Genomic DNA, 56,167 nt, shown 5'->3' on the forward strand with positions numbered 1-56,167 from the left:
CGAGGGCCCAGACGCGGACGGCCCCGCAGATGGCGACCCACCGGGCACGGGGCGGGGAGCCGGCGGCGAGGGCGCGGGCGTCCGCGTCCTCGGCGGCGGCTCCGATGCTGTCGTACGCGTCGATGATCAGCGCGGTCAGCAGGTCGTCACGGCTGGGGAAGTAGCGGTACAGGGCGGACGAGACCATGCCCAGCTCGCGGGCGACGGCGCGCAGCGAGAGTTTGGCGGCGCCTTCGGCCGCGAGCATGCGGCGCGCCTCGCCCTTGATGGCGGCGGTGACCTCGATACGGGCCCGTTCCCTGGCTCCTCGCACGGTGCTCATGCCGGTCAGTGTGCCAGGTGCGCAGAGCGCTGCTCGACATGCGGATCAACGCTCCATGACGTGAGCGTTGCTCTCTTTCGAGAGCACCGCTCTTGCTTGTGTCCGGCGATCCGTGCACACTGAGGTCAGGCGAGAGCAGTGCTCTCGCATTGCCGCATCGGCCCCGGAGGTCATCGTGAACGCGCCCACCCCGTACTACGTCCAGGCCGGCCCGCTCGCCACCCGCTTCAACGCGCTCTTCGGGAAGCTCGCCCGCTTCGGCATCAGCGTCGCCGGCACCGCCGAACTCTCCGTCCGCGGCCGAACGTCCGGCCAGATGCAGCGGATTCCGGTGAACCCGCACACGTACGAGGGCGCCCAGTACCTGGTGTCGGCCCGCGGCCACTCGCAGTGGGTCCGCAACATGCGGGCGGCCGGCGGCGGTGAGCTCCGCGTCGGGCGCACGGTGCGGAGCTTCACGGTCACCGAAGTCACCGACCCCGTGCAGCAGGGCGCCGTACTGCGCGCCTACCTGGAGAAGTGGGGCTGGGAGGTGGGCCGGTTCTTCCAGGGCGTCACGGCCACGTCCACCGACGCGGAACTCCAGGCCACCGCGGGTGACCACCCGGTCTTCCGGATCACGATGACCCGCTGAGCCGTGGCGGCACCCGCCTTCGGCGCGGGACGCCACCCGCCACCCGTCGCCCGGGCGGGGGACGGGACGGGGCGGCGGGGCTGGCCCCCTCCCCCGCGCCCCCGCCCCCGCCCCCGCCCCTTCATCCGCCCCGATCGCGCCGGGCTAGCCGCGGCCACCGCCCGGCTTCCGGGCCGCCTGGCGTGCGTCCAGCGCGTGGAGGCCCTTGCGGGCCAGCGGGGACGTGCGTACGAGGTCGGCCAGGGTGGTCGAACCCCGGGTGATCCGGGCGAACGCCCGCCACGCCGGGCGCAGCCCGGTGATCGCCGCGTGCAACAGCCCCGGCCGGGACTCGAAGAGGGTCAGCATCCGCTTGCCGATCTCCATTTCCACGCCCAGCCCGGCCTTCACCGCGAAGGCGTAGTTCAGGGCCTGGCGGCGCGCGTCCACGGCGTCCTGCGACTCGGAGATCTTGACCGCCCACTCCCCCGCCAGCCGCCCCGACCGCAGCGCGAAGGAGATTCCCTCGCGCGTCCACGGCTCCAGCAGACCGGCCGCGTCGCCCGCCACCAGCACCCGGCCCCGCGACAGCGGTGATTCGGGGGTACGGCAACGGGTGAGGTGCCCGGAGGAGACGGCCGGTTCGAAGCCGGCCAGGCCGAGCCGCGCGATGAAGTCGTCCAGGTACCGCTTGGTCGCCGCGCCCTCGCCCTTCGCCGAGATGACGCCCACGGTCAGGGTGTCGCCCTTGGGGAAGACCCAGCCGTAACTGCCCGGCAGCGGGCCCCAGTCGATCAGGACCCGCCCCTGCCAGTCCTCCGCGACGGAGTCGGGTACGGGGATCTCCGCCTCAAGACCGAGGTCCACCTGGCCCATCTCGACCCCGACGTGCGCGCCGATCCGGCTCGCGCTGCCGTCTGCGCCGACCACGGCCCGCGCCAGCACGGTCTCCCCGTCGGCGAGCACCACGGCGACGGTGCGCCGGTCGGGCACGGCCGTCCCGTGCTGTTCAACCCGGGACACGGCGGTCCCCGTGCGGACGGTGGCCCCCGCCTTCTCCGCCTCGGCGACCAGGCCGGCGTCGAACTCCGGCCGGTTGATGAGGCCGAAGAGCATCTGCTTCGATCGCCGCGTCCGGGCCAGCTTCCCGTTCATCGAGAAGGTGACCGCGTGGATGCGGTCCTTGAGGGGAAGGACGAAGCCCGGCGGCAGGGCGTCGCGGGACGGTCCGATGATGCCGCCGCCGCAGGTCTTGTAGCGGGGCAGTTCCGCCTTCTCCAGCAGCAGGACGCGCCGCCCCGCCGTGGCCGCCGCGTACGCGGCCGACGAACCGGCCGGTCCCGCGCCGACCACGACCACGTCCCACACCTCGCCGGTCTCCCCACTGTCCCCGGCCACCTCGTCGCCCGCCCCCTGCGCGACCTCTCCTGCGCCTGCGCCTGCGTCTGCGTCGCGTACGTCGTCGCTGCTCACGATGTGCTGCTGCTCCTGATCACCCGGTTGCTCCGATGCCGGGGAAATCCTACGGCGAGAGTCGCCCTCGCCCTGCTGTGCGAGGATCGGGACTGTCTTTCGCCGTACCCGGCATACGCACACCACGCGGATGCGGGCGGCGCACACGTTGAACAACGTCGCACCCACGAGGAGCGTGCCCATGTCCCAGAATCCGATCGCCGAGACCATCGCCTCGCTGATGCCCCGCGCCAAGCGGGAGCTGACCGAGCTGGTGGCCTTCCAGTCGGTGGCGGACTGGGCGCAGTTCCCCAAGAGCGAGAGCGAGGCCGCCGCGAACTGGGTCGCCGACGCGCTGCGCGTCGAGGGCTTCCAGGACGTGGCGCTGCTCGACACCCCCGACGGCACCCAGTCGGTGTACGGCTTCCTGCCCGGCCCCGCGGGCGCGCCGACCGTCCTGCTGTACGCGCACTACGACGTGCAGCCGCCGCTGGACGACGCCGCCTGGATCTCTCCGGCCTTCGAGCTGACCGAGCGCGACGGCCGCTGGTACGGGCGCGGCTCGGCCGACTGCAAGGGCGGGTTCATCATGCACCTGCTCGCGCTGCGCGCCCTGAAGGCCAACGGCGGCGTGCCGGTGGCGGTGAAGGTCATCGTCGAGGGCTCGGAGGAGCAGGGCACGGGCGGCCTGCAGCAGTACGCCGAGGCGCACCCGGAGCTGCTGACCGCCGACACGATCGTCATCGGCGACGCGGGCAACTTCCGGCTCGGCCTGCCGACCGTGACGGCCACCCTGCGCGGGATGACCCTGCTCAAGGTGAAGATCGACACCCTGGGCGGCAACCTCCACTCCGGCATGTTCGGCGGCGCCGCCCCCGACGCGCTGGCCGCCCTGATCCGGCTGCTCGACTCGCTGCGCGCCGCCGACGGTTCGACCACGGTGGACGGGCTGGCCTCGGACGCGGTGTGGGAGGGCCTGCAGTACCCGGAAGAGGACTTCCGCGCCGACGCGCGGGTGCTGGACGGGGTCGGTCTGATCGGCGAGGGCACGGTCGCGGACCGCCTGTGGGCGCGCCCGGCGGTCACCGTGCTGGGCATCGACTGCCCGCCGGTGGTGGGCGCGACGCCGTCGGTGCACGCGAGCGCGGGTGCGCTGATCAGCCTGCGCGTGCCGCCGGGCGTGGACACCGCGGAGGCGATCAAGCTGCTGGAGGCGCACCTCGTGGCGCACACCCCGTGGCGGGCGCGGCTGGAGCTGGAGGTCGTCGGTCAGGGGCAGCCGTTCCAGGCGGACACCACCAGCCCGGCGTACGCGTCGATGGCGGCGGCCATGCGGGTCGCGTACCCCGACCAGGAGATGCAGGTCAGTGGCATGGGCGGGTCGATCCCGCTGTGCAACACGCTGACGTCGCTCTACCCGGAGGCCGAGATGCTGCTGATCGGCCTGAGCGAGCCCGAGGCGCAGATCCACGCCGTCAACGAGAGCGTGTCGCCGCAGGAGCTGGAGCGTCTGTCTGTGGCGGAGGCCCTGTTCCTCGTCAACTACGCCGAGTCCAAGCGCGTGTGACCCCGAGCGGGGCGCCCGGGTCCGCGCGGCCGAGGCGTTGGCCCGGCCGGTGCCTTTCGTCCCGGCCCGTGCCGGTCGCCGGGCCGGTGCCGTTCGCCCGGGTCGGGCTGCGCCCAGGGCGTACTCCGCTCCCGGCGAAGTCCCGTGGCCCCGGGCGGTCAGGGCTCGTACGTTCGACGTATGGATATGGATCTCGTCGAGGTACTCCCGAACCGGCTCCACATGTTCCGCTTCCCGATCGGCCAGGCCTACCTCTGGCAGGACGGCGAGGCGCTCACCCTGATCGACGCGGGCAACCGCGGGTCGGCCGCCCCGATCGAGGCGGCCGTACGCTCCCTGGGGCTCTCGCCCGAGCGGCTGGAGCGCATCGTCCTCACCCACTGCCACCGGGACCACGTCGGGGCGGCCGGTGAACTCGCCGCCCGCTGGGGCGCCCGGGTGCTCGCCCACCGCCTGGACGCGCCGGTGATCCGCGGCGAACTGCCCGTACCCGAACCGGTGCTGCTGGACTGGGAGATACCCCTGTACGCCCACGGTCTGACCGTTCCCGAGGCCCCGCCCACCGCCGTGGACGGGGAGCTGGAGGACGGCGACGAGCTGGGCTTCGGGGACGGGGCGTACGTCGTGCACGCCCCCGGCCACACCGACGGCAGCATCGGCGTGCACCTGCCGCGTCACGGCGTGCTCTTCACCGGGGACTGCGTCGCCGCCGTCGGCCCGGTGATGCTGGGGGTGTTCAACGTGGACCGGGCCCGGGCCGTCGACTCCTTCCGCCGGCTCGCCGCGCTCGCCCCGTCGACGGCCTGCTTCGGCCACGGGGACCCCCTCACGGCGGACACCGCGGCGGCGCTCGCCAAGGCCGCGGCCGACACCCCGGCGGGCTGACCGCCCGGGGCCGGGGCCCGAGCCCGGGCCGTGCCACGTCCCGGCCCGGGTCCCGCGGCTCAGCCGACCGGGACGCCCGCCTCCAGGTAGAGGGGCCTGCCGCGCTCGCGGGCGCGCAGGGCCCAGCGCAGCCGTTCGTGGCGGTACGGCGGGAGCATGTCGGCGGCCTCGTCCTCCGTGACGAAGCGCCAGGCGCGCAGTTCGGGTCCGGGCAGCCGGAGCCGGGCCGCGTCGTCGGCCCCGATCCGGCCGCCGTCGAAGAGCAGCCGCAGCCCGCCGTAGCCCGGCGGCCGCGGGGACTCCCAGTCCACGACGAGCAGCCCCGGCAACCGGTCCAGTACGAGGCCGAGTTCCTCGGCGACCTCCCGCACGCCCGCGCGGGCCGGAGCCTCGCCGGGCTCGACCACCCCGCCGGGGAACTCCCAGCCCGCCTTGTAGGTCGGGTCCACCAGCAGCACCCGGTCCTGCTCGTCGAAGAGCAGGACCCCGGCGGCCACCGTCTCGCGGCTCGGCTCCGGGGTCTGGACGATGTCGCAGACGGGGGCGGCCTCCGTGCGGACGGCCTCGGCGATCCGCTCGGCGGTCTCGCGCACGCTCAGGGTGCCGTTGTCGAGGACGTGGGCGTCGGCGGTGAGCCAGCCCAGCGCCTGCTGATAGGCCGGAATGTGGTCGTACGCCCACTGGCGGACCCTCAAGTCCACGTCCTGGGGGGCACCCGGCTCCTCCCGCGTCTCGATCCGCTGTCGCAGGATCGTTTCCGCAGGGGCGAGCAGCACGTGCCGCACCGGAATCCGGCGCGCTGCCAGCCCTCCGAATATCTCGTCCCGATAGTCCTGCCTGAGCAGCGTCATCGGGACGACGAGCACCCCGCCCAGCTCCGCGAGCATCGCCGCGGCGGTGTCCACCACCAGCCGGCGCCAGCTGGGCAGGTCCTGGTAGTCGGAGACCTCCGCCAGCCGCTTGCGGGGCAGGAGCACGCGCAGGGCGTCCCCGATGAACTCCGGGTCGAACAGGGTGCCGTCCGGCAGGATTCCGGTCAGTTCGCGGGCCGTGCTGGTCTTTCCGGCGCCGAAGGTGCCGTTGATCCAGACAATCACGTCTACCCCTCTCCCCATGGCTCGTCCGGAGCCCCCAGTGGCTTGCCCGCACCACCCTGCCACGGAAACCTCACTCTCGGCCGAGTGCTTATCCTCGAGGTCACAGCCCTGCCCGAAAGCTCCGGAGGATTCCCCACCGTGCCCCACAGCCGCCCGACCGAGCCCCGCTACGGCAACCGGCCGACCATGAAGGACGTGGCGGCCCGGGCGGGGGTGGGCCTGAAGACGGTGTCCCGCGTGGTCAACGGCGAGCCCGGGGTCACCCCGGACACGGAGAAGCGGGTCCACGAGGCCATCGAAGCCCTCGGGTTCCGCCGGAACGACAGCGCGCGCGTGCTGCGCAAGGGCCGGACCGCGACCGTGGGCCTGGTCCTGGAGGACCTCGCCGACCCGTTCTACGGTCCCCTGAACCGTGCGGTGGAGGAGGTGGCCCGCGCGCACGGCGCGCTGCTCATCAACGGTTCCAGCGCCGAGGACCCGGACCGGGAACGGGAGTTGGCGCTCGCGCTGTGCGCCCGCCGGGTGGACGGGCTGATCGTGATCCCGGCCGGGGACGACCACCGCTACCTGGAACCGGAGATGCGCGCCGGCGTGGCCACGGTGTTCGTGGACCGCCCGGCGGGACGGATCGACGCGGACGTGGTCCTCTCCGACAACTTCGGCGGCGCCCGGGACGGGGTCGCCCACCTGATCGCCGCAGGGCACCGCCGCATCGGCTTCGTCGGCGACCACCCCCACATCCACACCGCCACCGAGCGCCTGCGCGGCTACCGCACCGCCATGGGGGCCGCGGGACTGCCGGTGGCCGAATCGTGGGTGTCGCTCGGCTCCACCGACCCGGACCGGGTGTCGGCCACCGCGGCCGGGATGCTGGCCGGGCCCGGGCCGGTGACCGCCTTCTTCGCGGGGAACAACCGGGTAACGGTCACGCTCGTACGGGTGCTGGCCGCCGAGGCCCGCCCGGTGGCACTCGTCGGCTTCGACGACTTCGAACTCGCCGACCTGCTGCGCCCCGGCATCACGGTGGTCGCGCAGGACGCGGCGGCCCTGGGCCGGGTGGCCACGGACCGCCTCTTCCAGCGCCTGGCGGGTGCGCACCTGCCCCCGGTCCGGCTCGAACTCCCGACCCGTCTCGTGCCCCGCGGGTCGGGCGAGATCCCTCCCGCCGGCTGACGGCCCGGCGCAGGCCGCCGGCGGCGAGCCCGGCGAGCAGGACCACGGCGGCGTGCAGCGTGCGAACGGCGGATCGGTCCGCGGCGGCGGTGGTGTGGTCAGGCACCCCGGTTCCGGCGCCGATTCCAGCGCCGATTCCGGCCGCGGGACCGGCCCGGGGCCGCGCGGACGGAACGGACCGGGGCGGACGGGAGGGTACGCCCGCGGGGCCCGGCCGGGGTCGTCCGGCCGGGCCCCGCGGCAGGCCGGTCAGTTGCCGGCGGTCAGCGTCGCCGAGCGGCGCGGGATGGCGAAGGCGTCCAGCTCCGCGCGGGTGAGGCCGGTCAGGGCGGTGACCTCCTCGGCGCCGACGGCGCCGCAGTCGAGGCCGCGGACCAGGTAGCCGGCCAGGGCCTTGGCGGTGGCGGGCTCGTCCATCACGTCGCCCTCGATCTTGGCGACGTACGCCTTCAGGCGCGCGGCGGCGGCGTCGAGGCCCTCGCGGTAGAAGGTGAAGACGGCCGCGTAGCGGGTGGGCAGGTGCGCGGGGTGCATGTCCCAGCCCTGGTAGTACGCGCGGGCAAGGGCGCGCCGGGTGAGGCCGTAGTGCAGCTTCCACGCCTCGTGGACGTGCTCGGTGGTGCCGATCGGCAGGACGTTCGTCGAGCCGTCGGAGACGCGTACGCCGGTCCCGGCGGCCGCGACCTGCATGATCGCCTTCGCGTGGTCGGCGGCGGGGTGATCGCTCGACTGGTAGGCGGCGGAGACTCCGACGCAGGCGCTGTAGTCGAAGGTGCCGTAGTGCAGGCCGGTGGCCCGGCCCTTGGCGGCCTCGATCATGCGGGCGACGGTGGCGGTGCCGTCGGAGGCCACGATGGACTGGCTGGTCTCGATCTGGATCTCGAAGCCGATCCGGCCCGGGCGCAGGCCGCGGGCGGACTCGAAGGCCTCCAGCAGCTTGACGAAGGCGCTGACCTGCTCGGCGTACGTGACCTTCGGGAGGGTCAGGACGAGGCCGTCGGGCAGGCCGCCGTTGGCGAGCAGGCCGGAGAGGAAGATGTCCGTGGTCCGGATGCCGCGGTCGCGGACGTTGGACTCCATGCACTTCATGCGGATGCCCATGTACGGGGCGTTGGTGCCGTTGGAGAACGCCTCGGAGACCAGGCGGGCGGCGCGGGCCGCGGCCTGGTCCTCCTCCTCGTCGGGGCGGACGCCGAAGCCGTCCTCGAAGTCGACGCGGAGGTCCTCGACGGGCTCGCGCAGGAGCTTGGCGCGGACGCGGTCGTAGACCGGTACGGCCAGTTCGTCCGGGATGCCGAGCACCTTCGCGAAGGTGGCGGCGTCCGGCGCGTGCTCGTCCAGGGCGGCGAGGGCCTGGTCGCCCCAGGAGCGGATGGTGTCGGCGGCGAAGACGTCACCGGGGACGTAGACCGTGTGGACGGGCTGGCGGGTGCCGGGGTCGCCCGGGTAGTGGCGCGCGAGTTCCGCGTCCACCGGCGCGAGGGAAGCGCTGATGCCCTCGCTGACCGCGCCTGCGAGGCTCGTCGCCACCTTCTCCTGCTGACCCATCGTGCACTCTCCTCTTTTCCGCTTCACGGAATCTTAGATCCGCATAGCAGAATTTAGTCACGGGGTTCCGCTCCGTCAATGGTCCCCCGGCCGTCCTGGACAAACGACTCGGGGCCGCGCGGTGAGAATCACCACACGGCCCCGGAGAAGTGGAGCGGAGAAAGAGAGCCGCAGGTCAGCCCTTGCGGGCCTGGATCTCTTCGGTCAGCTGCGGGACGACCGCGAAGAGGTCGCCGACCACGCCGTAGTCGACCAGGTCGAAGATCGGGGCCTCGGCGTCCTTGTTGACGGCCACGATGGTCTTCGAGGTCTGCATGCCGGCCCGGTGCTGGATCGCGCCCGAGATGCCGGAAGCGATGTACAGCTGCGGGGAGACCGACTTGCCGGTCTGGCCGACCTGGTTGGAGTGCGGGTACCAGCCGGCGTCGACGGCGGCGCGCGAGGCGCCGACCGCGGCACCGAGGGAGTCGGCGAGGGCCTCGATGATGCCGAAGTTCTCGGCACCGTTGACGCCGCGGCCGCCGGAGACCACGATCGCGGCCTCGGTCAGCTCCGGGCGGCCGGTGGACTCGCGCGGGGTGCGGCCCGTGACCTTGGTGCCGGTGGCCAGGGCGCCGAAGGTGACGGCGAGCGCCTCGACGGTGCCGGCGGCCGGGGCGGCCTCGACCGGGGCCGAGTTCGGCTTCACGGTGATGACCGGGGTGCCCTTGGACACGCGGGACTTGGTGGTGAACGACGCGGCGAAGGCGGCCTGCGTGGCGACGGGGCCGTTGTCGCCGGCCTCCAGGTCCACGGCGTCGGTGATGATGCCGGAGCCGATGCGCACCGCGAGGCGGGCGGCAATCTCCTTGCCCTCGGCGGAGGACGGGACGAGCACGGCGACCGGGGAGACGGCGTCGTACGCGGCCTGGAGCGCGTCCACCTTCGGCACGACGAGGTACTCGGTGAACTCGGGGGCGTCGGCGGTGAGGACCTTGACCGCGCCGTGCTCGGCGAGCACCGCGGCGGTGGCGTCCGCACCGGCGCCCAGGGCGACGGCGACGGGCTCGCCGAGGCGGCGGGCCAGCGTCAGCAGCTCGAGGGTGGGCTTGCGGACGGCACCGTCCACGTGGTCGACGTAGACGAGAACTTCAGCCATGGGACTGCTCTCCTGCGATTGCGAAGTGTCTGGGGGCTAAGAGGGGGTGGCCGAAGGCCCCCGAAGGGGTTCCGGCCGGCCAGGCTGGGCCTTAGATGAACTTCTGCTCCGCAAGGAAGCCGGCCAGCTGCTTGCCGCCCTCGCCCTCGTCCTTGACGATCGTGCCGGCGGTACGGGCCGGGCGCTGCGCCGCGGAGTCGACCGCGGTCCAGGAGCCCTCCAGGCCGACCTCGTCGGCCTCGATCTCCAGCTCCTCCAGGTCCCAGGACTCGACCGGCTTCTTCTTGGCGGCCATGATGCCCTTGAAGGACGGGTAGCGGGCCTCGCCCGACTGGTCCGTCACCGAGACGAGCGCGGGGAGGGAGGCCTCCAGGGTCTCGCTCGCGGTGTCGCCGTCGCGGCGGCCGGTCACGGTGCCGCCCTCGACCTTGACCTCGGAGAGCAGGGTGACCTGCGGGACGCCCAGGCGCTCGGCCAGGATCGCCGGGAGGACGCCCATGGTGCCGTCGGTCGAGGCCATGCCCGTGATGACCAGGTCGTAGCCGGCCTTCTCGATCGCCTTGGCGAGCACCAGCGAGGTGCCCATGACGTCGGTGCCGTGCAGGTCGTCGTCCTCGACGTGGATGGCCTTGTCGGCGCCCATGGACAGCGCCTTGCGCAGCGCGTCCTTGGCGTCCTCGGGGCCCACCGTCAGAACGGTGATCTCGGCATCGTCGGCCTCGTCGGCGATCTGCAGCGCCTGCTCGACGGCGTACTCGTCGAGCTCCGACAGCAGGCCGTCGACGTCGTCACGGTTGACGGTCAAGTCCTCGGTGAACTGCCGGTCGCCGGTGGCGTCGGGCACGTACTTCACACAGACAACGATCCTCAGGCTCACGCCGGCTCTCCTACCGCATCGTCTTTTCTGGTACCGCCTTGTGCAGGCAGCATAGGCGCCTTGTCGGGCGGATCCCGGTCGGGGCGGCCCGCGCTCCGAAGGGAATGTTACTCGTCAGTACACCGTGGGTCCCCCCAAGCCGCAAGGCCGGTGAACTGTGATCTGGCCAACGCCGCCCGACCCGCCCCAACAGGGACGATTCAGTCGCGCAACGCGTTGAAGCGTCCCTGGTGATAGAGCAGGGGCCGCCCTTCGCCGGCCGGGTCCCCGGCCACCGCCTCCGCGATGATCACCCGGTGCGCCCCCGCGGGCACCCGCGCCACCACCCGGCACACCAGCCACGCCAGCACCCCGTCCAGCACGGGAACCCCGTGCGGCCCCTGCGCCCAGCCCGTCTCCGGACCGAAGCGGTCCGCTCCGCTACGGGCGAACAGACCGGCCAGGTCACTCTGGTGTTCGCCCAGTATGTGGACGCCGAGGTACTCGCTGTCGCGGACCGCGGGCCAGCTGGAGGCCCCCGTGCCGATCGTGAACGAGAGCAGCGGCGGATCGGCCGACACGGAGTTGAGCGAGGTGGCGGTGAACCCGACGGGCCGCCCGCCGTCCTGTGCGGTGATCACGGCGACTCCGGCCGCGTGCTGCCGGAACACGGAGCGGAGCAGGTCGGGGGAGCCGGGCAGGCCCGTACCGGTTCGGGGCGACGGGACCGTGGGAGCGGTGGGAGCGGTCATCGGGTCTCTTCCTTCTGCCACGGGCGGGGCGGGCGCTGGTCTGGGGTCGGGGCCGGGGGCGCTCAGCGGCCCGGACAGCGCGCGCTCGCGTAGCGGACGAGGTCCACGTGGACCCGTCCGAAGAGCAGGAGTTCATACCGCATCCCACCAGCGTGGCGATGTCCCGTGTACACAGTCAAGCGGGATCCGTCAGATGTCGGGCGCGTCACGCTGCGTGCGGGCGCGCGCACCGGCGCGCCGGTCACGCGACCGCGGCGCCGAGCGCGGCGATCACGTCGGCCTTGCGGGGCATCCCGGCCGCGCGGCGGACGACCGTGCCCGCCGCGTCCAGGACCAGTACGGTCGGGGTCTTCTCGATGCCGAGGGCCCGGACCAGGTCGAGCCGTTCCTCGGCGTCGATCTCGATGTGGGCGACCCCCGGGACCATCTCCGCGACCGCGGCGAGGATCCTGCGGGTGGCCCGGCAGGGCTGGCAGAAGGCGCTGGAGAACTGCACCAGGCTGGCCCGCTCCCCCAGCGGCGCGCCCAGCTCGGCGGCGCCCAGCCGGGCCCGGACGGGCCCGCCCGCGGGCACCCCGGCGCCTTGGCCGTCCGCGCCCGCGGGCACCCCGCCGTCCTGGTGTGCGAGCACCCCGCGCTCCCGTCGCCGCCCGTGTCCGCGTACGCCGTCGACGTACGCTCGTCCGATGATCGCAGCGCCCGGCCGACCCGCGACATTCCCGGCGTGACGAGAATCTCCCCAGGTAGCGGGCTCTGGGCTGGTCAGCAGCCCGCGTTTGGGGCACGATCCCCCATGGCCGCGTAACCTACGCTGCCGTAACTTCCGGCCGGGAGCACCTCCCCAGGCAGAAAGCGGGGTCTCCGCACCATGGCTGAGTTCGTCTACCCTCCGGTGATCGGCGCGGCGCACGGGCTGTTCCGCGCGCTCGACATCCGCATCGACATGAAGGGCACCGAGAACATCCCGCGCACGGGCGGGGCCGTCCTCGTGTCGAACCACATCGGCTACCTCGACTTCATCTTCGCCGGCCTGACGGCACGGCCGCAGAAGCGCCTGGTCCGCTTCATGGCGAAGGAGTCGGTGTTCCGGCACAAGGTGTCCGGCCCGCTGATGCGCGCGATGAAGCACATCCCGGTGGACCGCAAGCAGGGCGAGACCGCCTACGCGCACGCGCTGGACTCGCTGCGCTCCGGCGAGATCATCGGAGTGTTCCCGGAGGCCACGATCTCCGAGTCCTTCACGCTCAAGAGCTTCAAGTCGGGCGCGGCGCGCATGGCGCAGGAGGCCGGCGTCCCGCTGATCCCGGTGGCGCTGTGGGGCACCCAGCGTCTGTGGACCAAGGGGCGGCCGAAGAGTCTCAAGCGCAGCCACATCCCCGTGACGATGCGGGTGGGCGAGCCGATGGACGCTCCCGCCGACCAGTACGCCGGGGCGATCACGCGCCGGGTGCGCGACCGGGTGCAGGAGCTGCTGGAAGCCGCGCAGCACGCCTACCCGGCCCAGCCGAAGGACCCCTCGGACTCCTGGTGGCTCCCGGCCCACCTCGGCGGCACCGCTCCGACGGCCGCGCAGGTGCGCGAGGCGGGCTGACCCGCCCTCGGGAACGACGGCCGCACGGGCCCCGGGGGCTCGTGGTGACCCCGCCGGGCCCCGTGGGGTCCGCCCCCGACCCCGTGACGGGGCCCTGAGGCCCTGAGCCCGAAGGCCCCGAAGGTCCTGGAAGCAGCCGCACCCGCCCCCGCCCCCGCCGTGGAGCCTCCGGTCGCGCCCCGGCGGGGGGCGGGCCCCCGGCCCCCGTACCGCACGCTCGGCGCGCCCCCGGTTCAGCGGTCGGCGCCCGCCCGGCCGGCGGGACGGGCCGCCCCCGCGGAGCCCTCGCGCCTGCGGCGGCGGTGCGCCGCGACACGGACCCGGGTGGCGCACGTCGCCGAGCAGTAGCGGCGGGCGCTGCCCGGACCCGGGCCCAGGAAGAACCGCCCGCACCCCCCGGCCGCGCACGCGCCCCAGATGACGCGGCCGTACTCGCCCAGCAGCTGCGCCAGGACGAGTGCCCCCGACGCCAGGAACCAGTCGCCCCAGCCCGCCCCCTCCCCCCGGTCGACGTGCAGGTGCCAGGGGTGGCCGCCGTGCCGGGTGAGCCGCGGCCTGGCGCCACACTCCTCGAAGAGCGCGTTCAGCGCCCCCGCGACACGGTCCTCGTCCGTCTCCGCGAGAACCGCCCCCATCCGCCGGGCCGCCGCGCGCAGTTCGGCGGCGGCCGCCTCCGGGAACGCCTCCCCGGTCAGGTCGGCCGGGCGCTCCCCGTGCGCGGCGAGCAGCCGGGCGAGTTCCGTGCGGGGCAGCTCCGGGGCGGCCCGGACCGCGTCGGCGATGTCGATCAGCCGCCGGGCCGCCGGGAACCCCCCTCTGGACTCCGTCATGGCCGCGTCCTTTCCCCGTACACCCGCATGACGTAACGTCTTGCGCGGCTATCACGTTACATCGTGCAGGGGGGGCCGGGATGGGCGGGTTCGGGCGGTACCTGGCGGCGGCACTGGCTGCGCGGTTCGCCTCGGAGGGCATGGGCATGGCCGTGGTCCTACTCGCCCTGGAGCGCACGGGGAGCGCCTCGTACGGGGCGTTCGTCCTGACGGCCTGGCTGGCCCCGCACGTACTGGCCGCCCCGCTCGCCGGGATCCTCGCGGCCCGGACCGGCCGGCCGCGGCTGTTCTACCCGGGCGCGCTGGCGGGGTTCACGGCGGCCGTGGCCGCCCTGGCGGTGCTGCTGGGGCGGGTCCCGATGCCGGTGGTGCTCGTCGTGGCCGTGCTCGGCGGCACCTGCGGCCCGATGGTCACCGGCGGGCTGTCGAGCCTGGTGTCGGGGCTGGCTCCGACGGGATCGGCCCGCGACCGGGCGTACTCCTGGGACGCCTCCACGTACAACGCGGCCGCGGTCACGGCCCCGGCGCTCGTCGGCCTGGTCTCCGCACTCGGCTCGGCCGGACCGGCCATGGCCCTCCTGGCGGCGTCGGGCGCGGCGGCCGCCGCCCTGGCCGCGACCCTCCCGTACGGGGACCCGGGCGCGGGCGCGGTCCCCGGGCCGACCCGGGCCGGGCTGGGTGCGGGTCTGGCGGCCCTGTGGCGGGTGCGCGAGCTGCGGGCCGTCACCTCGGCGACGACGCTGGCCTTCGTCGGGATCGGCTCGCTGACCACCACCGCGGTGCTGCTGGCCACCGCCCTCGGCCGCCCGGGCGCGGGCGGCGTGCTGATGACGGCGTTCGCGCTGGGCGCGCTGGGCGGTTCGCTGACCCTGGGGCGCCTCACGTCGGTGGATCCGGGCCGGCTGGTGCGGTGGTCGCTGGCCGCTACGGGGGTGGCGCTCGCCGTTGCCGCCTTCACGCCGTCCGTGGCCGTCACGGCGGTGCTGTTCGCGGTGGCCGGGGTGTGCGACGGGCCGGTGCTGACGGCCACGCTGCGGATCCGCTCGGAGTACGCGCCGGACGCCGTACGGACCCAGGTGTTCACCCTGGGCGCCGGGCTCAAGCTGACGGCCGCGTCGGCCGGGGCGGCCCTGGTGGGCTTCGCGGCGGCCGCGCCCGCGTGGACGCTGATGACCGGGATCGCCTGCTTCCAGCTCGCGGCGGCCGTACTGCACGCCCTGGCGTCGCCGCGGCGGCCCCCGTCGGCTGCCGCGGCTACAGGGCCGTCGGCAGGTTCCGCCACAGCTCGGGCCGGTCGGCGGACTCCTGGAGGGCCGTGAGGACGGCCGGGTGCGGGGCGGCGTACAGCTCGGGGTAGTCGACGTCGCCGCGCTCCGGGTGGACCGGGAAGGCCAGCCGTTCCCCGTCGAGGCTGAACCGCGCGTCCACCCCGGGCTTGTTCCCGCGCGGGTCCTGGCGGGACCAGTGCGGGCTGCCGGGCAGCCGGAGGGCGATCAGGCCGTGGACCAGGTGGTTCGCGCCGTCCTCGTCGCCGAGGCGCTGGTAGCACAGGGCCGTCGGGATGCCTCGGGCCCGCAGCAGGGCGGCCAGGGCGTGGGCCTTGGCATGGCAGATGCCGTTGCGCGTGGCGAGGACGTCGGAGGCCCGCCAGGCGACGCGCGGGTCGCCGGAGTCCGCCGAGTGGGGGATGACGTCGCGGACGAACGCGAAGGCGGCGGCCGCGTACGCGGGGAGGTCGCCCGTGGCGTCCCAGAGGGCGTCGGCGGTTTCACGGACGAGCGCGTGGCCGTGGTCGATCGCGTCGTCGGCCGGCAGATAGGCGGACAGGTCGGCCTGCTCCTGGATCAGTTCCATGATCCAGGAGCATACCTATACGCGATCACGCATGACTATCGACTTTACCCAGGGCCGAGGGCTGCAGAGGGCCGAGGGCAGAGGCCCAGGGCCGTCAGCGGGCCAGCTCTTCCTTCAGCGCCTGGAGGAAGCCGTCTACGTCCTCTTCCTGGGTGTCGAAGCCGCACATCCAGCGGACGTCGCCCGCCCCCTCGTCCCAGAAGTAGAAGCGGTAACGCTTCTGCAGACGCAGCGAGACCTCATGCGGCAGCCGCGCGAACACCGCGTTCGCCTGCACCGGGTAGAGGATCTCCACGCCGTCCGCCTCGCGCACGCCGGCGGCGAGCCGCTGCGCCATCGCGTTGGCGTGCCGGGCGTTGCGCAGCCACAGGTCCTTGGCGAGGAGCGCCTCCAGCTGCACCGACACGAACCGCATCTTGGACGCGAGCTGCATCGACATCTTGCGGATGTGCTTCATCTGCCGGACCGCGTCGGGGTTGAGCACCACGACGGCTTCGCCGAACATCATGCCGTTCTTGGTGCCGCCGTAGGACAGCACGTCCACACCCACGGTGTTGGTGAAGGTGCGCATCGGCACGTCGAGCGAGGCCGCGGCGTTGGCTATCCGGGCCCCGTCCAGGTGGACCTTCATGCCCATGCCGTGCGCGTGCTCGCAGATCGCCCGGATCTCGTCCGGGGTGTAGACCGTGCCCAGCTCGGTGTTCTGGGTGATCGACACGACCTGCGGCATCGCCCGGTGCTCGTCCTCCCAGCCCCAGGCCTGCCGGTCGATCAGCTCGGGTGTGAGCTTGCCGTCCGGGGTCGGGACCGTGAGCAGCTTGAGGCCGGCCATCCGCTCCGGTGCGCCGCCCTCGTCCACGTTGATGTGGGCGCTCTCGGCGCACACCACGGCGCCCCAGCGGTCGGTCAGGGCCTGGAGGGCCGTGACGTTGGCGCCGGTGCCGTTGAAGACCGGGTAGGCCTGCGCGTACGGGCCGAAGTGACTGCGGAAGATCTTCTGCAGGTGCTCGGTGTACTCGTCCTCGCCGTAGGCGACCTGATGGCCGCCGTTGGCGAGCGCGACGGCCTCCAGGATCTCCGGATGCACTCCCGCGTAGTTGTCGCTCGCGAAACCGCGCACCGCCGGGTCGTGGTGCCGGCGGGCGTCGGTCCGCGCGGTCGCGGTCCTCACGGTTGCGGGGTGAGCCACAGACGCTGTCCGTTCACATCGGGTGCGGGCCGGTCCCAGACGCCGGCGATGGCCTCGGCCAGCTCCTTGACGTCCGTGAAGCCCGCGAACTTCGCATTCGGTCGCTCGGCGCGCATCGCGTCGTGCACCAGTGCCTTGATGACCAGGATCGCAGCCGCTGCGCCCGGGCCGTTCTCGCCCCCCGCCTTGCGGAAGGAGTCGGCCATCGCCAGCGTCCACGCCTCGGCGGCCGCCTTGCCCGCGTTGTACGCGGCGTTGTTGGCGACCGGCTTGTGCGCGCCGGACTGGCTGACCAGGACGTACCGGCCGCGTTCGCTGCGCAGCAGGCCGTCGTGGAAGGCGAGCGAGGTGTGCTGGACCGTGCGGATCAGGAGCTTCTCCAGGAAGTCCCAGTCCGCGAGGTCGGTCTCGGTGAAGGAGGAGCTCCCGCGCCAGCCGCCCACGAGGTGGACGACCCCGTCGACGTGGCCGAACTCCTTCTCGGTCTGCTCGGCCCAGGCCTTGGTGGCGGCCAGGTCGAGCAGGTCCACGGTGTCGCCGGTGATGGTGGCGCCGCCGTGGGCGTAGCGGGCCGCGTCCACCGCCTCCGCGAGTCGCGCCGCGTCGGCGTCGGATGCCACGACCACCGCGCCCGCCTCGGCGAGGCGGAGCAGGGCGGCGCGGCCCGCGGGCCCTCCGGCCCCGGCCACCGCCACCACCGCGCCGTGCAGGTTTCCGTTGCCGTTCCGGGAGCCGTTCATCTGTGCAGCCTCCTGTGGGCGGTCGCTCACGCGGCGACCCGCTCGGCCTCTTCGGCGTTGAGGGCGGTGATGCCCCGGGTCGAGGCGATCACGCCCTTGAGCTTCTTGGCGAGGGCCTCGTAGAACATGCTGAGCGGAAACTCGTCCGGAAGCACGTCGTCGACCAGCTTGCGGGGCGGCTGCGTCAGGTCGAGGGCGTCGGGCCCCTTGGCCCACTTGGAGCCCGGGTGCGGGGAGAGGTACGTCGAGACCAGGTCGTAGGCCTTGAACCAGTGGACCAGCTTCGGGCGGTCGATGCCGGCCCGGTAGAGGTCCTCGATCTCGGCGCAGAGCTGGTTGGTGACCTGCGGGGCGCGCATCCAGTCGATCTTGAGCTTGTTGTCCGTCCAGCGCACGACGTCGTGCTTGTGGAGGTACGCGAAGAGCAGTTGGCCGCCGAGGCCGTCGTAGTTCCGGTTGCGGTCGCCCGAGACGGGGAAGCGGAACATCCGGTCGAAGAGGACGGCGTACTGCACGTCGCGGCCGTGCTCGTTGCCCTCGGACTCCAGCTTCACGGCCTCCTTGAAGGCGGTGAGGTCGCAGCGCAGCTCCTCCAGGCCGTACATCCAGAACGGCTGGCGCTGCTTGATCATGAACGGGTCGAACGGCAGGTCGCCGTGGCTGTGGGTGCGGTCGTGGACCATGTCCCACAGGACGAAGGCCTTCTCGCAGCGCTCCTGGTCGCCGACCATGGCGGCGATGTCCTCGGGCAGCTCGATGCCGAGGATGTCGACGGCGGCCTCGGTGACCTTGCGGTAGCGGGCCGCCTCGCGGTCGCAGAAGATGCCGCCCCAGGTGAAGCGCTCGGGGGCCTCGCGCACGGCGATGGTCTCCGGGAAGAGCACCGCGGAGTGGGTGTCGTAGCCCGGGGTGAAGCCCTCCAGCGTGATGCCGAGGAAGAGCGGGTTGTCGTACCGGGTGCGCTCCAGCTCGGAGAGCCACTCGGGCCACACCATCTTCAGCACGACGGCCTCGAGGTTGCGGTCCGGGTTGCCGTTCTGGGTGTACATCGGGAAGACGACGAGGTGCTGGAGGCCGTCGGCGCGCTGGGCGGCCGGGTGGAAGGCCAGCAGCGAGTCGAGGAAGTCCGGCACCCGGAAGTCGTCCGCGGCCCACTTGCGCAGGTCGGCGACGAGCGCCCGGTGGTACGCGGCGGCGTGCGGGAGCAGCGGCGAGAGCGTCTCGACGGCGTTGACCGCGCGCTCGACGGCGGCCAGGACCGTGGCGCGCCCGTGGGCGCCTTCGGCCTCGAAGTCGATGGAGCCGTCCTTGCCCTGCCAGGGCCGGATCTCCTCCACGGCGGCCTTGAGCTCGGGCCACGCGGGGTGGTCGACCACCCGCGCCCCGGCGGTTATCGCGGCACCGCCGGCACCCGGCACAAGAGTTTCCGTCATGTCACTTCCTCCACAGGAGAACCTCACGTCGGCACAGGGTAGGCATGGGAGGCTCTTCTACTCAAGAGGTATCCCAGGAAAATGTCCTGCGTCACCCCCTGCATCACCGAAATTTTTCCCGTCATTCAGGGTGGAAGCAGTCACTCCGCCCCGTCCCGCCGTGCGTCGACGCCGCGCCCGATGCGTATGGTGATCATCCTGGCCGCAACCCGGGTCAGGACGACCTCGGGGGCACGTACCGACATGACCAGCAGTCACCATCCGGCGAAGGCGCACGAGTTGCCGCCGACCGCCTGGGCGGTCCTCGGTCTGCTCTCCTTCCCCGGAGAGCGGACCGGCTACGAGCTGAAGAAGTGGGCGGACTCCTCGCTCCGCTTCTTCTACTGGTCGCCCGCCGTCAGCCAGATCTACGCGGAGCTGCGCCGCCTGGAGGAACTGGGCTACGCGGCCTCCGCCCGCTCCGGACCCGGGGAGGCCCGGGCGAAGCGGCGCTACGCGATCACCGACGCCGGGCGCGGAGCCCTGGCCGGATGGGCGGCCGGCACGGCCGAAGCCGGCCCCCCGGTGCTCAAGCACGGGCTGCTGCTGCGGGTCTGGCTGGGGCACCTCGCCGAGCCGGAGCGGCTGCGGGCGCTGGTCGGCGAGCACATCGAGCGCACCCGGTGCGAGCTGGCGGCCGTACGGGCGGCGGCGGAGCACGCGGACGGCGTGCCGGAGCGGGGCTTCCCCGCCCTCGCCCTGCGCTGGAGCGAGCGGCAGCACCGGGCGGAGCTGGACCTGGCGCGGGCCCTCCTGGCGGATCTCGCCGATCCCGCGAGCCCGCCGGCCCCGGCGTCCGCGGCCGGACCGGCCGGCCGGTCCGCCCCGCCCGGAGCGGGGGCTCCGGCGGGCGCGCTGGCGTCGGCACCTGCGCGTCAAGCCGGCGGGGACGCGCCCACGGCCGGGTGACGCGGCGTCCCGGGCGCCGCTCGCGGCGGGCCGCCCGGGCCCGGCGGGAAGCGGCCACGGGGGCCCTCGCGGGTCGCTGCACGGACGGTCCCATCGCACGGCGGGCGCACTAGCATGCGGCCTCATCGCGAGCATGCGACCTCTTTACCTCGCGCGGCCGGTCGGGACACCGCCGCGCGGGGAGCCGCCGTCGACGGAAGCGAGAGAACCTTGACTTTCCTCACCATCGGTCACCGCGGGGTCATGGGTGTCGAACCGGAGAACACCCTGCGCTCCTTCCTGCACGCGGAGCGCTCCGGCATGGACGTCATCGCACTCGACGTCCGGCTCAGCAAGGACGGCGTCCTCGTCGTCCTCCACGACCCCGATGTCGACCGGACCACCGACGGCTCGGGGGCCGTGGCCGACCTGACCCTGGAGGAGCTGCGCGCGCTGGACGCCGGCCTGGGCGAGCGCGTACCGGTCCTCGACGAGGTGCTGGCGGCGGTCCGGGTCCCGCTCCAGGTCACGGTCCACGACCGGGCCGCCTCGGGGGCGCTCGCGCACCTGGTGCTCCGCCGCGACCTGACGGCGCGGGTCGAGGTGGCCTCCCGCGACGACGCGCTGCTGGCCGGGGCGGCCCGGCTGGTGCCGGGCGTGCGGACCTCCCTGCACGCGGACCCCGTCGACGGGGACACCGGGGCGCTGGTCGCCCGGGCGGTGGCCGCGGGCGCCGCGACGCTCGCCCTGGACATCCGGCTGATCAGCCTGGAGACCGTGGAGGAGGCGCACGCGGCCGGGCTGCGGGTGACGGGCCGGTCGGTCGACACCCTGGACCTGCTGCGGCTCGCCCGGGCCCTGGGGCTGGACGGTGCCGCCACGGACTTCCCGGAGATCCGCAGCACGGGCCGCTTCACCGCGTGAGGCGGCGCGCCCCCGGACGGTTCAGAGCGACTTGACCAGCAGTTCGAAGGCCAGGTCGTCGCGGAGCGGGACCCCGAAGCGCTCGTCGCCGTAGGGGAAGGGGCTCAGCTCGCCCGTGCGCCGGTAGCCGCGGCGCACGTAGTAGGCGATGAGCTCCTCCCGCACGTTCACCACCGTCATCCGCATCTCCTTGGCGCCCCACGTCTCGCGGGCGCGGTTCTCGGCCTCGGCCAGGATCTCCTTGCCGAGGCCGGCGCCCTGTAGCCCGGGGCGGACCGCGAACATCCCGAAGTAGGCGTGGTCGCCGCGGTGTTCGAGGTGGCAGCAGGCGACGATCCCGCCCTCGCGCTCGACGACGACCAGGATGCCGTCGGAGCCGTCGATGATCTGGCGGACCCCCTGGGCGTCGGTGCGCTGCCCGTCCAGGTAGTCGGCCTCCGTGGTCCAGCCGGCCCGGCTGGCGTCGCCCCGGTAGGCGGACTCGACGAGCACCACCAGCTCGTCCACGTCCGCCTCCACCGCGGTACGGAAGGTCAGGGCTGCGGGGTCGGCGGTCGACATCGGTGGCTCCGTTCTGCGCGGTGGCACATGTGGCGTGCCGCGTACGCCAAGGAGCGTAACCCGGGGCGGCGTGCGGGCCGTCCGGGGCGGGCATCTCTTCCCGTGACGCCGACGAACCGGGAGTTTCCGCCGTGCACGGTTCCGCCATGTCCCCCGCCGTCTCCTCCTGGCTGCTGGTGCTGCTGTGCGCGGCCAGCGGTGCGTACTGCCTGGTACGGGCGGGCAGAGCGGGCCGGGACGCGCGCGGCGCGACGGCGGGCGAGGCGGTGATGGGTCTCGGCATGGCGCTGATGGCCGTTCCCGCGGGGACCGGGACGTGGGGGCCGCCGCTGCTGCTGGCCGTCTTCTGCGCGGCCGCGGCGCACGCCCTGTGGCTGCTGCGGGACGGCCCCCACCACGCGCACCACCTGGTGGGCTCGCTGGCCATGGCGTACATGGCGCTGACGATGACGGGGGGCGGCCCCGGTCCGGGCCACGGGAGCGGGCACGGGAACGGCGCGGGGGTGCCGCTCGTCACCGGGGCGCTGCTCCTCTACTTCGCCGGGTACGTCCTGCTCGGCGGGGCCCGGCTGGTGACGGCGGGCGGGGACGGGGGCGCCCCGGTCCCGGGCGAAAGCAGAGGCGGGGCGGCCGCGGCGGCCGCCCCGCCGAGGTCGGCCGAGCTGGTCCGGGCCTGCCGACTCGCCATGGGCATCGGCATGTTGGCCATGCTGCTCACGATGTGACGCACGACGAAAACGTGTCGTGCGTCACCAAAGCGCCGAGGCCGTACCCGCAGGTAGGCCCGCGCTCATAGGCTGGCGGACATGATGGTCCCCGCCGCTCTCCTGCTGCTCGGCGCCCTGACCGCGGTGCTCGCCCCCCGCCTGCTGCGCCGGGCCCGGTGGCCCGAGCGCGAACCCGTGGTCGCCCTGTGGGTGTGGCAGTGCGTGGTGGCCGCGGTGCTCCTGTGCTTCGGGCTGTCGATGCTGCTGAGCGCGGCGGCCGCCTGGCAGGCGGTCCGCGGCCGGCTCTTCGCCGCCGCCCCGCACGGCGTGGTCGACGCCTACGCCCTCGGCGCCTCCGGCGGCACCTGGGCCACCGGCACCGCGCTCGCGCTGGCGGCCGGCGCGCTGTGGACCGGGGCGATGCTGGGCGGCGAGGTGCTCCGGGCGCGCACCCGGCGCCGGGCCCGGGACACCGAACTGCGCCTGCGGGCGCCGCTGTTGCCCGGCGAGGACCCGGCGGGCGCGCGGCTCGTGGTCCTGGAGGGTCCGCGGCCGGACGCCTGGTGGCTGCCCGGCACGGCCCCGCAGCTGGTGGTCACGACGGCGGCCCTGGCCCGCCTCAAGGGGAGCCAGCTGGACGCCGTACTGGCCCACGAGCAGGGCCACGCCGCGGCCCGGCACGACTGGCTGCTGCACTGCTCGCGCGCGCTGGCCCGGGGATTCCCGCAGGTGCCGGTCTTCGCCGCGTTCGAGGCGGAGATCGACCGCCTCGTCGAGCTGGCCGCCGACGACGTGGCCTCGCGGCGCTTCGGGCGGCTGACGATCGCGCTGGCCCTGGTCGGGCTCAACGAGGACCGCGGGGTGTTCGGGCCCTCCCCGGCCCCGCAGGCCCACGTCCCGCACCGGGTGCGGCGGCTGCTGTCGGCGGCGCCCCGGCTGTCGGCCGGCCGGCGGCTGCGGCTGACGGCGCTGGCCGCGCTGGTGCCGGCGATTCCGCTGCTCGTGGCGTTCGTACCGGGCCTGAGCGCGCTGGCCTAGGGCGCGTTCTATAAGTAGCGGCGGGCGCCCGAAGGCCAGGCGGGACTTCTCAAACACGCCCTGGGGGGCGCCGTCGACGTCACTCCGTACGCCCGCAGGAGTGCGGTGGACGACACCCCCCGGGGCGTCCGGGGCCGCGCCTCCCGGGCGCGCCCGGGGAGGCGCGGCGGCCGTCGGTGCGAGGATCGGGCCCATGCGGAACGACGACCTGCACATGCGGTGGACCGGCATCGGCTGCGCGCTGGCGGCGGTCGCCCTGACCGTACTGGTGGTGGCGCGGTGGGAGCCGCTGCTCTCCCTCGACGGCCGGATCGCCGGCGACCTGCACGTCCGCGCCGTCGCGGACCCGGGCACCACGCACGTGATGCGCGTGCTCTCCGACTGGGTGTGGGACCCGTGGACGATGCGGATCCTGGCCGCCGCGGCCTGCGTCACGCTGTGGTGGCGCGGTGACCGGCCGCGGGCGCTGCGGGTGGCCTTGGCCGCGGTGGCGGCGTCGGTGGTGCAGCAGGGGCTGAAGGCCCTGGTGGGACGGGAGCGGCCACAGTGGCCGGACCCGGTCGACTCGGCGCACTACTCGGCCTACCCGTCCGGCCACGCCATGACCGCGACGGTGGTGTGCGGGGTGCTGCTGTGGCTGCTCCCCGGTGCGACGCCGCGGTGGGCCGTCGCCTCCGCCTGGGCGATGGCCGTCGTCTCCGTGCTGGGGGTCGGCTTCACGCGGCTCTACCTCGGGGTCCACTGGACCTCGGACGTGCTCGCGGGCTGGCTTCTGGGCGTGGCCGTGGTGGCTCTCGCGACGTGTGCGTACGGCGGTCACGGGCGTGCCTGCTCTGGGCGATCCCCCGTGTCACCCAGAGCAGGCGACCCCGATCGCTGAGTATATTGGCTCGGAGCCAGTCAACGCAGCAGGAGCAAGCATGGTCCCGCGCAGCGCATCGGTCAATGAAGAATTGCGCAGACGTTCCAGGGAGCGGCTGCTGCAGGCCACGGTCGACCTCGTCGCCGAGCGCGGCTACGAGGCCACGAAACTCGGCGACATCGCCGACCGGGCGGGTGCGGCCCGGGGCCTGGTCTCGTACTACTTCCCGGGCAAGCGGCAGCTGCTGCAGTCGGCGGTGCACCGGCTGATGCACCTGACCCTGTACGCCGCTCTGCAGCGCGAGCCGCACCCCGATGGGGCGGACGCGGGCCGCGAGCGGCTCGCCCGTGCCATCGACGCGATCCTGGGGCTGGCGCGGGACCAGCCGCGGCTGATGCGGACGCACATGGCGGGCATCCTGCAGGCGGAGGGATTCGTCCAGTGCCAGGAGCAGCAGCGGCTCGCCGAGCTGCTGCGGGACACCGTGGTGCGGTACGGCTCGGCCGACGTGGACGCCGACTACCCGCTGCTGCGGGCGCTGCTGATGGGCGCGGTGGTGGCGGTGCTGCTGCCGGGGGCGCCGATGCCGGTGTCCCGGCTGCGGGCCGAGCTGTTCCAGCGGTACGGCCTGGACTGGGAGCTCGGCGTCCCGCCGGACGGAGGACCGCCCGGCGGAACGTTTCCCCGCTAGGGGCGACGGCGCGCGCCGTCGGCCGGCCGCTAGTGGTACTCAGGCTGCGTCTGGACGTTGAGCCGGTCCATCCGCACCCACGTGGCGCTCACGGTCCGCCAGTCGTCGAGCCTCAGCACGTCGAGGCCCTTGGTGATGTCGTTCGAGTAGATGTGACCGTTGTAGTAGTACGCCGACCAGGACCCGCCGAGCCCGAGGGCGTCCGTGGTGAGCGGGCCGCGCTCGAAGTAGCCGATCTCCTTGGGCTTGGAGGAGTCGGTGAAGTCCCAGACCGAGATGCCGCCCTGGTACCAGGCCTGGACCATGATGTCGCGGCCGCCGCCGACCGGGACCAGCGAGCCGTTGTGGGCCACGCAGTTCTCGGTGTCGGCCTGGTGGCGGGGGATCTTGAAGTAGCTGCGGAAGGCGAGCTTGCGCTGGTCCCCGCGGCCGGTGATGTCGTAGATCCCGTCGGCGCCCCGGTTGGGGCCGGTGGCCTCGTTGCAGGTGGCGCCGCCACCGCCGCCGAGCTCGTCGGTGAACACCACCTTGTTCGCGCGTTCGTTGAAGGTGGCCGAGTGCCAGAACGCGAAGTTCACGTTGTCCTGCACCCGGTCGATGACCCGCGGCTGCTCGGGCCTGCTGATGTCGAAGAGGATGCCGTCGCCCATGCAGGCGCCGGCGGCCAGGTTCCGGGACGGCAGGACGGTGATGTCGTGGCAGCCGGTGGTCTTGGAGACACCCGGGTTGGCGGGCCCGCCCGGGTTGCCGCCGTCCGGGAAGAGGATCGGGAAGGCGACGACCGCGGCCTTCGTCGGCGCCTTCTTCGGGACCTTCACCACGGAGATGCCGTCGTGCGGCGGCTTGCAGTCGGGGAAGGCCTCGTTGGGCGAGTAGGAGGCGACGTAGAGGTGGATGTCGCGGCTCCCCGGCACCAGGGTGTGGGTGTGGGAACCGCAGGCGGTCTCGACGGACTTGATGTACTTGGGATTCTTCTTGTCCTTGATGTCGAAGATCTTGATGCCCTCCCACGAGGACTTCTCCGTGGCGGGCTGCGAGACGCTGTTGCACGAGTCGTCGCTGCGCGAGGAGTCGGTGGAGAGGAAGAGCAGGTCACCGTGGACGGAGATGTCGTTCTGTCCGCCCGGGCAGAGCACCTGGGTGACCGTCTTCGGCGCCTTCGGGTTCCCGATGTCGTAGATCGTGAAGCCGTTGTAGTTGCCCGCGTACGCGTACCTGCCCTGGAACGCCAGGTCGGAATTGATCACGGTGGGGTCGGCGCTCGGGATGTTGGCCAGCGGCTTGATGTTGGCGCTGTGCACGATCTCGTCCTGGCCGGGGATCTCACCCGGGGCGAGTTCCCGGCCCTCGACGAGGCTGGAGCCCTGCTGTCCGCCGGTGCCCGGCGTCAAGTCGCCCGGGTCGGGGGTGGCGGCCGCCGGGCCGGCGGCCAGGAGCGTGGCGAGGCCGGCCGCCGCGACGACCGCTCCCAGACTCCTCTTCCGCACTCTGATGGTGTGCAACGAGGTCACTGTGCCCTCCCATGGGAGTCCGATCGGTTCCGCGCCGGGTGGGCGCGGAACCAGGACCCCGGCAGTATCTTCCTTTCCATGGACATGGCAAAAGGGTTACTCGGCCTATTCTCCGGAGCGGTTGTGGCCGCCGCCCTCCTGCCGGCGCTCGCCGGCTGCCGGGCGGACGCACCGCAGGACCGGGCCGACGACGGCCGGGCCGTGATCGTCGCGCCGGGCAGGCCGGGAGAGAAGGCGCGCACCCTCACCCCCGAACAGGCCGCGCGGGAGAAGCCCGACGACAGCGCGAACGCCGCCGACCGCGCCTACGTGCGGAACATGGTCGAGCACCACCGGCAGGCCCTGACGATGAGCGCCCTGGCGCCGGCGCGGGCCGCGGCGGACGGCGTCAAACGCCTGGCGGAACGGATCACGGCGGCGCAGCAGCCCGAGATCGGGGCGATGGAGAGGTGGTCGGCCCTCCACCCCGCGCCGCAGTCGGATGCCGGCGCGCACCCGCACGACCACGGCACTATGCCGGGCATGGCGACGGAGCAGCAGCTGGCGGACCTGGCCGCGGCCTCGGGGAGCGACTTCGACAGGCTCTTCCTGAGGCTGATGACCGCCCATCACGAGGGCGCGGTGAAGATGGCCGGCGAGGCACTGGCCGGCGGCAACAACGTGGCCGTCGAGGAGATGGCCAACGAGGTCGTGGCCACGCAGAGCGCCGAGATCCACCGGATGCGCGCCATGGGCTGACGGCCGCGGGACCCGGTGTCATGCTGGGGACCACCCGCGTGAGGAGCTCCGCCGTGCTTCACATCGCCGTCGTCGGATCGGGCCCCAGCGGGGTCTACGCCGCGCAGACCCTGGTCCAGCAGCGCGAGGTGCCCGGCGTCCGGGTCGACGTCCTGGACCGGCTGCCGGCCCCGTACGGACTGGTGCGCTACGGGGTCGCCCCCGACCACGAGAAGATCAAATCGCTGCAGGGCAGCCTGCGCGCCGTGCTGGAGGACGAGCGGATCCGCTTCCTCGGGAACGTCGAGGTCGGCGGGGAGGCACTGTCGGCCGGACGGCTGCTGGAGCTGTACCACGCGGTGGTGTACTGCGTGGGGGCGGCGCGGGACCGGCTTCTCGACGTCCCCGGCGAGGAGCTGGCGGGGGTGCACTCCGCGACGGACTTCGTGGCCTGGTACAGCGGGCACCCCGACGCCGCCGCGGCCGCCTTCGACCTGGCCGGGGTGACGTCGGCGGTGGTCGTCGGCGCGGGCAACGTCGCGGTGGACGTGACCCGGATCCTGGCCCGGAGCGCGGCCGAACTGGTCCCGACGGACATGCCCCAGCCGGCGCTCGGCGCGCTCGCGGACAGCGGGGTCCGCGCGGTGGCGATGGTCGCCCGGCGCGGGCCCTCGCAGGCGAAGTTCACCACCAAGGAGCTGCGGGAGCTGGGCACGCTGCCGGAGGTGGACGCCCGCGTGGATCCCGCCGAGCTGGCCCTGGACCCCGCGTACGCCGACCCGGGCGCGGCCGCCGCGCTGCCCGCGGTGGCACGGCGGAACCTGGAGGCGCTGCGCGGCTGGGCGGAGGCCGTCCCCGGCGGCGCGCCGCGTGCGGTCACGCTGCGGTTCTACCTGCGCCCGTCCCGGGTGCTGGGCGGCCCGGACGGCCGGGTCACGGGGGTGCGCTTCGAGCGGACCGCCCCGGACGGGCGCGGCGGGGTGACGGGGACGGGCGCGTACGAGGACGTCCCGGCGCAGCTGGTGCTGCGCTCGGTGGGGTACCGGGGCGTCCCCCTGGCCGGCCTGCCGTTCGATCCGGCGACGGGGACGGTCCCGCACGCGGCGGGCCGGGTGCTGCGCGCGGGCCGGGCCTCGGTGGGCGAGTACGTGGCGGGGTGGATCAAGCGCGGCCCGACCGGGGTGATCGGCACCAACCGCCCCTGCGCGAAGGAGACGGCGTCCTCGCTGCTCCAGGACGCGGGGCGGCTGGCCCGGCGCGAGCTGCCCGGCGACCCGGTGGACGCGATGCGCGCGGCGGGCCTGCGTCCGGTGCGGTGGCCGGGGTGGCTGGCGATCGAGGCGGCCGAAACCGAGCTCGGGACCTCGCTGGGCCGCCGCTCGGTGAAGATCCCGGACTGGGACGGGCTGCTGGGCGCGGCCGACCGGACGTAGCGCGGCTGCGGCAGGCCGGGCCGCGGCGGCACGGGCGGGGGCCGGCGGAAGCGGCGGGCTCCGCGCGGGACGGCCGGGCGGGCCGGGGGCCCGGGCCGCTACCTCAGGCGGGCCTCCTCGGCGGCCGCCGCCGTGAGGACGGAGTCGAGGAGGCCCGGAAAGAGGGCCTCCAGCTCCTCGCGGCGCAGGGCGTTGAGCTTGGTGGTGCCGCGGTAGGTCTGGCGGACGACGCCGCTCTCCCGCAGCACGCGGAAGTGGTGCGTGGTGGTCGACTTGGTGACCGGCAGGTCGAAGTGCGAGCAGGCCAGGTCGGCGGCGGAGACGGCGAGGTCCCGGGTGATGGAGAGACGGACCGGGTCGGACAGCGCGTGGAGCACGCCCTCCAGCCGGATCTCTGCGGCCTCCGGATGGGCGAGGGCGCGGGCCGTGTCGTGTTCCGTCATGTCCCTGCTCCACTCGCTCGACTCGCTGGGCGTGCTCGGCTCGCTCGATTCGCCCGCCCGGGGCCCTTCGCGCCCGGCACCATCGTACGAGAGCCGTCGTAGGACCGGTGGGGCGCGGCGCGGACGGGGGCGTCCGCACCGCGTCCGTTCACCAGGAGCGGTGGTACGGCTCCGGGGTGCGGAGCTCCGCGCCGAGCTCGGCGGCTGCGCGGCGGGCCCAGTAGGGGTCGCGCAGCAGTTCGCGGCCGAGCAGCACCGCGTCCGCCTCGCCGTTGGCGAGGATCTTCTCGGCCTGTTCCGGTTCGGTGATGAGGCCGACGGCGGCCACCGGGAGCGAGGTCTCGGCCTTGACCCGGGCCGCGAACGGCACCTGGTAGCCGGGGCCGACCGGGATCGTCACGCCGGGGGCGAGCCCGCCGGTGGAGACGTCGAGGAGGTCCACCCCGTGGTCTTGGAGCAGGGCGGCCAGCCGGACCGTCTCGTCGGCGGTCCAGCCGCCCTCCTCCAGCCAGTCGGTGGCGGAGACCCGGAAGAACAGCGGGAGTTCCGCGGGCCACACCGCCCGTACGGCGTCGACGACCTCGAGGGCGAAGCGGGTGCGGTTCTCGAAGGAGCCGCCGTACGCGTCGGTGCGCCGGTTGCTGTGCGGGGAGAGGAACTCCCCGATCAGGTAACCGTGGGCTCCGTGCACTTCCACGACCTCGTAGCCGGCGGCCAGCGCCCGTTCGGCGGCGGCCGCGAACTGCGCGGTGATCGCGCGGATCTGATCGATGGTCAGTTCGTCCGGCACCGGGTGGCCGTCGTCGAACGGGACCGCGCTGGGCGCGACCGGCTGCCAGCCGTGGGCCTCGGGGCCGACGGGGGCGCCGCCCTTCCAGGTCCGGTCGGTCGAGGCCTTCCGGCCGGCGTGGGCGAGCTGGATCGCGGGGACCGCGCCCTGCGACTTCACGAACGCGGTGATCCGGCGGAGCGCCTCGACCTGGGCGTCGTTCCAGATGCCGAGGTCGTAGGGGGAGATCCGGCCTTCCGGGGAGACGGCGGTGGCCTCCTGCACGATGAGACCGGCGCCTCCGACGGCGCGGGCCGCGTAGTGCGCGAAGTGCCAGTCGCCGGCCACACCCGCGTCCGGCCCGGAGGGCTCGGCGCTGTACTGGCACATCGCCGCCATCCACACGCGGTTGGGGACGGTGACCGACCGCAGGGTGTAGGGCGCGAACAGGGCGGCGAAGGCGGTGGGGGCAGCACTCATCAGGACTCTCCAGACGTCACCGGGCGCGCCGGGGATCGGCGGCTAAGTACGAGACTCACCGTACTACGAATTCCCTCGTACTACGAGACTTCTCGTACAAGCGCGTCCAGCTCCGCGCGCAGCGCCCCGGCCAGCTCCGCCAGATCGGGTACGGCGGCCGCGTCGGCGACCAGACCGTAGTGGACCGTCCCCTTGTACGTGGAGACCGCGACGGCCAGGGACTGGCCGCGCGCCAGCGGGGCGAGCGGGTAGACCTCGCGGACCCGGCTCCCGCCGAGCGAGAAGGTCAGCCCGGGCAGCGGAACGCTGGTCACCAGGATGTCGAAGAGCAGCCGGGCGGCCTGGGCCACGAGCGGGCCGCCGAGGCGGTGGCCGAGCGGGTGGACGTGGTCGGCGAGCAGGGCGACCGCCCCGGCGCCGCGGGCGGGACCGGCGTCCTTGTTGCGGTCCATGGCGGCCCGTACCCGGTCCAGGCGCAGCAGCGGGTCCCGCTCGGCGAGGGGCAGCCGCAGCAGGTAGCCGGAGAGCCGGTTCCCGCCGCCGGCCCCGGCCCTGCCGCGGCGGGAGACGGGGATCAGCGCGCGCGGGCCCGGTCCGCGGGGCGCGGGGTCGCCGCGCTCCTCCAGCCAGCGTCGCAGCGCGCCCGCGACCATCGTGATGAGCACGTCGTTGACGGTGCCGCCGGCGGCCTTGCGCACGAGGTTGACCTCGTCCAGGTCGAGGGCGAGGCCGGCGACCGCGCGGGCCCCGGGTCCGTCCGGGTCGGCGACGAGCGCCCCGGGCACGCCGAGCGGGAGCCCGGCGCGGGCGACGGCGGCGCCGATCTCCAGGGCCTGGCCGACGTCCTGGACCCGGGCGGCCAGGACCCCGGGCAGCCTGCGCAGGGCGGATCCGGCGTCCCGCTGGGAGGGGAGCGGCCGGGCGGGCGCCGGCCGGGCGGGGGCCCGCGGGGCCGGGCCCCCGTCGAAGAGCGAGGCCGCCAGCGCGAGCGCGCCGAGGCCGTCGGCGAGCGCGTGGTGGAACTTGAACAGCACCGCGAAGGCATCCGGGCCGGGCCCGGCGAGCACGTGCGCCTCCCAGGGCGGCAGGTGCCGGTCGAGGGGCCGGGCCATGAGCGGGCCCGCGGCCTCGTGCGGGGTCGCCTCCCCGGTCCGTACGAGGAACACGTGCCGCGCCGCGTCGAAGTCCGGGTCCGGCGACCAGGCGGCCGCTCCGACCGGCAGCAGCACGTCGCGGATCCGGCGGCGCAGACCGGGCACTGCGGCGCAGCGGGCGGCGAGCAGGCCGGCGGCGCGCTCGGCGGCTCCGGGTCCGGCGGCCTCGAAGACGATCAGGGCGCCGAGGTGCATGGGGTGGGCGGCGGATTCGATCCGCCAGAAGGCGAGGTCGAGCGGCGACAGGTGCTCGGTGGCCACGTAGGTCCTCTCACATGCGGCGGCAGTGGCCTGAAGTCAATCCATTGTGAACACCTCTATGCAAGCAGCAGTCATTCCTGTCGGGTAAATGATCGGGTAAATGATCTGCACCGATCAGCCCCGTGGTTCCGGTGGCGCCCGCCGGGCCACTGTCAGTGGGCGGGTGCAGACTGGCCGGAAAGACCCGCACGGACCGCCGCAGCGCACGCGGTCCGGGCGGTCAGCCCGCAGGAAGACCCCGCCAGGGACAACGACCTCCGGAGGTGCCGGCCATGGCCGACGTACTACTGCTCGTGGGAACCCGCAAAGGACTCTTCATCGGCCGTCGGCAGGGCGGCGGCGCGTGGGAGTTCGACGGCCCCCATTTCAACGCCCAGGCCGTCTACGCGGTCGCCGTCGACCGGCGGGGGCCCGCGCCGCGGCTGCTGGCCGGCGCGGACAGCCTGCACTGGGGACCGTCCGTCTTCAGCTCCGACGACCTCGGGGCGACCTGGCACGAGCCGGCCGCGGCGGCCGTGAAGTTCCCCAAGGACACCGGCGCCTCCCTGGAGCGGGTCTGGCAGTTGCACCCCGCGGGCCCCGAGGCCCCCGACGTGGTCTACGCGGGGACCGAGCCGGCCGCGCTGTTCCGCTCCACGGACCGCGGCGACTCCTTCGAGCTGGTCCGGCCGCTGTGGGAGCACCCGAGCCGGTCGAAGTGGGAGCCCGGGGGCGGCGGCGAGGGACTGCACACGGTGATCACCGACCCGCGCGACCCGGACGCGCTGACGGTGGCCGTCTCCACGGCCGGGGTGTTCCGCAGCGCGGACGGCGGGGCCAGCTGGTCGCCGTCGAACGACGGGGTCTCCGCGGTCTTCCTGCCCGATCCGAACCCCGAGTTCGGCCAGTGCGTGCACAAGATCGCCCAGGACGCCGCGGACACCGACCGGCTGTACCTGCAGAACCACTGGGGCGTCTACCGCAGCGACGACGCGGGGGCCCGGTGGACGGACATCGGCGGCGGTCTCCCCTCCGACTTCGGCTTCGCCGTCGCCGCGCACCCGCACCGGCCGGACACCGCCTACCTCTTCCCGCTGAACGCCGACTCCGACCGGGTGCCGGCCGGGCGGCGGTGCCGGGTCTTCCGCACCCGGGACGCAGGCGCCACCTGGGAGCCGCTCTCCAGGGGCCTGCCCGACGGGGACCACTACGGCACCGTGCTCCGCGACGCGCTGTGCACGGACGACGCCGACCCGGCGGGCGTCTACTTCGGCAACCGCAACGGCGAGCTGTACGCGAGCCACGACGACGGCGACAGCTGGCAACTGCTGGCCGGGCACCTGCCCGACGTCCTGTGTGTGCGGGCGGCCACGTTGGGCCAGTAGAGTGATCGACCGTGGCAGCACGACCGTTGAACGAGATCGTCGAGCAGGGCTGGGCCCGTGCTCTGGAGCCGGTGGCGGAGCAGATCGCCGCCATGGGCGACTTCCTGCGCGCCGAGATCGCGGCGGGTAGGAGCTACCTGCCGGCCGGACCCCATGTGCTGCGGGCCTTCCAGCAGCCGTTCGACGAGGTCAAGGTGCTGATCGTCGGCCAGGACCCGTACCCCACCCCGGGGCATGCCGTGGGCCTGTCCTTCTCGGTCGCACCCGAGGTGCGGCCGGTGCCGCCGAGCCTGGACAACATCTTCCTGGAACTCCACCGGGACCTCGGCACCGGCCGCCCCGCCAGCGGCGACCTCACCCCGTGGACCCGGCAGGGCGTCCTGCTGCTCAACCGCGCGCTGACGACGGCGCCGCGCCGCCCCAACGCCCACCAGGACAAGGGCTGGGAGGCCGTCACCGACCAGGCTATCCGCGCGCTCGCCGCGCGCGGCAAGCCACTGGTGTCCATCCTGTGGGGCCGCGCGGCGCGCAACCTGCGGCCGTTGCTCGGCGAACTGCCGGTGGTGGAGTCCTCGCACCCCTCCCCCAGGTCGGCCGACTACGGCTTCTTCGGTTCCAGGCCGTTCAGCAGGACGAACGACCTGCTCACGGGCCTGGGTTCACAGCCTGTGGACTGGCGCTTGCCGTCCGTCAGTTGATCGTATCTGACATTCACCGGATAAATACGGACAGATGCCACCCGAGAAGGCCCTGCCCGAACACCCGGTTCCGATAAGCCAGTAGCATGCGGCGCCATGAGCTCCCCCACTGGGCCCGCAAATGGCCTGCCCGTACGAATGCCGCGACCCCGCCAGACCGGACGGCACCGCCGGCCCGAGCCCGCGGCGGCGCCCGAGGGCGCGCCTGCGCTGGTGCTCGCCGTGCCCGGTGCTCCTTCGGCCTCCACCCGGAGCCTCGCGGAAGAGATCATCAGCATCGGCCGCTCCGAGCTGCCGGGCCTCGACGCCCGGATCGGCTTCATCGAGGGTGACGACGCCTCCGAGTTCCCGTCGCTGTCCGGCGCGCTGGACGCGGTCGCGTCCGAGCGCGCGGCGCGCGCGGAGTTCGCCCGCGCCGCCGGCCACGAGGTGCCCGCGCCGACCGGCCCGGACGCCGTGGTCGTACCGCTGCTGGCCGGCCCCGACGGCGATCTGCTGCGCCGGATCCGCCAGGCCCTGATGGAGTCCTCGGCCGCGACCGAGCTGGCCGACGTGCTCGGCCCGCACCCGCTGCTCGCCGAGGGTCTGCACGTGCGCCTGTCCGAGGCGGGCCTGGCCCGCGCCGACCGCGCCCGGCTCTTCACCGTGACCACCGCCGCCGACGGCATCGTGCTGGCCACCACCGGTGGCGAGGAGGCCGTGCAGGCCGCCGGGATCACCGGCATGCTGCTCGCCGCCCGTCTCGCCGTGCCGGTCAAGGCCGCCGCGCTCGACGAGGAGGGATCGGTGGCCGCGGTCGCCGAGCAGCTGCGCCGCGAAGGGTCGACGCAGCTGGCCCTGGCCCCGTACCTGATCGGCCCGGAGGCGGCCGAGGGCCTGCTGGACACCGCCTGCAAGGAGGCGGACTGCGCCGCCGCCGAGGTGCTCGGCTCCTACCCGGCGCTGGGCAAGCTGGCCGTCGCGCAGTACTCCGCGGCCCTCGGGATCACACAGGGCGCCGCCGCCCGCTGACCCGCACCCCGAAAGGGCCCGTACCCGCGCCGGGTACGGGCCCTTCGGCGTGCGTCAGGCGAAGACCACGCAGGTGGCCGCGGGGACGGGCACCGAGCCGGCCCGGACCGGCCGGCCGGTCTGCGGATCCACGTCGAACCAGGTGACGTCCCCCGAGCGCTCGTTGGCCGCGTACAGCCGGCGCCCCGAGGCGTCCGCCACGAGGTCGCGGGGCCAGCTGCCGCCGCAGTCGACCGTGCTCGTGAGCTGCGGCTTCTCGGCCCCTCCGGCGAGCGAGAAGGTGGCGATCGCGTCGGTGCCCCGGACGGCGGTCCAGAGGAAGCGCCCGTCGGACGGGACGGCGACCGCCGAGGGGTAGGGCCGTACGACGCCCGCAGCGGCCCCGGAGACGACCGGGACCTCCGCCACCGGGTCGAGCCGCCCGGACGCCGCGTCCCAGCGGCAGACGGTCAGCTGCGGCTCCAGCTCGTGCAGCACGTAGGCCACCGCCCCGCCCGGGTGGAACGCGAGGTGGCGCGGCCCGGTGCCGGCCCGGAGCGCGGTCTCGGCGTGCACCCGCAGCGCGCCGGTGGCCGGGTCGAGCGCGCAGACCCGCACCGAGTCGGTTCCCAGGTCCACGCTGAGCACCCAGCGGCCCGTCGGGTCGGGCAGCACCTGATGGGCGTGGGGGCGCTCCTGACGGCCGGCGTCGGGCCCGGAGCCCCGGTGCGCGAGGACCGAGGCGGGCCCGCCCGGAGCCCCGTCGGCGGCGAGCGGCAGGCTGCTGACGCTCCCGGAGGTGTAGTTCGCGGTGAAGAGCCGCCGCCCGGCCGTGCTGAGGTGCGTGGGGCCGGAGCCGCCGACGTGGACGGCCGGGCCGAGCGGCTCCAGGCCCCCGGCGGTGGACCGGAAGGCGGCCACCGCGCCCCGTTCCCCCTCGCTCACCGCGTAGAGCACGCCGGTGTCCCGCGCGTAGGCGAGGTACGAGGGGTCTTCGACCGACCCGACGGCCGAGAGCACGGTGAGCGCGCCGGTGTGCGGGTCCACGGACGCGGTGGTGACCCCGTGCCCGCCCCCCGAGGTGAACGAGCCGATGTGGGCCCGGCGTCCGCCGCCGGGGTCCGTACCGTCCACGATGTCGCCGCTGTCCACGGGGTTCGCCCTCTCCGTCGCTCTCGGATCCGTTCGGAGCCGACGGTAACAGAAGGTCTAGACCAAATCCCGTCCGTGGGCCCGTTCCTGGGCGCCGGGGTGGTGGACGTACGCCGTGCTGCTCGGCCGGTCCTCGTACGTGCGGTGGAAGACCGGGGTGGCCGAGCCGGAGATCGGCGGCACGATCCAGGACCAGTCCGCGCCCACGTCACGGCCCTTGCGCTCCTCGCGCTCCAGGTGGGTCAGGAACCGGCGGGACTCGGTGTGGTGGTCGGCGATGGTCACGCCGGCCCGGTCGAATGAGTCCAGGACCGCGCGGTTCAGCTCGACCAGGGCGCGGTCCTTCCAGAGCGAGCGGTCGCTGGAGGTGTCCAGGCCCAGCCGGCGGGCGACGGCGGGCAGGAGGTTGTAGCGGTCGGTGTCGGCGAGGTTGCGGGCGCCGATCTCGGTACCCATGTACCAGCCGTTGAACGGGGCCGCCGGGTAGTGGATGCCGCCGATCTCCAGGCACATGTTGGATATGGCGGGCACGGCGTGCCAGCGCAGCCCCCAGAACTCCCAGCCGGCGTCCTCGGGGTGCCGGATCGGGACCTCGAGGACGGCGTCCGCGGGGGTGTCGAACCAGCGGGGCTTGTCGTTCACCCCCTGGACGACCAGCGGGAGCAGGTCGAAGGGGGTGCCGGGGCCCCCGGCCCAGCCGAGCCGGAGCAGGGCCTCGGTGAGCGGGGCGTTGCGGGCGTCACCGACGGTCACGGAGGGGTGGTCGCCGTAGCCGGCGTAGCGGATCAGCTGCTCGCTCCAGATCAGCGGGCCGGGGCGGTCCGGGGCGTCCGGCGCGAAGACCGTGACCGTGGGCCGGACGCGGCCGCCGTTGGTCGCCTCCCGCAGGTGCGCGAAGCACTCGTCGGCGATGTCGTCCGCGGCGACGAGGTCCCGGCGGTCGCGGACCCGCAGGGAGTTCCAGTAGAGCCTGCCTATGCAGCGGTTGCTGTTGCGCCAGGCCACGCGCGCGCCGTGGACGAGTTCCTCCGGGGTGTGCCGGTAGGTTCCGGTATCGGCCAGCTCCTCCCGCACGGCGACGAGCCGGGCCCGCGGACCGCCGGCCTCCGGGTGCTCCCGGTGGAAGAGCCGGATGAACTCCTCGGCCGCCTCCCACACCTGAGCGGTGGTGAAACGCTGTGGAGGTGTTTCCATGACGGGCGATTCCCCCTGTCGACCGGATCCACCCTGGCGTGCGGGATGAATGGGCGATGAACCCTCGCCCGTTGTACAGGTCGCAGGTCAGCGCCGTGCCGCAAGCGCGTGCGGAACACACGTCCGAGTGGTCCTCGGCCGACGGCCTGCGGGAGGACGGGGCGGGGCGTACCATCCGCCTCAGTCCGGCAGTTGGCCGTGCGCGGCGCTCAGCGGCAGGGCCGGCTCATGTAGAGCGCCTGCTCGCCGGCGGCGGGCGTACCCCCGTACAGGCTCGTGTCCAGGCCGCAGAGGGAGAAACCCATGCGCCGATAGGCGTGCACGGCCGGGGCGTTGACGGTGCTGACCTCCAGCCACAGGTGCCCGGCGCCCCGTTCGCGGGCGAAGTCCGCCGCGCACTCCATGAGCCCGCGGCCGACGCCCCGCCCCCGGTCGTCCGGCGCCACCTCGATGTCTTCGACCGTCAGCCGCCGGTTCCAGGCCGAGTAGCCGACCGCGACGAAACCGCAGACCCGGCCGCCGTCGAGGGCGACGTAGGTCCGCGCGTCCCCCCCGCTGTCCGTCCCGACGGCGCCGAGCGCCTGCTCGTCGTGCTCCTCGGGCGGGAACACCTTGCGCACCGGCGGGTCGACGGGCACCTCGCGGAGGGCGAAGCCGGTGTCGGTCACGGCCACCTCGAAGACGGTGGCGGTGCTGAAGGAGCTGTCCAGGGCCTCGATGGCGCCGGCGTCCTCGGGGCGGGCGGGCCGGTAGACGATGCCGTCGGCGGAGCCGGGCGCGGAGCCGGATGCGGTGGTCATGGGAACCACGGTACGCAAAAAACCCCCCGGTCGAATTGGCTGGGCCAATTGACTGCCGAGGGATCGATGAGCGTATATTTGTCAGTTCACGACTTCGTTTAACAGAATGCGTGAATCACCTTACGAGGAACACCGTATCGCGGCAGGAGTGCAATTGTCAACCGAGGAATTCCGGAATGAGCAGCAATTCGTCACCGGTCTCTATCGACGCCTCGACGACCTGCGTGACCAGGCCGAACGCGCGGTCGACGGCGCATTGCGCGAGGTCGGCACCGGGTTCCAGGCCCGTCTGGAACGGGACGTCATCGTCGCCGAACAGTCGGGGCTGCTTTCCGCTCTGAACGCCGGGGAGAACGGCCTCTGTTTCGGCCGTCTGGAGTTCTCCGACGGCCGCGACCCCCACATCGGCCGGATCGGAATCCGTGCGGACGACGCGGACCGCACCCCGCTGGTCCTCGACTGGCGCGCCGAGGTGGCGCGTCCGTTCTACCTGGCCACCGGCCACACCCCCATGGGGCTGCGGCGGCGCCGCCACATCAGCACCCGGGGGCGGGAGGTCACCGCCCTGCACGACGAGATCCTGGACCTCTCCGACGCGGAGCGCACCGGCCACGAGGGCGCCGACGCGGACGCCGTGCTGCTCGCCGCGCTCGACGCCGCCCGGACGGGCCGCATGCACGACATCGTGCGCACCATCCAGGCCGAGCAGGACCGGGTGATCCGCTCCACCCACCGCGGGGTGCTGGTCGTCGAGGGCGGCCCCGGCACCGGGAAGACCGCCGTCGCACTGCACCGCGCCGCCTACCTGCTGTACGCCCACCGCGAGCTGCTGGCCAAACGCGGGGTGCTGATCGTCGGCCCCGGCCCCGCGTTCCTCGGATACATCGGCGGGGTCCTCCCGGCGCTCGGCGAGACGGGCGTGCTGCTCGCCACGCCGGGCGAGCTGTTCCCCGGCGTCCGCGCCACCGGAACCGACCGCCCCGGGGCCGCCGAGGTCAAGGGCCGGGCCGCGATGGCAGAGGTGCTGGCCCTGGTGGTGGCCGACCGGCAGTGCCTGCCGGAGACCCTGCCGGCGGACAGCGGCGAGGAGTACGACACGGTTCCCGAGCCCGCCCTGGAGATCGACCACGACGACTACGGGGTCCTGCTGCTGGACCGCACGATCGCCCACGCGGCCCGGGACCACGCCCGCGCCACCGGACTCCCGCACAACCGGGCGCGGCCGGCGTTCGCCTTCCGGGTCGTCGACGCCCTCACGGCGCAGCTCGTGGACCGGCTGGGCGCCGACCCGTACGGCGGCCCGAACCTGCTCGGCCCGGACGACGTGGCCCAGATCGGCAAGGAGATCGCCATGAGCCCCGCCGTGCACGCCGCGGTCGACGCGCTGTGGCCCTCCCTCACCCCCGAGCGGCTGGTCCGCGACTTCCTGGCCGCCCCCACCCACCTGTCCGCGCACGAGGCGGCCCTGATCCGGCGCGAGGACACCGGCGCCGCCCCGGACTGGACGCCGGCCGACGTGCCGCTGCTGGACGAGGCCGCCGAGCTCCTCGGGGAGGACGACGGCGCCCTGCGGGCCGCCGAGGAGCGGGAGCGGCGCAAGCGCGTCGCGTACGCCCAGGGGGTGCTGGACCTCTCGCAGGGCTCGGACTCGTACGAGTTCGAGGACGAGGAGAACGAGTTCCTCGCGGCGCACGACATCATCGACGCCGAGCGGATGGCCGAGCGGTACGAGGAGGCCGACCACCGGAGCACCGCGGAGCGCGCCGCGGCGGACCGGACCTGGGCCTTCGGCCACGTCGTCGTGGACGAGGCGCAGGAGCTGTCGGAGATGGCGTGGCGGCTGCTGATGCGCCGCTGTCCGACCCGGTCGATGACCTTGGTCGGCGACCCGGCGCAGACGGCGGAGGAGGCGGGCTGCGGCGCGTGGGAGCGGGCCCTCGGCCCGTACGTGGGCGACCGCTGGGAACTGGTCCGGCTGGACGTCAACTATCGCACGCCCGCCGAGGTCATGGAGGTGGCCGCGGCGGTGCTGCGGGAGCGCGACCCGTCGTTCGAGCCGCCGCGCTCGGTACGGTCGACCGGCGTGCGGCCCTGGGCCCGCGCCGCCGGCGGCGACCTGGCGGGGGCCGTCGCGCAGGCCGTGGAGCGGGAGCTGCGGGAGCGGGGCGGGCCGGAGCGGGATGGGCCGGAGCGGGGGCGGCTCGCGGTCATCGCTCCGCGCGCGCTGCACGCCGCTCTGGCCGCCGTCCTGCCCGGTGTCCGGGCGGGCGCCGAGCCGGACCTGACGCGGGAGGTGGTCCTGCTCGACCCCCGGCAGGCGAAGGGGCTGGAGTTCGACACGGTGGTCGTGGTGGAGCCGACCGAGCTGCGGCCGAGCGACCTGTACGTGGCGCTGACCCGCGCGACGCAGTCCCTCGGCGTGGTGCACACGGCGGGCCGGCTCCCCGCGGGGCTGGCCGGGGCGCCGCCGGAGCTGCTGCGGCGCTGCTGAGGGCGGTGCGCCCGGCCAGGGCTGCCGTACGCGTCCGCGAGCGCTCGGGGCCGCACCGGGCGAGCCGGTGCGGCCCCGCAGAGCGGTGCGGCCCGGCGGGAACCCATACGGCCGACCGCAGCCGGAGCGGGTCGGCGGGAACCGGTGCGGCCCGACCGCAGCCGGTGCGGGTCAGGCGCGGACCAGCGGGCTCCGGGGGTCGCTGCGCAGGGGCGCCGCCAGCTCGGCGAGGGCCCGCTCCAAGCCGTGCAGGTGGACCAGGGCGGCCGGTTCGGTGGCGGCCGGGTGGACCGGGGTGGGTCGCTCCAGTTCCAGTTCGCCCGCGGTGAGCGCCTCGACGGCGGCCTCGACGCGCCAGCAGGCGGCCGCGAGCCGGGCGTCGTGGGAGGCCGCCGGGTCCGCGGCAACGGCCGCCAGGCCGCGCACCTCGCGCGCGCACTCGTCCAGCAGGGCGATGACCTGGCGCGCCCGCGCCTTGCGGGCCCGCAACGGGCTGAGCGGGTGCACCAGCGGGCCGAGGGCCATCCGGACCCGTGCGAGCAGCAGCTCCAGTTCGGCGGCGTGCGGGGTGGGGTCGGCCCCGGCGGTGCCGGCAAGGCGGGCGGCGGCTTCGCCGGTGGCCGCGTGCACGCAGCGCAGGGCGCGCTGGATCCAGGCGTGGTTGGTGGCGTGCGTGGTGACGGGCAGCACCAGGACCACGGCGAGGGCGGCTCCGACGGCGCCGATGGCGGTCTCCTGGAAGCGCAGGAGCAGCAGGCCGGGATGCAGGACCCCGAGGAGCCCGTAGAGCAGTCCGGCCATGACGGTGACGAAGAACATCATCCAGGAGTACGAAGGAGCCGCCGTGTAGAAGATCCCGAAGACGCACACGGCGACCAGCGCGGCGGTGGGCGCGGGCGCCCCGTGCAGCGGTACGGCGATCAGCAACCCGGCCGCGATGCCGGCGACGGTGCCGACGACGCGGCGGAAGCCGCGGACGAGGGTCTCGCCCCGGGAGGTGGTGTTCACGAAGATCCACCAGGCGGTGCCGACGGCCCAGTACCAGCGGTCCTCGGAGAGCGCCTGGCCGATGCCGAGGGCGAAGGAGCAGGCCAGCGTGGCCTGGACGGCCTGCCGCGTGGTGGGCCGGGCGATCCCGGAGCCCGGCAGCCCGGGCGGGGCGGCGGCGGGAGGGGTGCGGCGCTCGATGGGCCACAGCACGAAGCGCACGGCGGCGGACGCAAGCAGGGCCAGCCCGACGGCGGCGTACAGCTCGGGGAGCTGGCCGGGTACGGCGTGCAGGAACTGCGTCACGAAGAACATCATGAAGCCGAAGATCCCGAGGGCGTGCCCGCGCGGGCCGAAGCGGCGGGCGTAGACCCCGGCGAACACGACGGCGAGGAACGCGCCGTCCCGGGCGAGCGGCACCCCGTGCAGGGTGGTGGCCAGCGCCAGCACGGGGAACCCGGCGACCGGCAGCAGGGCGGTGGTGATCCGCTGGGCGCGGACGGTCGGGTCGAGCACGGTGAAGAGGGCGAGCAGGGCCGCCAGTCCTCCGGTGACGCAGGCGGTCAGGGAGAGCCCGGCGGCCTCGGCCGCCCCGACGGCGAGTGCGACGCCGACGACGGCGCGGGACGAGTTCCTCAGCCTCAGGCGCCCCGGATCCGGAGCCACGAACATCCTCTTCACGGCGGTGTGCCGCCCCCCTTGCAATGGCGCACGCCGGGCGCGGTCCGCCCGGGGTGGTGGGCGGCGTACGGGCACGGCGAAGGCGCCGCGCTCCGAACCGGCTTCGTTGCCGTCCGGCGCTGCGCGGCGCCGTAAGTACATGGATACGCCACAGATAACCACCTGGAGGGGCAATGGCTCAAACGGACTCCACCGCGCTGGACCATTGGCACAGCTGGAAGCCGTGATCCCCGGCCACGAACGGGCCAACGGACCGTCCGTCGACCGGCCACCCCCTTCCGCACCGGACGGGTGTCAGGACGGCACTACGCGCGCGCGGACGGCTCCTCTGCACCGTCCGGGAGTGGAAGGCGCGATGCCCGGTGCCGTGGGTCAGGACGGCCGGAGGAACGGGGAGACGGGCCGTGGGACCGGGGCGGGCGCGGGCGGGGCGGCCCCCGGTCCCGGTGACCGGGCCGGTCGGGCACCGAGGCGGGCCTGGCCTCCGGCGGGCGGGGGCCACGTCCCGGCGGGACCGAACGCCCGCTGATGATCGGAAAGGTTCGCCACTGATCACTTTCTGATCGCTCCCCCGCCAAGTGACGCATGCGTACTGCACACCCCGTCGGTGACAGCCGTGACTGTCGCGGCGGCTCCCGCGAGTGGCACGGTAAGTCCGCAGCCGACCGAGGGAGCAGGAGTGAACAAGGGGTACGCCGCCTTCTGCGACGCCGACCAGTGGTTCTACGACGCGCCGTACCGGCGCGCCGAGGAGAACTACCGTGCAGCGCTCGCCGCCGTACCGCAGGGGTGGCAGTCGCACCGCAGCGGGGACTGGTACGCCTTGCGGCCCCTCGGATGCGACCTGCCCTCCCAGGGCTGGAAGATCCACGTCTCCGCATGCCTCGACAACGCCGAGTCGGTGCTGGAGCGGGTCTACGACTACTGCACGGCGCGGCACATCGCCTTCAAGTTCGTGCCGAGCCGCTACCTGCTGCACCTGCGCAACGCCAAGTACGCCGACCGCGCGGCCAGCGGCAAGTTCCTGACCGTGTACCCGGCCGACGAGGAGCAGTGCCGGCAGATCGCCGAGGACCTCGACGCCCTGCTGGCCGGCGAACCCGGCCCGTACATCCTGAGCGACCTGCGCTGGGGCGCGGGCCCCGTGCACCTGCGCTACGGCAGCTTCACCCTGCGGCACTGCTACGACGAGCACGGCGAACTGGTCCCCGCGATCGAGGACCCGGACGGCGTGCTGGTACCGGACCGGCGCGGGCCGGTGTTCCAGCCGCCGGCGTGGCTGGACCTGCCCGGCTTCCTGAAGCCGCACCTGGACGCGCGCTCCGCCGTCACCCTCGCCGGCGTGCCCTACACGGTGGAGCGGGCCCTGCACTTCTCGAACGGGGGCGGGGTGTACGCCGGACGCGACAGCCGCACCGGCGAGCCCGTGGTGCTCAAGGAGGCCCGGCCGCACGCGGGTCTCGCCGCCGACGGCGCCGACGCCGTGACCCGGCTGCACCGGGAGCGGACCGCCCTCGAACGGCTGGCCGGACTGGACCGCGTACCGGCGGTCCGCGGCACCTTCACGGTCGGCGACCACCACTTCCTGGTCATGGAGTACCTGGAGGGCAAGCCGCTCAACACCTACTTCGCCCACCGGCACCCGCTGATCGAGGCGGACCCGGATCCGGCGGAGCTCGCCGCCTACACGGACTGGGCCCTGAAGATCCACCGCCTGGTGACGGAGGCCGTGGACTCCGTGCACGCCCGCGGGGTGGTCTTCAACGACCTGCACCTCTTCAACATCATGGTCGCCGAGGACGAGGCGGGCGAACCGTCCGTCGCGCTCCTGGACTTCGAAGCCGCCGCGCACATCGACGAGGGGCTGCGGCAGACGGTCGCCAATCCGGCGTTCGTGGCGCCACCAGGGCGGCGCGGCTTCGCCGTGGACCGCTACGCTCTCGCCTGTCTGCGGCTCGCCCTGTTCCTGCCGCTGACGAGCCTGCTCGTACTGGACCGGGCGAAGGCCGTGCACCTGGCCGACATCGCCGCCGAGCAGTTCCCCGTACCGCGCCGGTTCCTCGACGAGGCCGTCGAGGAGATCCTCGCCGGTCCGGACGGGACCACCGCCGCGGCCGTGACCGGCGGCGGGCGGATACCCGCCCCGGACGGCCCCTACCTTCCCGTGGAGCCCGGCGACTGGCCGGCCGCCCGGGACTCGATGACGGCGGCGATCCGCGCCTCGGCCACCCCCGACCGCGAGGACCGGCTCTTCCCCGGCGACATCGCCCAGTTCGCGGCGGAGGGCGGCGGCACCGGCTTCGGGTACGGCGCGGCCGGGGTCCTGTACGCCCTGGCCGAGACCGGGTCCGCGCCCTGGCCCGAGGCCGAGGAATGGCTGCTGGCCCGGACCAAGACGCCCGGCTCGGGGACCCCGCTCGGCTTCTACGACGGGCTCGCCGGTACCGCGTGGACCCTGGAGCGGCTCGGTCACCGGGACAGGGCGCTCACCCTCGCCGAGCAGCTGTTGCGCCAGCCCTGGCAGGACGTCGGCCCGGACCTGCACGGCGGACTCGCCGGCATCGGACTGGCCCTGGACTCGCTCGGCACCTCGACCGGGGAGGGCGCCCTGCACGACGCGGCGGTGCGCTGCGCCGAGCTGGCCGCCCGCTCCGCCCCGGACCTGGCCCGCGCGGGCCTGCTGCACGGCGGGTCCGGCCCGGCTCTGCTGTTCCTCCGGCTGTACGAGCGCACCGGCGAGCAGGAGTACCTGCTGCACGCCGGCCGCGCCCTGCACCGCGACCTCGACCACTGCGTGACCAGTGTGTTCGGCACGCTCCAGGTGGACGAGGGACGGCGCACGATGCCCTACCTGGGCGCGGGCAGCGTGGGCATCGGCATGGTGCTGGACGACTGGCTGGAGCACGGCGCGGACCCACGGTTCGAGCAAGCCCGGCTGGAGATCGTACGGGCCGCCCAGGCGACCTTCTACGCGCAGCCCGGGCTCTTCCGCGGCGCCGCCGGAATGGTCCTCCACCTGGCCCGGACCACCACGCCGGGGCCCGGCACCCGGGACGCCGACATAGCCCGCCAGATCGACGCACTGGCCCGGCACGCGGTGCCGTACCAGGGCCGACTGGCCTTTCCCGGCGAGCAGTTGATGCGCCTGTCCATGGACCTGTCCACGGGCACCGCGGGCGCCCTGCTCGCCCTCGGCGGCGCCGCGCCCGGCGGGCGCGCGCAGCTGCCGTTCCTCCCGCCGCCGCGGCGCGCCGCGGCGGCCCCAGAGCCGGTCCCGAACCCGGGGCCGTGACCCATCGGAACACTCCTTCGAAGAAGAGGAAAAAGACATGACCCTTCTCGACCTGCAGTCGATGGAAACCCCCAAGGAAGAGATCACCGAGGCCGCGACCGGCGGTGGCAGCCGCGCCAGCCTGCTCCTCTGCGGAGACAGCAGCCTGAGCATCACGACCTGTAACTGACCCAGGTCTTTCCCGGGCCCGGGCGGTTCGCCGCCCGGGCCCGCACCACATCCCGTCCCGCACCACATCCCGTCCCGAACCACGTCATGCACCACGTCACGCACCCGTTTCGGGCACCCGTTTCGGGCACCCGTGTCCGGTGCCGGTGTCCGCTCCTCCTGCCTGCGCCCGATGTCCGCACCACACGTCTGGAGCATCCGCCGATGACCCCGCCCGATCCCACCGGCGAGGCGGCGCTCGCGCAGAGCGGTGACCGGGCCCTGGTGGCCGCCGCCCGGCACACCGCCGGGCGGACCGCGGCCGTCGGCGCGTGCTCGGTCGCCGCCGCCGTGGCGGCCCTCGCCGAACCGGCCGTCCTCGGCCACACCCTCGACCTGCTGCTGCGGCGCGACCCCGCCGGCCCCGCGTGGACCGCGTGGTGCGCCGCGATCGTCCTCGCCGAAGTCCTGCTCGACGCCCTGACGACCCGGCTGACCGGGCAGGTAGACGGCCGCTCCACGGCCTGGCTGCGCCGCCTCGGGCTGGCCCGGCTGCTCGGCACCGCCCCGCACCACGCGCAGCGGTACGCGCCCGGGGAACTCGCGGCGCGACTGACGGCCCACGCCACCGAGGCGGGTACCGCGCCGGCCGCCGCGGCGGGCGCCGTCGCCTCGCTGCTGCCCCCGATCGGCGGGCTCGTGGCACTCTTCCTCATCGACGTGTGGACGGCACTCGCGTTCGTCGTCGGCATCCCTCTGCTGGCCGTCCTGCTGCGCGCCTTCGCCCGGGACTCGGCCGTCAGCATCACCCGCTACCAGCGGGTGCAGCTCGTGATGGCGGGCCGGCTCGTCGAGGCGCTCGCCGGCGCCCGGACCATCGCCGCCGCCGGCACCGTGGGCCGGGAACGCGCCCGGATCCTGGCCGGACTCCCCGAACTCGGCGTCGAGGGGCGGCAGATGTGGCGGGTCTACGGCAGCACGACCGCCCGCACCTCCGCCCTCATGCCGCTGCTGCTGTACGCGGTCCTCGCCGTGGGCGGCTTCCGCCTCGCGGCCGGGGCACTGGGAGTCGGCGCGCTGCTCGCCGCCGTACGGTACGCGGGCCTGGCGGCCGGGGTCGGCGCCGTCACCGGCCGGCTGGCCGCGGTGGTGCGCGGCAGGGCCGCGGCCCGGCGCACCGCCGCCCTCTTCCTCCTCCCCGAACTCCCCTACGGAACCGAGGTGTTGCCCGACGGCGGGCCGGGAGCCCTGGAGCTGCGCGGCGTCCGCGTGGAACGGGCCGGCAAAGCGGTCCTGGACGGGATCGACCTGCTGGTTCCCGGCGGCGCCACCGTCGCCGTCGTGGGGCGGTCCGGATCGGGCAAGACGCTGCTCGCCGCCGTGGCCGGGCGCCTCACCGACCCCGACGCCGGCGAGGTGCTCCTCGACGGGGTCCCGCTGACACGCTTGTCGGAGCGGGCGCTGCGGGCCGAGGTGGGCCACGCCTTCGACCGGCCGGCGCTGCTGGGCGGGACCGTGGCCGGCGCGGTCGCCTTCGGCGCGGAGCCGCCGCCGAGCCCCGGGGAGGTCGGGGCCGCGGTCCGGGCGGCCGGAGCCGAGCCGTTCGTACGGCGGCTGCCCGGCGGCTGCGACACCCCGCTGGCCGACGCCCCGCTGTCGGGTGGCGAGTTCCAACGCCTCGGCCTGGCGCGGGCGTTCCTGAACCCGGGGCGGCTGCTGGTGCTCGACGACGCGACCTCGGGCCTCGACACCGTCACCGCGCGCGAGGTCGAGCGGGCGCTGGCGCACGCGGTCCGGCCGGGCACCCGGATCGTGGTGGCGCACCGGATCTCCTCGGCGGCCCGCGCCGATCTGGTGGTCTGGCTGGAGGACGGGCGGGTCAGGGGGACGGGCGGTCACGCCACGCTCTGGCGGGACCCGGCGTACCGGGCGGTGTTCGCGGCCCCGGCGGACGGGGGGACGGCGACGGACCGGGGGGCGGGAGCCGAACCGGGAGCGGACGACGGACCGGTGGCCGCGGCCGCGCCACGGGCCGGGTCCGACCCGGCGACAGGGGCGGGGCCTGACGCAGGAGCCGGGCCTGGCGCAGGGGCGGGGCCTGACGCCGGGGCCGAACCGGCGACGCGGCCCCCGGCCGGGGCGTCCGTACGGAAGCCGGGGGCCGCACCGGACGCAGGGCCGCGGACCGCCGTCGGGGAGCCCGCCGTATGAGCGGCGGCGAGGGCGCCTGGGGACGGGTGGGGCCGGAGGCCCGCCGGTTCCTGCGCCGCCGCACCCGTACGCTCGGCACGCTGGCGCTCTGGTCGCTGCTGGAGTCCGCGCACACCTTCCTCGGCGGATACGGGGTGGCGCGCGCGCTCGACGACGGCTTCCTCGCGGGGCACACCGGAACCGGACTCGCCTGGCTGGGCCTCGCCGGGGCGGGCGCGCTGCTCGGCGGGATCGCGCTGCGCGGGGTGTTCCGCGGGCTCGCCGACCTCGTGGAACCGCTGCGCGACGGCCTGGTGCGCCGGGCCGTGCGGCACGCCCTGGAGCGGGCGGTGGACGATCCGTCCCGCGCCGCCGACGCGAGCGCCGTGTCCCGGCTGACGCAGCAGACCGAGATGGCGCGGGACTCCTTCGCCGGGCTGGTGCTGACGGCCCGCTCCTTCCTGTTCACCACCGCGGGCGCGCTGGCCGGCATGGCCGCGCTCGCGCCCGTCCTGCTGGTGGTCGTGATCCCCCCGCTGCTGCTGGGGCTGGCGGCGTTCCTGGCCACGCTGCGCCCCATGGCGGCCGTTCAGCGCGAGGCCCTGGACACCGACGAGGCCCTCGCCGCGCGGGTGGGTGAACTGGCCGCCGGGCTGCGCGACGTGGTGGCGTGCGGAGCCGGCGGCGCGGCGGCGGCCGGGGTGGAACCGCTGATCAGCGCCCAGGCACGGCTCACCGCGCGGCTCGCCCGCTGGGGCGCCGTCCGGACCCTCGCCCTCGGTTGCGCGGGGCGGGCGCCCGTCATTGCCCTGCTGGCCGCCACGCCCTGGCTGCTCGACCGGGGCGTCACCGCCGGGACCCTGGCCGGGGCCCTGACCTACCTCGTGCAGTCGCTGCTGCCCGCGCTCAACACCCTGATGGCCGCGCTGGGTTCGGCGGGGACCCGGCTGGTGGTGGTGCTGGACCGGTTCTGCACGCCCCCGTCCTCGGCCCCGCGGGTACCCCCGCCGCCCGGACCGGCGGCGTCCGGGCCCGCCGCTTCCACGCCCGCGAAGGCCTCTCCCGGCCCGGATTCCGGCCCGGACTCCGGCCACGACTCCTCCTCGGCGCCGGTGCCCGCCCCGGCGCGGCCGGGCGCTCCCGCCGCGGCCGAACTGCGCGGCGTGGGCTTCGGGTACGGGCCGCACGCGCACCCCGTACTGGACGCGCTGGACCTGACGCTGCGGCCCGGCGAGCACCTGGCGGTGGTCGGCCCGAGCGGGATCGGCAAGTCCACGCTGACCGCCCTGCTCGCCGGGATGCTCGCGCCCGACCGGGGCACGGTGCTGGTGGCCGGCGCCCCCGCCCGGCCGCGTACCGGCGGCGCCCCGGACCCGCGGCGGACGCTGCTGCCCCAGCAGGCGTACGTGTTCACCGGCACGGTCCGCGAGAACCTGACTCACCTGTGCCCCGAGCCGGAGGCCGTGCCGGAGGCCCGGCTGGGGCGTGCCGCGGCCGCGCTGGGTGCGGCGGAACTGCTGGAGCGGCTCGGCGGCCTCGACGCGGTCGTCGACCCCGGCGCGCTCTCCCAGGGCGAGCGCCAACTGCTGGCCCTGACCGCCGCCCACCTCTCCCCCGCGCCGCTGCTCCTGCTCGACGAGGCCACCTGCCACCTCGATCCGCGGGCCGAGGAGCGCGCCGAGCGGGCGCTGGCGGCCCGCCCCGGCACCCTGGTCGTGGTGGCCCACCGGATCTCGTCGGCGGTGCGAGCCGACCGGGTCCTCGTACTCGACGGGGCCCGGGCGGTGTGCGGTACGCACGCGGAACTCCCGGCCAGGTCGCCCCTGTACCGGGATCTCGTCGGGATGTGGGGCGCGGACGACGGGGCGGCGCCGGGCTGAGGACGGCCGGATCGCACCGGTCGGACCGGCCCGTCACGGGCGGCGTGCGCCGGGGCGGGGGCGGCCGGCTCTCGTGGGGCCGGACCTCCCGCGTGCGCCGGGGCGGGGGGTCTACACCCAGCCCTTCCTGCGGGATATGCGTATCGCGTCGATGCGGTTGCGGGCGCCGGTCTTGCGCGTCACGGCGGCCATGTAGTTGCGCACCGTTCCGCTGGCCAGGTGCAGGGAGCGGGCGATCTCGGCGACGGAGTCGCCCTCGGCGGCGCGGGCCAGCACGCTCAGCTCGCGCGGGCTGAGCGGGACGGGGTCGGCCTCCATGAACGCGGAGGCCAGGGACGCGTCGATGAACCGCTCACCGGCGGCGAGCTTGCGCACGGCGCGGACGAGCCGGCCGGGGGAGCCGTCCTTGTCCACGTACCCGCGGGCCTCGGCCTGGAAGGCCCGTCCCAGCGTGCCCGGCGTGCCCGCCGTCGCCAGCACGAGGAGGGGGGTGGGCGGTGCCAGCACGCGGCGACGGGAGCGTCCGTCCCCCGCCAGCACGGCCGTCGCGCCCGGACAGTCCACGTCGACGACCGCCACGTCCGGGCATAACGTCTCCGCGCGCCGCGCCGCCGTGTGCCATCCCGCCGACGTGACGTCGAAGTCCCCTTCGGATCTCAACAGGGCGGCGAGGGCGGACCCGACGAGGCTGACACTGTGCAGTACGAGCACTTTCGTCATCACTGACTCTCCTTGGGGACGGACGGCCGAGCGGCATCAAGCGGCTGCCCCGGTACCCCCCGGGCGGAACGTGGTCGCAGGGGGCGTGCGGGGGCGCATGGCCGGAATGGGGCGCCCCTCGAATGCCGCCGCACGCCGCCGTGCCCACCTGGTGCTCCGTGATCGCCCCGGCGCGGGGTCCGGTCACCCCCGCCGGCACCCTCACCCGCACGAGGGATCCGCCGATCCCCTCGACACGCTCGGTTTCGGCCATGTCGGCGCCCTCCCGCCACTCCGCACGGAGCTGCGGCACGGCCCTCGTCCACGTCACCACGCGCTGTTATCGTGCAGCGCCCGACAGGCCTACGGAGGGGGGACCCACGGTGACGCGCACGGGGGAAACGGGAGAGGCGGAGGCGTTCAGCCGCGCCGCGGTGGCGGTGTTCCGGCTGAACGGACGCTTCACCGCGGCGCTCGACCGGCTCGCCCTGCCCAGCGGACTCAGCGCCGCACGCTGGCAGATACTCAGCTCGGTCGCGGACGAGCACCTGTCGGTCTCGGACGTCGCCCGGCGGGTGGGAACCTCCCGGCAGAGCGTCCAGCGCATCGCGGACCTGCTGGTGGCACAGGGTCTCGCGACCTACTCGGACAATCCCGCCCACCGGCGCGCCAAGCTGCTCGCCGCCACCGAGCAGGGCCTGGCCGCGATGCGGGAGGTCGATTCCTGCCTCGCCGAACTCACCCGGCAGCTGTGCGAGCGGCTCGGCGGAGAGGACGAGACCCGCCGCTTCTCCGAGGTGCTGCGCGGACTGTCGGACACCCTGGCCTCGCTCCCCGCGGCGGAGGCACCCCGTCCGCGGAAGGAAACCCCGCGCCGGAAGAGTCGGCCGGAAAATGCCCTTATTTTTCCCAACTGTTGACTGCACCGGGGAATCCTCTTTGCGGTAGCGTTCCGGCCTGAAGCGGGGGCTTCACTGCCGGGGGATGTTTTGAATCGGTTTGTCTTCAGAGTGCTGGGACCGCTGGTCGTCCAGACCGATGAGGGACCGTTGCGGATCAACGGACGGCGCCAGGCGACCGTCCTCGCCATGCTCGTGCTGAACGCCGACCGCGTCGTGTCGGTGGACACCCTGGTGGACTCCGTCTGGCCCGAAACACCCCCCGCGACCGCCCGCAACCAGATCGCCATCTGCGTCGCCACCCTGCGCAAGTCCTTCAAGCAGGCCGGGGTGTCCGATCTGCTGATCACCTCACCCCCGGGCTACCTGTTGGCCAGAGGCGAACACCGCATCGACGTACAGGAGTTCGCGGAACGCTCCGAGCAGGGGCGCGACGCCGCCCGGCACGGACGGGCCGAGGAGGCCTGCGCGCTCTTCGAGGAGGCGCTGAGCATCTGGCGCGGGGCCGCACTCGACGAGCCCGCGGGCTCCCGGCTCGAAGCCGAGGCGACCCGGCTCGAACAGATGCGGCTCGCGCTGATCGAGGAGCGCGCCGGGCTGATGCTCCAGCTGGGCCGGCACCGGGCGCTCACCGGTGAACTCGCGGAGCTGGTCTCGCGGCACCCGCTGCGCGAGCAGTCCCGCGAACACCTCATGCTGGCCCTCTACCGGTCGGGGCAGCGCGCCGAGGCGCTCGACGTGTTCCTGCACGGCCGCCGGCTGCTCATCGAGGAGCTGGGGATCGAACCGGGTCCCGGTCTGCGGCAGTTGCACGATCTGATCCTGCGGGACTCCCCGGAGCTGACCCGGCCGACGACCGCCGAGCCCGCCGCGCCGACGGCCCTGCACACCATTCCGGCCCAGCTGCCGGCCGATGTCATGGCGTTCACCGGGCGGCAGCGGGAAATGGCGGCCCTGGACCGGCTCTTACGCGAGCCGTACACCCCCCACACGCCGGCACTGGCGACCATCGTGGGCGTCGGCGGGGTGGGCAAGACCGCGCTGGCCGTGCACTGGGCCAGCCAGGTCGCCGACCGCTTCCCTGACGGCCAGCTCTTCGCGGACCTGCGGGGCTACGACGAGGAGAACGCGCCGGTCTCCCCCGCCGCCGTGCTCGACCGGTTCCTGCGCGCCCTCGGGATCGGCGCTCCGCAGATCCCGGCGGACCCCGACGAGCGGGCCTCCCTGCTCCGCAGCCTCCTCAGCACCCGCAAGACGCTGATCGTCCTGGACAACGTCCGCTCCTTCCCCCAGCTCAGACCCCTGCTGCCCGGCGGCGGCCGCAGCGTGGTGCTGGCGACCAGCCGGGAGAACCTGGGCGACCTGACCGGCGACTACACGGCGCTGCGCATCCGGCTGCCGATGCTGGAGCCGACCGAGGCGACGGCCCTGCTCACCAAGCTCGCGGGCGCCGAGCGGTTCGGCAGCGACCCGGTGGCGGTGGAGCAGCTGGGCGCGCTGTGCGACTGCCTTCCGCTGGCGCTGCGGATCGCCGGGGCCCGGCTGGCGGCCAAACCCGGCCTGAGCGTACGCAACCTCGTGGACCGGCTGCGCGACCAGCGCCGACGGCTCGACGTACTGAGCCCGGGCCAGGGCGGGGTCCGGGCCGGGTTCCGGCTCACCTACCGGGACCTGCCGCCGGAGGCGGCCCGGATGTACCGGCGGCTCGGGCTGCTGCGTACGGCGGACTTCGCGTCCTGGGCGGGGGCGGCCGTACTGGACACCGACGTGTGGCACGCGGAGGAGCTGATCGACCAGCTGGTCGACGCGCAGCTGCTCGAGGTCGCCGAGACCGAGCCGGGGCGGGCCGCGCGCTACCGCTTCCAGGACCTGTTGAAGCTGTTCGCCCGGGAGCGGGCGGAGTCGGACGAACCCGCGGACGAGATCGACGCCGCCCTGGAGCGGGCGTTCGCGGCGTGGTTGTGGCTGGCCGAGGAGGCGCACCGGCGGATGGACGGGCGCCAGTTCCCGGTGGGCCGGGCGGCGGCCCCCGCCCCCCGCTTCCTCCCGGAGCTCGCCGACGAGCTGTTGGCCTCGCCGATGGACTGGTTCGAGTCGGAGCGCATCGCCGTGACGGACCTGGTGGCGCACGCGGCGGAGACGGACCGGGTCCGGTACGCGTGGACGCTGACGGAGAGCACTGTTCCGCACTTCGAGACGAAGAACTACCTGGAGGACTGGCAGCGGTGCGCCGAGCAGGCGCTGTCCTCGGCGCGGCGGACCGGTGACGTGCCCGGTGAGGCGACGATGCTGCGGCTGCTCGGGTCCCTGGCGATCTACCAGCGGCGCTACGAGCAGGCCGAGGGCTGGAACATGGCAGCCCTGCGGCTGCTGCGCAGCACCGGGGACGCGGGCGGCGCGGCGCTGGCGCAGCGGAACCTGGCGATGTGCGCCCGGTTCCAGGGGGACTGGGAGCGGGCCCTGGAGTTCTGCGAGGCGGCGCTCAGCGGGTTCCACGCGTCGGGTGACACGGGCAACGAGGCGCACCTGCTCGGTTTCCAGGCCCAGATCGAGCTGGACCGGGGCAGCGCGGAAGCCGCCCTGCCACTGGCGGAGCGGGCGTTGGCGCTGAGCCGGCGCACCGGGTCGGTGCGGGCGGAGGCGCAGTCGCTGTACCGGCTGGCCGAGGTGCGGCTGCGGGTCGGGGACTTCGACGAGGCGTCCGAGTCGTTCCGTTCGGTGCTGCGGCTGACCCGGGGCGAGGGCGATCGGGTCGGGGAGGCGCACGCGCTGCGCGGCCTCGGTCAGGCCCAGTGGAGCCAGGGCCTGCTGTCAGCGGCGGGAGTGACGCTGCAACAGGCCCTGGAGATCACTGGCGAGCTGGCGGACCGTTTCCTTTACGCACGGGTGGAGACGGACCTCGGGTGCGTCGAGGCGATCGGCGGCCGCTGCGCGGAGGCGGCGGAACGGTTCCGCCGTGCCTGTGCCGCGTTCGGGGAGGTCGGAGCCCAGCCGTGGCGGGCCCAGGCGGGCCGGCTGCTGGCGGCGGTGCAGGGCGCGGCCGGGGAGCCGGATGGCGGTTCCGAGGCGGGCGGCGCGGGCGGACGGGGCGGTACCGGAGGCCGGGACGGCGCCGGTGGCCCGGGAGGTGCGGATGGCCGGGGCGATGCGGGTGGCCCGGCCCCGGAAGGGCGGGCGCATCGTTCCTTCACTCCGGAGGAGCTGACCCGGCTGCTGGTCGACCCCGCCAACTGAGTCCGCGGCGCTGAAGGCGTCGCGCGGCGGCGGTCCGGTCGACCCGGGGGGACGTTCCGGGCGGGGTCAGCCCCAGGGCATGTCCTGGGTGCGGTCGCCGTGCTGGCCGTGGCGCGGGGGGTCCAGCGGCTTGACGACGCCCCAGGGCATGTCGTCCGCCAGCACGGTGGTGCCGGTGCCCTCCGTGGCGGCCAGCGCGCCCCCCGTTCCCACGAACACTCCTGCGAGTACCACCAGGCAGGCCGCCGCCGTCTTGGTCGTCTTCGCCGTCTTGGCCGCGTGGGTGCTACGCATCGGGAATCCCCTCTCGGTGGAGCATCTGCGCCGCTCGCTGCGGCATGAATGGAACAGTAGGGACGCCTCCTTTTCGTTCAGTGTTCCGTCGATTTCATGACGCGCGCCGCCCACGAAATCGCCACGATATCGAGGAGACAACGGACTCCTCTAGCTTCGTTCAGAGATTCTTTCCCATGAATCACGGATGGGGCGGCAGATGGAATTCCGAGTGCTCGGGCCAGTCGAGGTACGGCGGGACGGCCGGCGGGCGGCGTTCTCCGGGGCGAAGCTTCACACCGTGCTCGCGGCGCTCCTCGTGGCCCGCGAAGAGGTGGTCTCCGACGAGCGGCTGTGCCGCCTGTTGTGGGGCTGGGCTCCCCCGGCCACCGTCAGCGCACAGCTGTACACCTACATTTCGCGCTTGCGCAAGATCCTGGGCAGCGATGTCCTCATCGATCGCAGGCCACCTGGATATGCCATGAGCATTGGAAATGCCACGCTGGATCTCTGGGAATTCGAGGGACTGGCGCGGGAAGGCCGGGAGGCCCTCCTCCGCGAGGACTTCGAAAAGGCCGGAAACCTCCTGCGCGACGCCCTGGCCCGGTGGAACGGGCTGCCTTTCGCCAACGCGACGGAATATCTCGCCGACGCGGAGGCTCCGCGCCTGATGGAGGCCCGGACCGTGGCGCTGGAGCACCGCATCACCGCGGACCTGGCCCTCGGCCGGCACGAGCAGATCACCGGCGAACTCACCGGCCTGGTGGCCGAGTTCCCCCTGCGCGAACGCATCCGCTGCCAGCTGATGACGGCCCTGTACAGGTCCGGGCGCCAGGCGGACGCCATCCACCTCTACCACCACGGCCGCGCGGTGCTCTCCGAGGAGCTCGGCGTGAACCCCGGGGAAGCGCTCCAGTCGACCTACCGGGCCCTGCTCGACGGCACGCTGGACCGCCGTCCGCGCCCCGCGCCGGTTCTGCTCTCCGGCGCCCGGCCGGGCGGGCCGGCCGGTTCCGGCCGGCCGGCGGTCCCGGCCGCGGTCCCGGTCGCGGTCGCGCCCTCGATGCTGCCGCCGGACACCGTCGACTTCACCGGCCGGGAGCGTGAGCTGGGGCTGCTCTGCCGGGCGCTCGCCCCCGAGAGACAGAGCGCCGGGCGGCCCCGGCGGGTCCTGGTGACCGGTATGGCCGGCCTCGGCAAGACGGCCCTGGCCGTCCACGCGGCACACCGCTGCCGGCGGGACTTCCCCGACGGGCAGCTGTACGCCGACCTCCGCTCCCCCGACGGCACGCCGCGGCACCCCACCCGGGTGCTGCTGCACCTGCTGCGCGCGCTGGGCCCGGTGGACGACGTACCCGTCACGGCGGACCAGGACCACCTCGTACGCCTCTACCGCGAGCGGACCCGGGGCCGGCAGCTGCTGATCGTGCTCGACAACGCCTCCGGCGCCGCCCAGCTGGGCCCGCTGCTGCCCAACACCCCGGAGCCGGCCGTGCTGGTCACCGGGCGTACGGCCCTGCCCACCGTGGCCGGAGCGCACACCGTGGCCCTCGCGCCCCTGGAGGCCGGGGACGCGCTGGAGCTGCTCGCCGCCGCGGCCGGACCCGACCGGGTGGCCGCCGCACCCCGCGCGGCCTCCGCGATCGTGGAGCACTGCGCCGGGCTCCCGCTGGCCCTG

At 74.3% G+C, this 56,167-nt stretch carries 49 protein-coding genes (2 of these 49 cut by a window edge); 25 read left to right on the forward strand and 24 right to left on the reverse strand.

The window, feature by feature from the left end:
- A protein-coding gene (locus tag ACFWW8_RS04250) for a TetR/AcrR family transcriptional regulator (protein WP_386523378.1) crosses the window boundary here: on the reverse strand, positions 1-322 show its start. 377 nt of this gene lie to the left of the window's left edge; 322 of the gene's 699 nt are visible here — the first part of the coding sequence; the start codon lies at positions 320-322; its stop codon lies beyond the left edge, outside the window.
- Positions 323-497: 175 nt separating this feature from the next.
- On the opposite strand from ACFWW8_RS04250, the gene ACFWW8_RS04255 reads away from it, so the two are divergent.
- Complete coding sequence (locus ACFWW8_RS04255; protein ID WP_386523380.1) at positions 498-956, forward strand: nitroreductase/quinone reductase family protein; 459 nt, start codon at positions 498-500, stop codon at positions 954-956.
- A 144-nt stretch (positions 957-1,100) separates the two neighbouring features.
- On the opposite strand, the gene ACFWW8_RS04260 is transcribed toward ACFWW8_RS04255, so the two are convergent.
- Positions 1,101-2,333, reverse strand: coding sequence for a geranylgeranyl reductase family protein (locus ACFWW8_RS04260; RefSeq protein ID WP_386523709.1), 1,233 nt, complete (start codon positions 2,331-2,333; stop codon positions 1,101-1,103).
- Between the two features lie 256 nt (positions 2,334-2,589).
- Here ACFWW8_RS04260 and ACFWW8_RS04265 point away from each other — a divergent pair, with 256 nt between their 5' ends.
- Together ACFWW8_RS04265 and ACFWW8_RS04270 are read left to right on the forward strand one after the other, a co-directional pair.
- Positions 2,590-3,954 (forward strand): dipeptidase, encoded by a 1,365-nt coding sequence (locus ACFWW8_RS04265; protein WP_386523382.1) that lies wholly within the window; start codon positions 2,590-2,592, stop codon positions 3,952-3,954.
- Between the two features lie 186 nt (positions 3,955-4,140).
- Complete coding sequence (locus ACFWW8_RS04270; RefSeq protein ID WP_386523712.1) at positions 4,141-4,839, forward strand: MBL fold metallo-hydrolase; 699 nt, start codon at positions 4,141-4,143, stop codon at positions 4,837-4,839.
- A gap of 59 nt (positions 4,840-4,898) precedes the next feature.
- Here the strand turns inward: ACFWW8_RS04270 and ACFWW8_RS04275 are convergent, their stop codons facing one another.
- Positions 4,899-5,936, reverse strand: coding sequence for an NUDIX domain-containing protein (locus ACFWW8_RS04275; protein ID WP_386523385.1), 1,038 nt, complete (start codon positions 5,934-5,936; stop codon positions 4,899-4,901).
- A 186-nt stretch (positions 5,937-6,122) separates the two neighbouring features.
- On the opposite strand from ACFWW8_RS04275, the gene ACFWW8_RS04280 reads away from it, so the two are divergent.
- Positions 6,123-7,109 carry a LacI family DNA-binding transcriptional regulator gene (locus tag ACFWW8_RS04280; protein ID WP_386523715.1) on the forward strand — a complete coding sequence of 329 codons (987 nt, stop codon included), beginning with the start codon at positions 6,123-6,125 and terminating at the stop codon, positions 7,107-7,109.
- Positions 7,110-7,358: 249 nt separating this feature from the next.
- On the opposite strand, the gene ACFWW8_RS04285 is transcribed toward ACFWW8_RS04280, so the two are convergent.
- The 5 genes from ACFWW8_RS04285 to ACFWW8_RS04305 all read right to left on the reverse strand — a co-directional run bounded on the left by ACFWW8_RS04285 (position 7,359) and on the right by ACFWW8_RS04305 (position 11,977).
- Positions 7,359-8,657: a DUF6986 family protein gene (locus tag ACFWW8_RS04285; RefSeq protein ID WP_386523388.1), complete on the reverse strand. Its 1,299-nt coding sequence runs from the start codon at positions 8,655-8,657 to the stop codon at positions 7,359-7,361.
- A gap of 175 nt (positions 8,658-8,832) precedes the next feature.
- Complete coding sequence (locus ACFWW8_RS04290; RefSeq protein WP_386523391.1) at positions 8,833-9,795, reverse strand: electron transfer flavoprotein subunit alpha/FixB family protein; 963 nt, start codon at positions 9,793-9,795, stop codon at positions 8,833-8,835.
- Positions 9,796-9,886: 91 nt separating this feature from the next.
- Positions 9,887-10,672: an electron transfer flavoprotein subunit beta/FixA family protein gene (locus ACFWW8_RS04295; protein WP_351282220.1), complete on the reverse strand. Its 786-nt coding sequence runs from the start codon at positions 10,670-10,672 to the stop codon at positions 9,887-9,889.
- A 200-nt stretch (positions 10,673-10,872) separates the two neighbouring features.
- A complete protein-coding gene (locus tag ACFWW8_RS04300) occupies positions 10,873-11,403 on the reverse strand; it encodes a flavin reductase family protein (RefSeq protein WP_386523394.1) in 531 nt (176 codons plus the stop codon).
- Between the two features lie 241 nt (positions 11,404-11,644).
- Complete coding sequence (locus ACFWW8_RS04305; protein WP_386523718.1) at positions 11,645-11,977, reverse strand: thioredoxin family protein; 333 nt, start codon at positions 11,975-11,977, stop codon at positions 11,645-11,647.
- Positions 11,978-12,271: 294 nt separating this feature from the next.
- Between ACFWW8_RS04305 and ACFWW8_RS04310 the strand changes: the two genes are divergently transcribed.
- On the forward strand, positions 12,272-12,994 hold the full coding sequence (locus ACFWW8_RS04310) for a lysophospholipid acyltransferase family protein (RefSeq protein WP_386523397.1): 723 nt from the start codon (positions 12,272-12,274) through the stop codon (positions 12,992-12,994).
- A gap of 233 nt (positions 12,995-13,227) precedes the next feature.
- On the opposite strand, the gene ACFWW8_RS04315 is transcribed toward ACFWW8_RS04310, so the two are convergent.
- On the reverse strand, positions 13,228-13,824 hold the full coding sequence (locus ACFWW8_RS04315; RefSeq protein ID WP_386523400.1) for a CGNR zinc finger domain-containing protein: 597 nt from the start codon (positions 13,822-13,824) through the stop codon (positions 13,228-13,230).
- 80 nt (positions 13,825-13,904) lie between these two features.
- On the opposite strand from ACFWW8_RS04315, the gene ACFWW8_RS04320 reads away from it, so the two are divergent.
- Positions 13,905-15,143, forward strand: coding sequence for an MFS transporter (locus tag ACFWW8_RS04320; RefSeq protein ID WP_386523403.1), 1,239 nt, complete (start codon positions 13,905-13,907; stop codon positions 15,141-15,143).
- Here ACFWW8_RS04320 and ACFWW8_RS04325 read toward each other — a convergent pair.
- From ACFWW8_RS04325 to ACFWW8_RS04340, 4 genes are all read right to left on the reverse strand, one after another.
- Complete coding sequence (locus ACFWW8_RS04325; protein ID WP_386523406.1) at positions 15,079-15,678, reverse strand: transglutaminase domain-containing protein; 600 nt, start codon at positions 15,676-15,678, stop codon at positions 15,079-15,081. The two genes, ACFWW8_RS04320 and ACFWW8_RS04325, sit on opposite strands and share 65 nt — an antisense overlap.
- Before the next feature lie 94 nt (positions 15,679-15,772).
- Positions 15,773-16,867, reverse strand: coding sequence for a threonine aldolase family protein (locus ACFWW8_RS04330; RefSeq protein WP_386523409.1), 1,095 nt, complete (start codon positions 16,865-16,867; stop codon positions 15,773-15,775).
- Entirely contained in the window at positions 16,846-17,607 is a 762-nt protein-coding gene (locus ACFWW8_RS04335; protein ID WP_386523413.1) for an SDR family NAD(P)-dependent oxidoreductase, read from the reverse strand. Before ACFWW8_RS04335 ends, ACFWW8_RS04330 begins: the two co-directional genes overlap by 22 nt.
- Before the next feature lie 26 nt (positions 17,608-17,633).
- Positions 17,634-19,040: a DUF6421 family protein gene (locus tag ACFWW8_RS04340; RefSeq protein ID WP_386523416.1), complete on the reverse strand. Its 1,407-nt coding sequence runs from the start codon at positions 19,038-19,040 to the stop codon at positions 17,634-17,636.
- A 243-nt stretch (positions 19,041-19,283) separates the two neighbouring features.
- Between ACFWW8_RS04340 and ACFWW8_RS04345 the strand changes: the two genes are divergently transcribed.
- Complete coding sequence (locus tag ACFWW8_RS04345) at positions 19,284-19,988, forward strand: PadR family transcriptional regulator (protein WP_386523419.1); 705 nt, start codon at positions 19,284-19,286, stop codon at positions 19,986-19,988.
- 210 nt (positions 19,989-20,198) lie between these two features.
- Complete coding sequence (locus ACFWW8_RS04350; RefSeq protein WP_386523422.1) at positions 20,199-20,891, forward strand: glycerophosphodiester phosphodiesterase; 693 nt, start codon at positions 20,199-20,201, stop codon at positions 20,889-20,891.
- 21 nt (positions 20,892-20,912) lie between these two features.
- Here the strand turns inward: ACFWW8_RS04350 and ACFWW8_RS04355 are convergent, their stop codons facing one another.
- Positions 20,913-21,452 (reverse strand): GNAT family N-acetyltransferase, encoded by a 540-nt coding sequence (locus ACFWW8_RS04355; protein WP_386523424.1) that lies wholly within the window; start codon positions 21,450-21,452, stop codon positions 20,913-20,915.
- A gap of 146 nt (positions 21,453-21,598) precedes the next feature.
- Between ACFWW8_RS04355 and ACFWW8_RS04360 the strand changes: the two genes are divergently transcribed.
- The 4 genes from ACFWW8_RS04360 (at position 21,599) to ACFWW8_RS04375 (ending at position 24,750) form a co-directional block, all read left to right on the forward strand.
- Positions 21,599-22,177, forward strand: a complete 579-nt coding sequence (locus ACFWW8_RS04360) for a DUF5134 domain-containing protein (protein WP_386523427.1) — start codon at positions 21,599-21,601, stop codon at positions 22,175-22,177.
- 81 nt (positions 22,178-22,258) lie between these two features.
- Positions 22,259-23,197 (forward strand): M56 family metallopeptidase, encoded by a 939-nt coding sequence (locus tag ACFWW8_RS04365; RefSeq protein WP_386523429.1) that lies wholly within the window; start codon positions 22,259-22,261, stop codon positions 23,195-23,197.
- Positions 23,198-23,390: 193 nt separating this feature from the next.
- Positions 23,391-24,077 (forward strand): phosphatase PAP2 family protein, encoded by a 687-nt coding sequence (locus tag ACFWW8_RS04370; protein ID WP_386523432.1) that lies wholly within the window; start codon positions 23,391-23,393, stop codon positions 24,075-24,077.
- Positions 24,078-24,117: 40 nt separating this feature from the next.
- Positions 24,118-24,750, forward strand: a complete 633-nt coding sequence (locus tag ACFWW8_RS04375) for a TetR/AcrR family transcriptional regulator (RefSeq protein WP_386523434.1) — start codon at positions 24,118-24,120, stop codon at positions 24,748-24,750.
- 29 nt (positions 24,751-24,779) lie between these two features.
- On the opposite strand, the gene ACFWW8_RS04380 is transcribed toward ACFWW8_RS04375, so the two are convergent.
- Positions 24,780-26,261: an LVIVD repeat-containing protein gene (locus tag ACFWW8_RS04380; protein WP_386523437.1), complete on the reverse strand. Its 1,482-nt coding sequence runs from the start codon at positions 26,259-26,261 to the stop codon at positions 24,780-24,782.
- Between the two features lie 78 nt (positions 26,262-26,339).
- Between ACFWW8_RS04380 and ACFWW8_RS04385 the strand changes: the two genes are divergently transcribed.
- Both ACFWW8_RS04385 and ACFWW8_RS04390 read left to right on the forward strand, forming a co-directional pair.
- Complete coding sequence (locus ACFWW8_RS04385) at positions 26,340-26,999, forward strand: DUF305 domain-containing protein (protein ID WP_386523440.1); 660 nt, start codon at positions 26,340-26,342, stop codon at positions 26,997-26,999.
- A 53-nt stretch (positions 27,000-27,052) separates the two neighbouring features.
- Positions 27,053-28,411, forward strand: coding sequence for an FAD-dependent oxidoreductase (locus ACFWW8_RS04390; protein WP_386523443.1), 1,359 nt, complete (start codon positions 27,053-27,055; stop codon positions 28,409-28,411).
- 98 nt (positions 28,412-28,509) lie between these two features.
- Here the strand turns inward: ACFWW8_RS04390 and ACFWW8_RS04395 are convergent, their stop codons facing one another.
- From ACFWW8_RS04395 to ACFWW8_RS04405, 3 genes are all read right to left on the reverse strand, one after another.
- The gene (locus tag ACFWW8_RS04395) at positions 28,510-28,854 is read right to left on the reverse strand and encodes an ArsR/SmtB family transcription factor (RefSeq protein WP_386523446.1); all 345 of its coding nucleotides are present in this window, start codon (positions 28,852-28,854) and stop codon (positions 28,510-28,512) included.
- A 148-nt stretch (positions 28,855-29,002) separates the two neighbouring features.
- On the reverse strand, positions 29,003-30,103 hold the full coding sequence (locus ACFWW8_RS04400) for an NADH:flavin oxidoreductase/NADH oxidase (protein ID WP_386523449.1): 1,101 nt from the start codon (positions 30,101-30,103) through the stop codon (positions 29,003-29,005).
- An 80-nt stretch (positions 30,104-30,183) separates the two neighbouring features.
- Positions 30,184-31,518 (reverse strand): wax ester/triacylglycerol synthase family O-acyltransferase, encoded by a 1,335-nt coding sequence (locus tag ACFWW8_RS04405; RefSeq protein ID WP_386523451.1) that lies wholly within the window; start codon positions 31,516-31,518, stop codon positions 30,184-30,186.
- A gap of 272 nt (positions 31,519-31,790) precedes the next feature.
- On the opposite strand from ACFWW8_RS04405, the gene ACFWW8_RS04410 reads away from it, so the two are divergent.
- From ACFWW8_RS04410 to ACFWW8_RS04420, 3 genes are all read left to right on the forward strand, one after another.
- The gene (locus ACFWW8_RS04410) at positions 31,791-32,882 is read left to right on the forward strand and encodes a WD40/YVTN/BNR-like repeat-containing protein (RefSeq protein ID WP_386523454.1); all 1,092 of its coding nucleotides are present in this window, start codon (positions 31,791-31,793) and stop codon (positions 32,880-32,882) included.
- An 11-nt stretch (positions 32,883-32,893) separates the two neighbouring features.
- Entirely contained in the window at positions 32,894-33,580 is a 687-nt protein-coding gene (locus ACFWW8_RS04415; protein ID WP_386523457.1) for a uracil-DNA glycosylase, read from the forward strand.
- A 96-nt stretch (positions 33,581-33,676) separates the two neighbouring features.
- Complete coding sequence (locus ACFWW8_RS04420) at positions 33,677-34,591, forward strand: sirohydrochlorin chelatase (RefSeq protein WP_386523460.1); 915 nt, start codon at positions 33,677-33,679, stop codon at positions 34,589-34,591.
- 54 nt (positions 34,592-34,645) lie between these two features.
- Here the strand turns inward: ACFWW8_RS04420 and ACFWW8_RS04425 are convergent, their stop codons facing one another.
- The 3 genes from ACFWW8_RS04425 to ACFWW8_RS04435 form a co-directional block, all read right to left on the reverse strand.
- Positions 34,646-35,722, reverse strand: coding sequence for a lactonase family protein (locus ACFWW8_RS04425; RefSeq protein WP_386523463.1), 1,077 nt, complete (start codon positions 35,720-35,722; stop codon positions 34,646-34,648).
- A gap of 57 nt (positions 35,723-35,779) precedes the next feature.
- The gene (locus ACFWW8_RS04430; protein WP_386523466.1) at positions 35,780-36,916 is read right to left on the reverse strand and encodes a nitric oxide synthase oxygenase; all 1,137 of its coding nucleotides are present in this window, start codon (positions 36,914-36,916) and stop codon (positions 35,780-35,782) included.
- Positions 36,917-37,125: 209 nt separating this feature from the next.
- Positions 37,126-37,716, reverse strand: a complete 591-nt coding sequence (locus ACFWW8_RS04435) for a GNAT family N-acetyltransferase (protein ID WP_386523468.1) — start codon at positions 37,714-37,716, stop codon at positions 37,126-37,128.
- A 106-nt stretch (positions 37,717-37,822) separates the two neighbouring features.
- Here ACFWW8_RS04435 and ACFWW8_RS04440 point away from each other — a divergent pair, with 106 nt between their 5' ends.
- Complete coding sequence (locus ACFWW8_RS04440; RefSeq protein WP_386523471.1) at positions 37,823-40,207, forward strand: HelD family protein; 2,385 nt, start codon at positions 37,823-37,825, stop codon at positions 40,205-40,207.
- 171 nt (positions 40,208-40,378) lie between these two features.
- Here the strand turns inward: ACFWW8_RS04440 and ACFWW8_RS04445 are convergent, their stop codons facing one another.
- Entirely contained in the window at positions 40,379-41,866 is a 1,488-nt protein-coding gene (locus ACFWW8_RS04445; RefSeq protein ID WP_386523721.1) for an FUSC family protein, read from the reverse strand.
- A 688-nt stretch (positions 41,867-42,554) separates the two neighbouring features.
- Here ACFWW8_RS04445 and lanKC point away from each other — a divergent pair.
- The 4 genes from lanKC to ACFWW8_RS04465 all read left to right on the forward strand — a co-directional run bounded on the left by lanKC (position 42,555) and on the right by ACFWW8_RS04465 (position 49,384).
- A complete protein-coding gene (lanKC, locus tag ACFWW8_RS04450; RefSeq protein WP_386523474.1) occupies positions 42,555-45,167 on the forward strand; it encodes a class III lanthionine synthetase LanKC in 2,613 nt (870 codons plus the stop codon).
- 37 nt (positions 45,168-45,204) lie between these two features.
- Positions 45,205-45,336, forward strand: coding sequence for a SapB/AmfS family lanthipeptide (locus tag ACFWW8_RS04455; RefSeq protein WP_351276192.1), 132 nt, complete (start codon positions 45,205-45,207; stop codon positions 45,334-45,336).
- Between the two features lie 203 nt (positions 45,337-45,539).
- A complete protein-coding gene (locus tag ACFWW8_RS04460) occupies positions 45,540-47,525 on the forward strand; it encodes an ATP-binding cassette domain-containing protein (protein ID WP_386523476.1) in 1,986 nt (661 codons plus the stop codon).
- A complete protein-coding gene (locus ACFWW8_RS04465) occupies positions 47,522-49,384 on the forward strand; it encodes an ATP-binding cassette domain-containing protein (protein ID WP_386523478.1) in 1,863 nt (620 codons plus the stop codon). Before ACFWW8_RS04460 ends, ACFWW8_RS04465 begins: the two co-directional genes overlap by 4 nt.
- A 111-nt stretch (positions 49,385-49,495) precedes the next feature.
- Here the strand turns inward: ACFWW8_RS04465 and ACFWW8_RS04470 are convergent, their stop codons facing one another.
- Positions 49,496-50,104 (reverse strand): response regulator transcription factor, encoded by a 609-nt coding sequence (locus ACFWW8_RS04470; RefSeq protein WP_383915573.1) that lies wholly within the window; start codon positions 50,102-50,104, stop codon positions 49,496-49,498.
- Between the two features lie 362 nt (positions 50,105-50,466).
- On the opposite strand from ACFWW8_RS04470, the gene ACFWW8_RS04475 reads away from it, so the two are divergent.
- Both ACFWW8_RS04475 and ACFWW8_RS04480 read left to right on the forward strand, forming a co-directional pair.
- A complete protein-coding gene (locus ACFWW8_RS04475; protein ID WP_386523480.1) occupies positions 50,467-51,003 on the forward strand; it encodes a MarR family winged helix-turn-helix transcriptional regulator in 537 nt (178 codons plus the stop codon).
- 129 nt (positions 51,004-51,132) lie between these two features.
- A complete protein-coding gene (locus ACFWW8_RS04480) occupies positions 51,133-54,216 on the forward strand; it encodes a BTAD domain-containing putative transcriptional regulator (RefSeq protein WP_386523482.1) in 3,084 nt (1,027 codons plus the stop codon).
- A 66-nt stretch (positions 54,217-54,282) separates the two neighbouring features.
- Here ACFWW8_RS04480 and ACFWW8_RS04485 read toward each other — a convergent pair whose 3' ends face one another.
- Complete coding sequence (locus ACFWW8_RS04485; RefSeq protein WP_386523484.1) at positions 54,283-54,510, reverse strand: hypothetical protein; 228 nt, start codon at positions 54,508-54,510, stop codon at positions 54,283-54,285.
- Positions 54,511-54,709: 199 nt separating this feature from the next.
- On the opposite strand from ACFWW8_RS04485, the gene ACFWW8_RS04490 reads away from it, so the two are divergent.
- On the forward strand, positions 54,710-56,167 hold the 5' portion of the coding sequence (locus tag ACFWW8_RS04490) for a BTAD domain-containing putative transcriptional regulator (RefSeq protein WP_386523486.1). The gene runs 447 nt beyond the window's last position; the window shows 1,458 of its 1,905 coding nt (coding positions 1-1,458); it begins with the start codon at positions 54,710-54,712; the stop codon falls past the right edge of the window.

The organism is Streptomyces sp. NPDC058701, from assembly GCF_042715295.1.
Classification (GTDB): Bacteria; Actinomycetota; Actinomycetes; order Streptomycetales; family Streptomycetaceae; genus Streptomyces.

What these genes read in the sequence shown, in the direction of transcription:
- ACFWW8_RS04265 (WP_386523382.1), top strand. Translation starts at nt 2,590, where the DNA reads ATGTCCCAGAATCCGATCGCCGAGACCATCGCCTCGCTGATGCCCCGC.
- ACFWW8_RS04270 (WP_386523712.1), top strand. Translation starts at nt 4,141, where the DNA reads ATGGATCTCGTCGAGGTACTCCCGAACCGGCTCCACATGTTCCGCTTC.
- ACFWW8_RS04280 (WP_386523715.1), top strand. Translation starts at nt 6,123, where the DNA reads ATGAAGGACGTGGCGGCCCGGGCGGGGGTGGGCCTGAAGACGGTGTCC.
- ACFWW8_RS04285 (WP_386523388.1), bottom strand. Translation starts at nt 8,657, where the DNA reads ATGGGTCAGCAGGAGAAGGTGGCGACGAGCCTCGCAGGCGCGGTCAGC.
- ACFWW8_RS04290 (WP_386523391.1), bottom strand. Translation starts at nt 9,795, where the DNA reads ATGGCTGAAGTTCTCGTCTACGTCGACCACGTGGACGGTGCCGTCCGC.
- ACFWW8_RS04300 (WP_386523394.1), bottom strand. Translation starts at nt 11,403, where the DNA reads ATGACCGCTCCCACCGCTCCCACGGTCCCGTCGCCCCGAACCGGTACG.
- ACFWW8_RS04310 (WP_386523397.1), top strand. Translation starts at nt 12,272, where the DNA reads ATGGCTGAGTTCGTCTACCCTCCGGTGATCGGCGCGGCGCACGGGCTG.
- ACFWW8_RS04315 (WP_386523400.1), bottom strand. Translation starts at nt 13,824, where the DNA reads ATGACGGAGTCCAGAGGGGGGTTCCCGGCGGCCCGGCGGCTGATCGAC.
- ACFWW8_RS04320 (WP_386523403.1), top strand. Translation starts at nt 13,905, where the DNA reads ATGGGCGGGTTCGGGCGGTACCTGGCGGCGGCACTGGCTGCGCGGTTC.
- ACFWW8_RS04325 (WP_386523406.1), bottom strand. Translation starts at nt 15,678, where the DNA reads ATGGAACTGATCCAGGAGCAGGCCGACCTGTCCGCCTATCTGCCGGCC.
- ACFWW8_RS04335 (WP_386523413.1), bottom strand. Translation starts at nt 17,607, where the DNA reads ATGAACGGCTCCCGGAACGGCAACGGAAACCTGCACGGCGCGGTGGTG.
- ACFWW8_RS04340 (WP_386523416.1), bottom strand. Translation starts at nt 19,040, where the DNA reads ATGACGGAAACTCTTGTGCCGGGTGCCGGCGGTGCCGCGATAACCGCC.
- ACFWW8_RS04345 (WP_386523419.1), top strand. Translation starts at nt 19,284, where the DNA reads ATGACCAGCAGTCACCATCCGGCGAAGGCGCACGAGTTGCCGCCGACC.
- ACFWW8_RS04355 (WP_386523424.1), bottom strand. Translation starts at nt 21,452, where the DNA reads ATGTCGACCGCCGACCCCGCAGCCCTGACCTTCCGTACCGCGGTGGAG.
- ACFWW8_RS04360 (WP_386523427.1), top strand. Translation starts at nt 21,599, where the DNA reads ATGTCCCCCGCCGTCTCCTCCTGGCTGCTGGTGCTGCTGTGCGCGGCC.
- ACFWW8_RS04365 (WP_386523429.1), top strand. Translation starts at nt 22,259, where the DNA reads ATGATGGTCCCCGCCGCTCTCCTGCTGCTCGGCGCCCTGACCGCGGTG.
- ACFWW8_RS04370 (WP_386523432.1), top strand. Translation starts at nt 23,391, where the DNA reads ATGCGGAACGACGACCTGCACATGCGGTGGACCGGCATCGGCTGCGCG.
- ACFWW8_RS04375 (WP_386523434.1), top strand. Translation starts at nt 24,118, where the DNA reads ATGGTCCCGCGCAGCGCATCGGTCAATGAAGAATTGCGCAGACGTTCC.
- ACFWW8_RS04385 (WP_386523440.1), top strand. Translation starts at nt 26,340, where the DNA reads ATGGACATGGCAAAAGGGTTACTCGGCCTATTCTCCGGAGCGGTTGTG.
- ACFWW8_RS04395 (WP_386523446.1), bottom strand. Translation starts at nt 28,854, where the DNA reads ATGACGGAACACGACACGGCCCGCGCCCTCGCCCATCCGGAGGCCGCA.
- ACFWW8_RS04400 (WP_386523449.1), bottom strand. Translation starts at nt 30,103, where the DNA reads ATGAGTGCTGCCCCCACCGCCTTCGCCGCCCTGTTCGCGCCCTACACC.
- ACFWW8_RS04410 (WP_386523454.1), top strand. Translation starts at nt 31,791, where the DNA reads ATGGCCGACGTACTACTGCTCGTGGGAACCCGCAAAGGACTCTTCATC.
- ACFWW8_RS04420 (WP_386523460.1), top strand. Translation starts at nt 33,677, where the DNA reads ATGAGCTCCCCCACTGGGCCCGCAAATGGCCTGCCCGTACGAATGCCG.
- ACFWW8_RS04430 (WP_386523466.1), bottom strand. Translation starts at nt 36,916, where the DNA reads ATGGAAACACCTCCACAGCGTTTCACCACCGCTCAGGTGTGGGAGGCG.
- ACFWW8_RS04435 (WP_386523468.1), bottom strand. Translation starts at nt 37,716, where the DNA reads ATGACCACCGCATCCGGCTCCGCGCCCGGCTCCGCCGACGGCATCGTC.
- ACFWW8_RS04440 (WP_386523471.1), top strand. Translation starts at nt 37,823, where the DNA reads ATGCGTGAATCACCTTACGAGGAACACCGTATCGCGGCAGGAGTGCAA.
- ACFWW8_RS04445 (WP_386523721.1), bottom strand. Translation starts at nt 41,866, where the DNA reads ATGTTCGTGGCTCCGGATCCGGGGCGCCTGAGGCTGAGGAACTCGTCC.
- ACFWW8_RS04455 (WP_351276192.1), top strand. Translation starts at nt 45,205, where the DNA reads ATGACCCTTCTCGACCTGCAGTCGATGGAAACCCCCAAGGAAGAGATC.
- ACFWW8_RS04460 (WP_386523476.1), top strand. Translation starts at nt 45,540, where the DNA reads ATGACCCCGCCCGATCCCACCGGCGAGGCGGCGCTCGCGCAGAGCGGT.
- ACFWW8_RS04465 (WP_386523478.1), top strand. Translation starts at nt 47,522, where the DNA reads ATGAGCGGCGGCGAGGGCGCCTGGGGACGGGTGGGGCCGGAGGCCCGC.
- ACFWW8_RS04470 (WP_383915573.1), bottom strand. Translation starts at nt 50,104, where the DNA reads ATGACGAAAGTGCTCGTACTGCACAGTGTCAGCCTCGTCGGGTCCGCC.
- ACFWW8_RS04485 (WP_386523484.1), bottom strand. Translation starts at nt 54,510, where the DNA reads ATGCGTAGCACCCACGCGGCCAAGACGGCGAAGACGACCAAGACGGCG.